This window comes from Streptomyces gobitricini, assembly GCF_039532985.1.
GTDB lineage: Bacteria > Actinomycetota > Actinomycetes > Streptomycetales > Streptomycetaceae > Streptomyces > Streptomyces gobitricini.
On record NZ_BAAASR010000007.1, the window covers coordinates 126,853 to 184,523 of the forward strand.

The 57,671-nt window shown below is 67.4% G+C and carries 44 protein-coding genes and 11 pseudogenes (1 of these 55 running past the window's edge); 35 read left to right on the plus strand and 20 right to left on the minus strand.

Annotation, left to right across the window (positions count from 1 at the left end):
• From ABD347_RS07780 to ABD347_RS07790, 3 genes and pseudogenes are all read right to left on the minus strand, one after another.
• A protein-coding gene (locus ABD347_RS07780; RefSeq protein ID WP_344358155.1) for a hypothetical protein crosses the window boundary here: on the minus strand, positions 1-48 show its start. 462 nt of this gene lie to the left of the window's left edge; the window shows 48 of its 510 coding nt (coding positions 1-48); it begins with the start codon at positions 46-48; its stop codon lies beyond the left edge, outside the window.
• Between the two features lie 20 nt (positions 49-68).
• Positions 69-1,142, minus strand: a complete 1,074-nt coding sequence (locus ABD347_RS07785) for a DNA polymerase III subunit beta family protein (protein WP_344358275.1) — start codon at positions 1,140-1,142, stop codon at positions 69-71.
• 75 nt (positions 1,143-1,217) lie between these two features.
• Positions 1,218-1,616, minus strand: a pseudogene (locus ABD347_RS07790) (class I SAM-dependent methyltransferase); the annotation flags it as partial.
• Between ABD347_RS07790 and ABD347_RS07795 the strand changes: the two are divergent.
• From ABD347_RS07795 to ABD347_RS07825, 8 genes and pseudogenes are all read left to right on the plus strand, one after another.
• Positions 1,615-4,292: pseudogene (locus tag ABD347_RS07795) on the plus strand (RHS repeat-associated core domain-containing protein); the annotation flags it as partial. The pseudogenes ABD347_RS07790 and ABD347_RS07795 overlap by 2 nt on opposite strands.
• Positions 4,278-4,691, plus strand: a complete 414-nt coding sequence (locus ABD347_RS30620) for a DUF6973 domain-containing protein (protein WP_425575602.1) — start codon at positions 4,278-4,280, stop codon at positions 4,689-4,691. The pseudogene ABD347_RS07795 and the gene ABD347_RS30620, both read left to right, overlap by 15 nt.
• An 87-nt stretch (positions 4,692-4,778) precedes the next feature.
• Positions 4,779-5,144 carry a hypothetical protein gene (locus tag ABD347_RS07800; RefSeq protein ID WP_344358157.1) on the plus strand — a complete coding sequence of 122 codons (366 nt, stop codon included), beginning with the start codon at positions 4,779-4,781 and terminating at the stop codon, positions 5,142-5,144.
• 73 nt (positions 5,145-5,217) lie between these two features.
• Positions 5,218-5,580, plus strand: a complete 363-nt coding sequence (locus ABD347_RS07805; RefSeq protein WP_344358159.1) for a hypothetical protein — start codon at positions 5,218-5,220, stop codon at positions 5,578-5,580.
• 22 nt (positions 5,581-5,602) lie between these two features.
• Positions 5,603-6,319, plus strand: coding sequence for an NsdA family TPR-like regulatory protein (locus ABD347_RS07810; RefSeq protein WP_344358161.1), 717 nt, complete (start codon positions 5,603-5,605; stop codon positions 6,317-6,319).
• 267 nt (positions 6,320-6,586) lie between these two features.
• Positions 6,587-7,823 (plus strand): annotated as a pseudogene (locus tag ABD347_RS07815) (ATP-binding protein).
• Entirely contained in the window at positions 7,820-8,203 is a 384-nt protein-coding gene (locus tag ABD347_RS07820) for a tetratricopeptide repeat protein (protein WP_344358163.1), read from the plus strand. The pseudogene ABD347_RS07815 and the gene ABD347_RS07820 overlap by 4 nt, the downstream one beginning before the upstream one ends.
• A gap of 111 nt (positions 8,204-8,314) precedes the next feature.
• Positions 8,315-8,944, plus strand: coding sequence for a hypothetical protein (locus tag ABD347_RS07825; protein WP_344358166.1), 630 nt, complete (start codon positions 8,315-8,317; stop codon positions 8,942-8,944).
• Here the strand turns inward: ABD347_RS07825 and ABD347_RS07830 are convergent.
• The 4 genes from ABD347_RS07830 to ABD347_RS07845 form a co-directional block, all read right to left on the minus strand.
• Complete coding sequence (locus ABD347_RS07830; RefSeq protein ID WP_344358168.1) at positions 8,838-9,335, minus strand: hypothetical protein; 498 nt, start codon at positions 9,333-9,335, stop codon at positions 8,838-8,840. The two genes, ABD347_RS07825 and ABD347_RS07830, sit on opposite strands and share 107 nt — an antisense overlap.
• A gap of 175 nt (positions 9,336-9,510) precedes the next feature.
• Positions 9,511-11,196: an outer membrane protein assembly factor BamB family protein gene (locus tag ABD347_RS07835; RefSeq protein WP_344358278.1), complete on the minus strand. Its 1,686-nt coding sequence runs from the start codon at positions 11,194-11,196 to the stop codon at positions 9,511-9,513.
• Positions 11,197-11,471: 275 nt separating this feature from the next.
• A complete protein-coding gene (locus ABD347_RS07840) occupies positions 11,472-13,640 on the minus strand; it encodes an FG-GAP-like repeat-containing protein (protein ID WP_344358170.1) in 2,169 nt (722 codons plus the stop codon).
• A 375-nt stretch (positions 13,641-14,015) separates the two neighbouring features.
• Positions 14,016-14,411 carry a DUF6188 family protein gene (locus ABD347_RS07845; protein WP_344358173.1) on the minus strand — a complete coding sequence of 132 codons (396 nt, stop codon included), beginning with the start codon at positions 14,409-14,411 and terminating at the stop codon, positions 14,016-14,018.
• A gap of 144 nt (positions 14,412-14,555) precedes the next feature.
• On the opposite strand from ABD347_RS07845, the pseudogene ABD347_RS07850 reads away from it, so the two are divergent.
• Positions 14,556-14,908: pseudogene (locus ABD347_RS07850) on the plus strand (IS30 family transposase); the annotation flags it as partial.
• A 41-nt stretch (positions 14,909-14,949) separates the two neighbouring features.
• Here the strand turns inward: ABD347_RS07850 and ABD347_RS07855 are convergent.
• Positions 14,950-16,151 (minus strand): annotated as a pseudogene (locus ABD347_RS07855) (IS110 family RNA-guided transposase).
• A gap of 297 nt (positions 16,152-16,448) precedes the next feature.
• Between ABD347_RS07855 and ABD347_RS07860 the strand changes: the two are divergent.
• Positions 16,449-17,330, plus strand: coding sequence for a barstar family protein (locus ABD347_RS07860; protein WP_344358175.1), 882 nt, complete (start codon positions 16,449-16,451; stop codon positions 17,328-17,330).
• Between the two features lie 227 nt (positions 17,331-17,557).
• Here ABD347_RS07860 and ABD347_RS07865 read toward each other — a convergent pair.
• The 3 genes and pseudogenes from ABD347_RS07865 to ABD347_RS07875 all read right to left on the minus strand — a co-directional run.
• A pseudogene (locus ABD347_RS07865) lies at positions 17,558-17,695 on the minus strand (DUF4265 domain-containing protein); the annotation flags it as partial.
• A 150-nt stretch (positions 17,696-17,845) separates the two neighbouring features.
• Positions 17,846-18,340 carry an SMI1/KNR4 family protein gene (locus tag ABD347_RS07870; RefSeq protein ID WP_344358178.1) on the minus strand — a complete coding sequence of 165 codons (495 nt, stop codon included), beginning with the start codon at positions 18,338-18,340 and terminating at the stop codon, positions 17,846-17,848.
• Positions 18,330-18,881, minus strand: coding sequence for a hypothetical protein (locus ABD347_RS07875; RefSeq protein ID WP_344358181.1), 552 nt, complete (start codon positions 18,879-18,881; stop codon positions 18,330-18,332). Before ABD347_RS07875 ends, ABD347_RS07870 begins: the two co-directional genes overlap by 11 nt.
• 77 nt (positions 18,882-18,958) lie before the next feature.
• Between ABD347_RS07875 and ABD347_RS07880 the strand changes: the two are divergent.
• Positions 18,959-19,990, plus strand: a pseudogene (locus ABD347_RS07880) (DUF4240 domain-containing protein).
• A gap of 247 nt (positions 19,991-20,237) precedes the next feature.
• The gene (locus tag ABD347_RS07885; RefSeq protein ID WP_344358182.1) at positions 20,238-20,831 is read left to right on the plus strand and encodes a DUF4253 domain-containing protein; all 594 of its coding nucleotides are present in this window, start codon (positions 20,238-20,240) and stop codon (positions 20,829-20,831) included.
• Positions 20,832-20,868: 37 nt separating this feature from the next.
• Here the strand turns inward: ABD347_RS07885 and ABD347_RS07890 are convergent, their stop codons facing one another.
• The 7 genes and pseudogenes from ABD347_RS07890 to ABD347_RS07920 form a co-directional block, all read right to left on the minus strand.
• Positions 20,869-21,123 carry a DUF5958 family protein gene (locus ABD347_RS07890; protein ID WP_344358185.1) on the minus strand — a complete coding sequence of 85 codons (255 nt, stop codon included), beginning with the start codon at positions 21,121-21,123 and terminating at the stop codon, positions 20,869-20,871.
• 43 nt (positions 21,124-21,166) lie between these two features.
• The gene (locus tag ABD347_RS07895; RefSeq protein ID WP_344358187.1) at positions 21,167-21,958 is read right to left on the minus strand and encodes a hypothetical protein; all 792 of its coding nucleotides are present in this window, start codon (positions 21,956-21,958) and stop codon (positions 21,167-21,169) included.
• A gap of 44 nt (positions 21,959-22,002) precedes the next feature.
• Positions 22,003-23,530: pseudogene (locus ABD347_RS07900) on the minus strand (transposase).
• A 190-nt stretch (positions 23,531-23,720) separates the two neighbouring features.
• Positions 23,721-24,827 carry a hypothetical protein gene (locus ABD347_RS07905; RefSeq protein ID WP_344358193.1) on the minus strand — a complete coding sequence of 369 codons (1,107 nt, stop codon included), beginning with the start codon at positions 24,825-24,827 and terminating at the stop codon, positions 23,721-23,723.
• 105 nt (positions 24,828-24,932) lie between these two features.
• Positions 24,933-25,265, minus strand: a complete 333-nt coding sequence (locus ABD347_RS07910) for a DUF5958 family protein (protein WP_344358195.1) — start codon at positions 25,263-25,265, stop codon at positions 24,933-24,935.
• Positions 25,262-25,918: a Fic family protein gene (locus ABD347_RS07915; protein WP_344358197.1), complete on the minus strand. Its 657-nt coding sequence runs from the start codon at positions 25,916-25,918 to the stop codon at positions 25,262-25,264. The genes ABD347_RS07910 and ABD347_RS07915 overlap by 4 nt, the downstream gene beginning before the upstream one ends.
• Positions 25,915-26,586, minus strand: coding sequence for a hypothetical protein (locus tag ABD347_RS07920; RefSeq protein WP_344358199.1), 672 nt, complete (start codon positions 26,584-26,586; stop codon positions 25,915-25,917). Before ABD347_RS07920 ends, ABD347_RS07915 begins: the two co-directional genes overlap by 4 nt.
• A 500-nt stretch (positions 26,587-27,086) precedes the next feature.
• On the opposite strand from ABD347_RS07920, the gene ABD347_RS07925 reads away from it, so the two are divergent.
• The 7 genes from ABD347_RS07925 to ABD347_RS07955 all read left to right on the plus strand — a co-directional run bounded on the left by ABD347_RS07925 (position 27,087) and on the right by ABD347_RS07955 (position 35,994).
• Positions 27,087-27,650 (plus strand): hypothetical protein, encoded by a 564-nt coding sequence (locus ABD347_RS07925; RefSeq protein WP_344358202.1) that lies wholly within the window; start codon positions 27,087-27,089, stop codon positions 27,648-27,650.
• On the plus strand, positions 27,650-27,991 hold the full coding sequence (locus ABD347_RS07930; RefSeq protein WP_344358204.1) for a hypothetical protein: 342 nt from the start codon (positions 27,650-27,652) through the stop codon (positions 27,989-27,991). Before ABD347_RS07925 ends, ABD347_RS07930 begins: the two co-directional genes overlap by 1 nt.
• Positions 27,992-28,090: 99 nt before the next feature.
• Entirely contained in the window at positions 28,091-30,370 is a 2,280-nt protein-coding gene (locus tag ABD347_RS07935) for an nSTAND3 domain-containing NTPase (RefSeq protein ID WP_344358206.1), read from the plus strand.
• A 247-nt stretch (positions 30,371-30,617) separates the two neighbouring features.
• Positions 30,618-30,776 carry a hypothetical protein gene (locus ABD347_RS07940; RefSeq protein WP_344358208.1) on the plus strand — a complete coding sequence of 53 codons (159 nt, stop codon included), beginning with the start codon at positions 30,618-30,620 and terminating at the stop codon, positions 30,774-30,776.
• A gap of 2,107 nt (positions 30,777-32,883) precedes the next feature.
• Positions 32,884-34,110: a hypothetical protein gene (locus ABD347_RS07945; protein WP_344358210.1), complete on the plus strand. Its 1,227-nt coding sequence runs from the start codon at positions 32,884-32,886 to the stop codon at positions 34,108-34,110.
• A 64-nt stretch (positions 34,111-34,174) separates the two neighbouring features.
• Positions 34,175-35,455: a NucA/NucB deoxyribonuclease domain-containing protein gene (locus tag ABD347_RS07950; protein ID WP_344358212.1), complete on the plus strand. Its 1,281-nt coding sequence runs from the start codon at positions 34,175-34,177 to the stop codon at positions 35,453-35,455.
• 14 nt (positions 35,456-35,469) lie between these two features.
• Positions 35,470-35,994, plus strand: a complete 525-nt coding sequence (locus tag ABD347_RS07955; RefSeq protein WP_344358214.1) for a hypothetical protein — start codon at positions 35,470-35,472, stop codon at positions 35,992-35,994.
• 370 nt (positions 35,995-36,364) lie between these two features.
• Here the strand turns inward: ABD347_RS07955 and ABD347_RS07960 are convergent.
• Positions 36,365-37,550 (minus strand): annotated as a pseudogene (locus ABD347_RS07960) (IS701 family transposase).
• Between the two features lie 935 nt (positions 37,551-38,485).
• Here ABD347_RS07960 and ABD347_RS30625 point away from each other — a divergent pair.
• The 9 genes from ABD347_RS30625 (at position 38,486) to ABD347_RS30630 (ending at position 47,044) form a co-directional block, all read left to right on the plus strand.
• Entirely contained in the window at positions 38,486-38,998 is a 513-nt protein-coding gene (locus tag ABD347_RS30625) for a restriction endonuclease (protein ID WP_425575600.1), read from the plus strand.
• 295 nt (positions 38,999-39,293) lie between these two features.
• Positions 39,294-39,698, plus strand: a complete 405-nt coding sequence (locus tag ABD347_RS07970) for a DUF6507 family protein (protein WP_344358215.1) — start codon at positions 39,294-39,296, stop codon at positions 39,696-39,698.
• Positions 39,695-40,768: a hypothetical protein gene (locus ABD347_RS07975; RefSeq protein WP_344358217.1), complete on the plus strand. Its 1,074-nt coding sequence runs from the start codon at positions 39,695-39,697 to the stop codon at positions 40,766-40,768. The genes ABD347_RS07970 and ABD347_RS07975 overlap by 4 nt, the downstream gene beginning before the upstream one ends.
• Positions 40,769-41,091: 323 nt before the next feature.
• Complete coding sequence (locus tag ABD347_RS07980) at positions 41,092-41,499, plus strand: scabin-related ADP-ribosyltransferase (protein WP_344358218.1); 408 nt, start codon at positions 41,092-41,094, stop codon at positions 41,497-41,499.
• A 404-nt stretch (positions 41,500-41,903) separates the two neighbouring features.
• A complete protein-coding gene (locus tag ABD347_RS07985; protein WP_344358221.1) occupies positions 41,904-42,470 on the plus strand; it encodes a type VII secretion system-associated protein in 567 nt (188 codons plus the stop codon).
• 122 nt (positions 42,471-42,592) lie between these two features.
• Positions 42,593-43,996 carry a DUF6177 family protein gene (locus ABD347_RS07990; RefSeq protein WP_344358224.1) on the plus strand — a complete coding sequence of 468 codons (1,404 nt, stop codon included), beginning with the start codon at positions 42,593-42,595 and terminating at the stop codon, positions 43,994-43,996.
• A gap of 622 nt (positions 43,997-44,618) precedes the next feature.
• Complete coding sequence (locus ABD347_RS08000; protein ID WP_344358226.1) at positions 44,619-44,912, plus strand: hypothetical protein; 294 nt, start codon at positions 44,619-44,621, stop codon at positions 44,910-44,912.
• Positions 44,913-46,122: 1,210 nt separating this feature from the next.
• Positions 46,123-46,698, plus strand: coding sequence for a hypothetical protein (locus tag ABD347_RS08005; RefSeq protein WP_344358229.1), 576 nt, complete (start codon positions 46,123-46,125; stop codon positions 46,696-46,698).
• 196 nt (positions 46,699-46,894) lie between these two features.
• Positions 46,895-47,044 carry a DUF7691 family protein gene (locus ABD347_RS30630; RefSeq protein ID WP_425575603.1) on the plus strand — a complete coding sequence of 50 codons (150 nt, stop codon included), beginning with the start codon at positions 46,895-46,897 and terminating at the stop codon, positions 47,042-47,044.
• A 202-nt stretch (positions 47,045-47,246) separates the two neighbouring features.
• Here the strand turns inward: ABD347_RS30630 and ABD347_RS08010 are convergent.
• A pseudogene (locus ABD347_RS08010) lies at positions 47,247-47,737 on the minus strand (IS5 family transposase); the annotation flags it as partial.
• A 331-nt stretch (positions 47,738-48,068) separates the two neighbouring features.
• Between ABD347_RS08010 and ABD347_RS08015 the strand changes: the two are divergent.
• From ABD347_RS08015 to ABD347_RS08045, 7 genes and pseudogenes are all read left to right on the plus strand, one after another.
• Positions 48,069-50,069: a NucA/NucB deoxyribonuclease domain-containing protein gene (locus ABD347_RS08015; RefSeq protein ID WP_344358231.1), complete on the plus strand. Its 2,001-nt coding sequence runs from the start codon at positions 48,069-48,071 to the stop codon at positions 50,067-50,069.
• 32 nt (positions 50,070-50,101) lie between these two features.
• Positions 50,102-50,632, plus strand: a pseudogene (locus tag ABD347_RS08020) (IS5 family transposase); the annotation flags it as partial.
• A gap of 20 nt (positions 50,633-50,652) precedes the next feature.
• The gene (locus tag ABD347_RS08025; protein WP_344358234.1) at positions 50,653-50,889 is read left to right on the plus strand and encodes a hypothetical protein; all 237 of its coding nucleotides are present in this window, start codon (positions 50,653-50,655) and stop codon (positions 50,887-50,889) included.
• A gap of 466 nt (positions 50,890-51,355) precedes the next feature.
• Positions 51,356-54,586: an RHS repeat-associated core domain-containing protein gene (locus ABD347_RS08030; RefSeq protein ID WP_344358281.1), complete on the plus strand. Its 3,231-nt coding sequence runs from the start codon at positions 51,356-51,358 to the stop codon at positions 54,584-54,586.
• Between the two features lie 150 nt (positions 54,587-54,736).
• Complete coding sequence (locus ABD347_RS08035) at positions 54,737-54,913, plus strand: hypothetical protein (RefSeq protein ID WP_344358236.1); 177 nt, start codon at positions 54,737-54,739, stop codon at positions 54,911-54,913.
• 109 nt (positions 54,914-55,022) lie between these two features.
• Positions 55,023-55,898, plus strand: coding sequence for an IS5 family transposase (locus tag ABD347_RS08040; RefSeq protein ID WP_344358239.1), 876 nt, complete (start codon positions 55,023-55,025; stop codon positions 55,896-55,898).
• Between the two features lie 153 nt (positions 55,899-56,051).
• Positions 56,052-56,903 (plus strand): NAD(P)H-binding protein, encoded by an 852-nt coding sequence (locus ABD347_RS08045; protein ID WP_344358242.1) that lies wholly within the window; start codon positions 56,052-56,054, stop codon positions 56,901-56,903.
• Positions 56,904-57,671 lie beyond the last annotated feature (768 nt).

A 57,671-nucleotide genomic window follows, 5' to 3' on the forward strand; every position in this document is an offset into this window, starting at 1 on the left:
GCCGATGGCTTCCATGGTCGGATCAGGGCTGGCAGGTGTGGTGGTCATGAGGTTCCTCGTCGTCGTTCTCAGGCTGAGTGGTCGAACTGGATGGGCATGGCGAGGGTGGTGAGATCGCCGCGGTCGGCGGAGCGGATCGTGACGGGCTGGTCGCGTCCCCTCAGGTCGAGCATCACGTCGGGGCCAATCGCCGTGCTCACGGCGGGATAGAGCGTGGTCATTTCGAACCGGATCTGGAGGGCCTCCCCCGTCACCGTGGCGGAGAGCGGGATTCCGGGGTGTTCGTCGTTCGGGGACCGGACGTTCACGCTCTGATCGGTGAGGTGTAGTACGACGTGTTCACTGGGGTGCTCTTCCAGAACCCGCAGGAGCAGGTCCTTCGAGACCGTCGCGCGGGTGGTGACCTCGTCCAGGGACTCATGCATCAGACGGTGGTCTGGAAACTCCTCAGGCAACGTCCGGCAGTGCCGGTCCTCCCGCTCGCGCATTCGCAGCCAGATCCCGTGCGGCACCGCTTCGATGCAGATCAGCGCACTGCGCCGGACGTCGGCCACCGCAGCCCGGAGGTCGTCGCCGTCGACCGTGCCGGCCCAGGTCTGCTCCGCTGGCCGCGCTGGCACCAGGGTCCGAGTGGAGAGCCGGTACCGGTCGGTCGCCGTCAGGGCGACTGCCTCGTCACTCGCCTCGATGTGCAGGCCGGCGAGCACCGCCATTCCCGGCTCGTGCGCGGTCGCGGTCAGAACCTGCTCGATCGCATCTGCCAGCACGGGACCCTTCAGCGTGGCGATCAGCAGACCGGGCACGTTGCCGCCAAGCGCGGACTTGATGACCGCCGCCTTCCGCCGCGCCGCCGCCGCATCCCCTTCGATCTTGGCGACATGCTCGTCGAGCAGCCGTGCCGCCTCGTCCGCCCCGGCAGCAAGGACCGCCTCGACCGCAGCCAGCGGCATGGCGATCTCGCGGAGCTGGCGCAGCGTGGTCGCCCGCTCCAGTTGGGCGGCCGCGTAGTAGCGGTAGCCCGTGACCGGGTCTACGTCGGCAGGCGGCAGCAGCCCGGAGTCGGCGTAGAACCGCAACGCGCTGGAGGTCAGGCCACTGCGCTGGGCAAAGACGCCGATCGGCATCAGCTCGGAATTTGGCACCTCGCCATCATCAAGCTTCAACCAACCCGAAGGTCAACATCGACGTGGCGCGTCACCAACGTCATGGCCAGCAAGCTAGTCGTCCGAGCCGGTGGCCGAAGGCGGCGCCTCGGCCACAAAGAACAGAAAGCAGGGTTTGGCCGAAAGGTCGTGGAAGCCGTCGGGGAAGAGTTCACGGGCGGCCGGGTCGGGCTGCGGCTCGCTGATGGTGGAAAGGCGAAAGCCGGCGGTGGCGAAGACATCGGTCATCGCGTTCAACGGCTTGCGCCAGAACTTCATCGGGACGGTCTGCCCGCCGAACGTCCAGTCGAAGGTATAGCTGGTGGTCGCGAAGTAGTCGGGCCGAGGTTCCTGGATCGTGTAGGCCACGAACGGGTGGTCCACCGACGCGATCAGTCGGCCGCCGGGCCTGAGCACGCGCCGCAACTCGGCCAGCGTCGGCCCCCAGTCCCTCAGGTAGTGCAGGACCAGCGATACGGCGGGGCAGCTGACCCAGGCCTGGAATCCGCAGGTCTCGCCAGCGCTGAAAACCGCGTACACCTACGACGTGAGCGGCCGGGTTGACTCCATCACCGCGCCGGGCGAACTCCCCTGGAAGTTCACCTACGGGACGGCGGGTTCAGGCTCGTCGGCAGGCCCGGGCATGCTGCTCAAGGCCGCGCGCGCGACCCTCAAGCAGGGGACTACGGACGTCGTGGAGGCGGACGCCGTTCACAGCGTCGTCTACGACGTCCCGCTCACCGGCTCCGCCGCCCCCCACAAGATGGGCGCTGCGGACGTCAAGGCATGGGGGCAGACGGACCTGCCCACCGACGCCACGGCGGTCTTTCCGCCCGACTCGGTTCCGTCCTCGAACTCCGGCAGCGCACTCGCCGCCGGGGACTACCGCAGGGCCTCTGTCCACTATCTGAGCGCATCAGCCCGGAAGGTGAACACCGCCGCGCCGGGCGGCCACATCAGCACCACCGAGTACGACCGGTTCGGCAACACCGTCCGAGAGTTGTCGGCGGCCAATCGCGCCCTCGCCCTCGGCCTGTCCGCGGACGCCACGGCCGTCCAGGCCGACCTGGGCATCGGTTCACTCCCTAGCGCCGAGCGCGCCGAGCTGCTCTCGACGCGATCGGTCCACAACAGCACCGGCACCCGCGAGCTGGAGGGCTTCGGTCCGCTGCATCGGGTGACCCTCACCCAGGACCTGAAGAGCGGTACGGCTACGCTGGTGGCAGCGGGCACATCCGTCACCGCACGCGCGTGGACCGTGGCCGAGTACGATACGGGCCGGCCGACCGACAGGTCCGCGACCATCGCCGACCAGGTCACCAAGCGCACGGTGGGCGCGCAGGTACGCGAGCACCCGTCGGTGCACGCCGAGAGGCGCGTCAGCGAGACCGTCTACGACTGGGCCAAGGGACTTCCCCTGAAGGAGATCCAGGACCCGGCCGGGCTGGCGATCACCACGACCACCGAGTACGACTCCCAGGGCCGCGAGACCAAGAACATCGCCCCGGGCGGCACCGGGACCGACGCAGCGACGACGGTGACCACCTACTGGTCTGCGACCGGCACACCGGCACCGGCACCTGTGCCGGCCGGCCGGAGTGGGCCGACATGGTGTGCTCCACCGGCCCCGCCGGTGCCATCACCGGCGGCGGAAGCAATCCCGCCCAGCGCGCCACCAGGACCACCGAGTACGACTGGTGGGGTAACACCGCGAAGGTCACGGAGGTGGCGAACGGAGCGACCCGCACCCTCACCAACACCCATGACGCGGCTGGCCGGCCCACCACGGTCAAGGTTACGGATACCGCGGGACAGGCCGTCCCCGATGTCACCACCGAGTACGACACCGCCACCGGACGCCCGGTGAAGTCAGTCTCACCGACCGGCGGCACTATCAGCAAGGCGTACGACAAGCTGGGCCGCCAGACCTCGTACACCGACGCGGACGGCGGCACCACCAGCGTCACCTACGACACGCTCGGCCGCCCCGCGCAGGTCAGCGACAACATCCCGAGTACCCGCACCTTCACCTACGACCAGGTCGGTGAGCCGCGCGGCCTGGCCACTAAGATCACCGACTCGGTGGCAGGCACCTTCACCGCCACGTACAGCGCTGACGGCACGGTCCGCAGCGAGCAGTTGCCCGGCGGCTACACCCTCAAGACGGTCGAGGATCCCACGGGATCGCAGACGGAACGGAAGTACACCCGCGACAGCGACGGTGTGCTGGTCTACTCGGACACCGTCACCAACTCCGTCCACGGCCAGTCGACGACCCACGCCGGCTGGTCCGACCAGACGTACCGGTACGACGCGGCCGGGCGGCTCTCCACGGTGGAGGACACCGCGAACACCGTCTGCACCAAGCGGACGTACGTTTTCGACAACCGTACCAACCGCACCTCGCTGACCACCGCCACGGCCACCGCCGGCCTCGACTGCCCGGCAACCGGAGGAACCCCCCGGACGCACACCTACGACACCGCGGACCGTCTTGTCGACACCGGATACACGTACGACCCCTTCGGCCGTGCGACCGCCAAGCCCGGCGGCACCGGCATCGCGTACTACGCTCACGACCTCGCGTACCGGGAGTCCGTGAGCGGCAAGCGCCAGACCTGGCAGCTGGACGCCGCCCACCGCTTCAGGTCGTGGACGGCCGAAACGAGCGACGGCACCAGCTGGACGCAGACCGCATCCCGCACCAACCACTACGACGGCGATTCCGACAACCCCCGGTGGATCGTCGAGGACGCCACCACCGGGCTGCTGACCCGCAATGTCGACTCACTGGGCGGCGGGCTCGCGGCGACCACCGGCAAGACGGGTAACACCGTCCTGCAGCTCACCTCCGTCCACGGAGATGTCGCACTCCAGCTCCCGCTCGACACCTCCAAGCCCCCCGTCGCCCTGGACACCGACGAGTACGGCCAAGCGCGCGCGGGCCAGAAGCCCATCCGCTACGGCTGGCTCGGGCGCGACCAGCGCTCCAGCGAGACCCTGTCAGGTCTGACGCTGATGGGTGCCCGTCTGTACGACCCCGCGACCGGCCGGTTCACCTCGGTGGACCCGGTCGAGGGCGGCAACGCCAACGCCTATGACTATTGCTCCGGCGACCCGGTCGGCTGCAAGGACATCAGCGGCGAGTTCAGCATCAACGACATCTGGCACGAAGGAAAGGCCTACTTGTGGTACTGGTGGGCCTGCTGGGGTGTGGCCGACGACAGCTACTGGGCCGCGAAGACGGCGAAGAAAGCCTACAAGAACTCCAACAAGCAGAACGCCTACCGGCACTGCATCTGGCAGGCCATCCTCGTATGGGACTTCGGCTGGACGATCGCCAAGGCCTTCGGAGACGCCCATGAGGTCAAGCACAAGAACTCGAAGAACAAGGCCCAGCGGCGTGACTCCCAAGTGGATTACCACAACAACAAGGTGGGCCGTCAGATCGGTTCACAAATCACCGCGTGGACGCGGTCGGGCGCGCACGACGCCGCCTGCAAGCGCTGCAAGAAGGCGCTGCGCAACGGAAAACTGGCCATGCGCTGACGCGTAAGATCCCTTGCTCCGGCGGGCTCGGGGCAGTCATCCGCCACCCCGGGCCCGTCGGCGCGACCCTCACTCACGGAGACATCTGTGCAAGACGACACGCTCAACCAGCCCGGCCGTAGGCTGTCCGTCGGCTGGGCCGTCACGCTTTCGTTCGATGTCGGAATCACCTGCCTGGCGTCGCTCATTCTGTGCGGCATCGGCCTGCTGCTCCCGGGCATCACCGAGGATTACGGGGAGTCCAGCGAGCCGTCCTCCCCGGCAGCTCTCGTCTGGTTCGCGGGCGCGCTCCTGCTGCTCGGTTCCCTCGCGGCCACCACGCCGCGGGTCCGGTCCGCGAAGGACGGCCCTCGGCGCCTTGGGTGCACGCTCTCGGCTCTCCGGCTGGGGCTGCTGATCCTCGGCGCGGTCGGTTACGTTGTGTACGGCATTGTGACCATCGAGCTCGCCTGAGGCCGGCCCGGCAGCCGCAGCACTGCGACGGTCCCGGCCCCTCTCCGGAGCCGTGTCCGAATGACCAACACTGGTGGGGCAGACGCCGGCCCTGCATTCCGGGCACTCCGCCTCGCCCGTACCGCCCCGAACGGCTGCCGGGTGGCTCAGCGCCGCCCGCGCTCCGAGCTCCCACTGGCAGGAGACCTACGCCGGGTCGTCGCTGGAGCGGCCTTTCCTGCCGCTGCTGTTCGTCTTCGCGCCCGCCCCACGCCGCGCGGCCACGGAAACGAGGGAGGCCGCCTTCCACGACCGTGCCCGGCCGATCGGGCGGATCGCCGTGGCGACGACGACCCTGTCGCAACTGACCGAGCACGGGACGAAGCGGCCGGTGTGGCGGGTTGCCGGCCAGGGGGAGAACCGTCGGCCTATGGCTGCGCTGCCGGCACCGCGCTGAGCTCGCCAGCGTCGCCGGGTGGATGACCCACGACGCCGGCGTCCACGACAACGCTCAGCACTATCTCCTCCTCGGCCTTCAAGCCGCCAAACAGGCCGGTCGCCACGGCGCGGGCATCGGCGGGCACCTGCTGAACTGCCTCGCCCGCCAGGCCAACCACCTCGGCCACGCCGAAGACGCACTGGAGCTCGTGCAGGCCGCCCAATACGGCACCCGCAAGCTCCCGCCCGGACGGCTCCGCGCGCTGCTGTGCTCCCTCGAAGCCCGCTGCCACGCCGTGCTCGGCAACGTGGAAGACATGCAGCGGGCGACCACGGCCGCCGAAACCGCCCTCAACAGCGACGCCGGCACTCCGACCCCAAGCTGGGCCGCCTGGTTCGACGCCGCGGAGTTCCACGTCACGGCCGGGGTATGCGAGTTCATCGCCGCCGAGCACGCGCCCGCGAGGGCGGAGAGGGCGATCGACCTCATCACGTCGGGGACGGTCAGGCGGCCGACCGAGCGCGTCCGCAGCCGCGCGTTCGACCAGATCGCGCTGGCTCGGGCCTATGTGCGCGCCGGGCAGCCGGAAGCGGCGGACACCGCCACCGGCAAGGCCCTGACACTGATGGGGGCCGTGAACTCAACCCGTGTCGGTGACCGGCTGCGCGAGCTGCACGCAGAGCTCAGCACGGCGCCACTTGGAGGGGCCACGGCAGACAGCCGGGAGCGTATCCACGCAGCTCTGCAGCCGTGCTGATCTCGCGGGGCCAGAACACGGTGACCATGCTGTTGCGCTGCAGACATGCTCACCGCCCCGAAAAGGCACATGGGTCTTGCGGACTGGGCATCCTGACACACTGGTGAGCCGCCTGCCGACTCCGACGGGCGGGGAGACCCGCCGCCCGTGGAAGGAGCTGGGCTTCGAGCTCGCTGCTAACCGTGCCCCGACTCCGAGTGGCCCGCTGGTCCGGGGGCGGCTGGATGCATCCCGAAGGTGCCGTAAGGCGGGCGTAGTCTGTGGATCATGTCGGACGACTCCCCTCTCATACAGAGTCTGCGTACCGCCGTCGCTGCCGTTCCCGCAGACGTATCCCTGCGGCTGCATCTGGCCCAGCTCCTACTGGAGGCGGGCCGGTCGGAAGCCGCCGTTGCTGAGGCGGCCGTCGCGCTTCAGCACGCGCCCGGTCACGCCCAGGCCCGGGACCTGATGACCCGGGCGATGGGCGCGCTGGCCCCGGCGCCGACGCAACCCCCGGATCGGCAACCGGGGTTCGACTGGCAGGCCGCCGAGGAACAGACCGGGGACGTGGTGCCGCCGCGGTTCGTCGAGGCACCGGCCCGCGCGGACGGGCAGGACGATCTGGCCGGCGCCAAGGGCGTGGGACGTGGAGAAGCGTGGCACCGTCCGGCTGGCGGACGTCGGCGGTATGCAGGACGTCAAGGACCGCCTCGAGGCCGCGTTTCTCGCTCCAACGCGCAACCCAGAGCTGCGCAAGCTGTACGGCAAGAGTCTGCGCGGCGGACTGCTGCTCTACGGGCCGCCCGGCTGCGGCAAGACGTTCATAGCCCGCGCCGTCGCCGGGGAACTCGGCGCCGCGTTCCTGTCCGTGTCGGTCAACGACGTGCTGGACATGTGGATCGGCAACTCCGAGCGCAACATGCACGAGCTCTTCGAGACCGCCCGTCGCCAGGCGCCCTGCGTGGTCTTCCTGGACGAGCTGGACGCCCTCGGCGCCAAGCGCAGCCGCACCGCGCACAGCGGGATGCGCAACACGGTCAACCAGCTGCTCACCGAGCTGGACGGCATCGACTCGGCGACGAACGAGGGCGTGTTCGTGCTGGCCGCCACCAACGTGCCCTGGGACGTCGACAACGCCCTGCGCCGCCCCGGCCGACTGGACCGGACGATCCTTGTCCTGCCGCCCGACGCTGCCGCCCGCGAGGCGATCCTCCGCTACCACCTGCAAGACCGTCCCATCGACAACGTCGACCTGGACAGACTGGTCAATGCTACCGACGGTCTCTCCGGCGCGGACCTGGCCTATGTCTGCGAGGCGGCGGCCGAGCGGGCGCTGCTGGACTCGGCGCGCACCGGCACCGTACGGATAATCGGCATGAAAGACCTGCTGGCCGCCGCGAAGGAGGTCGTCCCGTCGGCCGAGCCGTGGTTCGCCTCCGCGCGGAACGTGGCGATGTTCGCCAACGAGGGCGGAATGTACGACGACCTGGTCGCGTACCTGAAGAAGAGGCGCAAGCTGTGACCACCGCCGTGCATCCCGCCGTGGAGCGGGCCGACCTGCTCATCGACCTGAAGCGGTACGAGGAGGCAAGGGAGCTGCTGGCCCGGCGGCTCGCGGAGGACCCGGAGGACGTCCGGGCCTGGGTCAAGCTCGCCCGCAGCCATCTCGGGGACGACAAGGACGGGCCGAAGGCCCTGCAGGCGACGGAGCGGGCGCTGGCCCTGGACCCCGAGGACATCGGGGCCCTCGTCATACACGCGCACGCCCTGCGCGCCGCGTGCCGCTTCCCGGAGACTGAGGGGATACTGCGCGAGGTGATCCGCCTCGCCCCCGACCACTGGCACGGCTACGCGCTGCTCGCCGACTGGCTGTGGCGCATCAGGGTGATCCGCTCCGCGTAGGCCAACGGCGGACAGGTCAGACGCGAAGACCAGGACGCCGCCCTGCGGGAGGCCGGCGAACTGGCCCAAGAGGCCATCAGGCTGGGCCCCGAGGAGGTCTACGCATACGAGGTGGCGTGGCTGATCGCGGACAGGTCCGGCAACCGGACGGCCACCGACCAGCTCGATGGGGCCATCCTCCGGCTCGACCCGCAGCACGAGCACGCCCTGGCCCGGCGGACGGAGAAGGCGGCGACCGCCCCCGGCGTCAAGGCGGCACAGGCCGCCACCCTGTACGCCGACGCGCTCGCCACCGCCCCGCACTCCGCATCGATGCGTAGCGGCCTGGACGACGCCTCCTACCGTCTGCTGCGCGGCCTGCGCTGGCTCGCCCTGCTCTGCCTGGCCCTTGCCGGTGTGAGCATCGACCTGTTCCCAACGCAAGGCGAGACCCAGCGGGAGCTGCCGCTGCCGCTCGGCCAGCGGCTCTGGGACCTCATCCCCATGGCCATCGTGTGGGCCTTGGGCGCCCTGCTGAGGTACCGGCGGCTGGGCGCCGGCGTCCGCGTAAACCTGCGCTCGCTCGTACGGCGCCGCCCCTGGGCCCGTGTCGTCCTGGCCCAGGCAGCGTGGGCCATGGTCTGCGCCATGCTGATCACCCAGATCCCGTGGACGGAACGCACATTCCCGCAAGTGCTGTTCTGGACCGGTCTGCTGTCGACGGTCGCGACGATGTGGTTCGACCGGGGCAAGAACGGCTGAACCTCTTCGCCTTCTCCGCCCGCTCGCGCCGGGGCCCGTAGATGCGCTGGTTCTCGGCCTTCCGTGCGGCCTCGGCCTGCTTACCGCGGCAGACGACGTGCACGGTCTCGTACCAGCCCTGCGTCCCCGGCGTGCCGGTGACCGCCTTCCACAGCGCGTTGGTGGTCAGCGCCTCCTCGTCCACCCCCTCGGTCAGCCCGGGGCCGACCAGGGCGTAGTAGCCGGTCCTGCCCCGGGGCAGCACCTGGAAGCCCGCGGGGACGGCGTGGGCGGTCAGCCAGTCCTGTCCGCAGCCGCAGTGATTGGCGTGGTAGCGGCTCCACTCGCTCTCCAGCGGCTCGTACACCAGCCGATCGCCGTAGTACTTCGTATCCCGCGTGAATCCCGACACCGGCGCAGTGTCCCACCACCGCCGTCCGCCGGTCAGCCGTGCGTCACCCGAACGGTGGGCGTCGGGCATGACCGGAGCCCGGGCGGTCATGCTCCCCGTCCGGGCTCCGGAGACGGTCGGCAGGCGGTCACCTTGCCCGGCGGACCGCCGGCGGGCGGTCACCGTCCGCGCGGGCCTACCGGCTGTCGTCGGTGGCCGCGAGGGCCAGGGTCATGGGCGCGGCGATCGGGGCCTGGAAGTCGTTGCGGTGGAGGAACAGGCGTCCGTCGGCGTAGATGACTGGGTCTTCTGTGTGCTTTCCGTACATGTCTGCCTCGGGCAGCGAGTCGAACGTCGAGGACTTGGTCGTCTCGAACAGCAGACGTGCCGATCCGTCCCGCGCCGAGACGCGGTACACCTTCGTGCCGCGCATGCTGTCCGGACGGGTCATGACGGTCACGCTCTCGGCGTCCGCCGCCAGCGGGACCAGCGCGACACTGCGGTGATCGGTTTCAGGAGTGAACGCCCACAGGCGCTTGCCCGTCCGTGCGTCGAAGGCGTGGATCTCGCCCTTGGTGCCGACCGGGTTGTCCGTTGCGAGGTAGAGGATGCCGTTGGCGGTCACCGCGCTGGCGCAGGCGCGGTAGCTGTGCTCCCCGCAGCCCAAAATGTAGCGGTCGCTGGCGAGCTCCTTCGTGCGCAGTGTCCACTCCGCCTGGACGGTGCCGTCCGCGGAGATGGACCGCAGCGTGTTCGGATCGAAAGGGAAGTCCTGCAAGCCGGTGTCGACGGCCACGATCAGCGGATCGGCCGAGACGATCCATGCCCCCAGCCCGCGCGTCGTGTAGCGCCACGTTGCCTCACCGGTCACGGCGTCGCGGACACCGAACCTCTGCTCGCGCGGCATCGCGAGGTCTTCGTGCTCCGGGCCGAAGCTGTGGGTGATGAGTCCCTGGCCGGCGCTGCGGTGTTCCTCGCCGTCCCCGCCGGGTGCTGACTTGTCCCAGATCACCGTGCCCTTGGCGCGGTCGAACCCGAACGACCCCCCGCCCTGGGTGCCGCTGGAGCGCGGCCAGCCGACGGCCGCGGTCCTCTCGCTGATCGCGACGCTCAGTCCAAGTCCCCGGGTTCGCACGCCCGGGAGCGTGGTCTTCCAGACCACCTTTCCGGCGGCCGCGTCGATCACGGCGAAGCCCGAGCACGGCGACTTCGACCCGGTATCGGCGGTGTAGGAGACGGCGATCTGCCCGCTGCTGGTGGCTGTCGGCGACGCGGCGCACAGGTCACCGGTGAGCGGCACGGTCCATCTCACCGCGCCGGAAGCCGGGTCGTAGCCCGTCACGCCGTGCACGACCCCAGTGACGTACGTCCCGTCGACGTACCACGCCCCATCAGCGGAGACCGGTCGCTCGAACGGGCCGGGTTCGGGCTCCGGCACCTCCCACGCCGACGCGGCACGGACAGGTCCCGCCGGGACGCTGGGCGAGGGACTGGCCGCCGCAGGCTTGCCGGAAGACGCGCCGACGTCCGACCGCCTGTGGTCACCGACAGCCCACACCACCCCGCCGACGACGAGAAGCGCCCCGGCGACGACGGCCGCCACAACTGCCGGTGTCCGCCGCCGCGGCGGCTCGGGCGGCGGCACCGGACGGGGAGGGCCGGACGGAGGGGGCGGGAAACCCCCGTATTGGGGCGCGTGCGGAAAGGGTTGGGACACGGGCGAACTCCAGAAAGCTGACGCCGGACTCGAACATCCTGCCGATACATGCGCGTACCGCCAAATGACCTCGACGTGGCGCTGTGCCGCACCGGTCGCCCGGTCCTCACATCGTTTGCAGGCTGGACACCGGCTCCGGCCGATCAGGGAACCCACGTCGGCCATGTCGAACAAACGGCAGGCTGGCCGCCGTACACGGATACACGTCCCCCTGACGGTGGGCCGTGCTGTAGAAGTCACCGAGCGCCTTCTCCCGGACCAGGGAGCCCGGCGAGGTCATTGCCCGAAGCCACACCGGGACTTCGTCGGCCGGGCCGTACGCGTGGCTCATCGACGACCAGTCGATACTGTCCAAATCCGCAGCCGCCGGGCCACTGACGAGAGCAGCGGGGGGAGCCGCCGTGGCTCCCCCCGCTGTCGGTGGGTCTTCCCGCTGTCGGTCAGTACAGCGACCGGTAGTTCTGCCAGCCCGTGGCGATGGTCAGGGTCGCCCCGAAGGAGCCCTTGCCGTCGCCCTTGTTGCGCAGCAGCTTGCCGTTGGTGTCGCGTGACAACAGGTCGGGCAGCCCGTCACCGCTGATGTCGCCGACCCCGATGATCTCGGAGCGCCCGGCGCCCCAGTCCTGGAACAGCAGCTGCCGCGGCTTGAACGTGCCCTGCCCCGTGCCGCTGTACCGCCACAGCTCACCGGACGCATCGCGCGCGAGCAGGTCACCGTACCCGTCGCCGTCGACGTCACCCGCGCCGATCAGGCGGTACCCCGTCCAGCCGGTGCCGACGCGTACCGCCGGGTCCAGACCGCCGGCCGAGTTCGCCTTGTACAGGAAGAGGTAGCCGGTCGTGGTCTGCCTCGCCAGCAGGTCCGGCCGGCCGTCGCCGGTGAAGTCACCGGGCGCGGCGAAGTGGTCGAAACCGTTCCAGCCCGTACCGATCTGCACGTGCGGGGCGGCGGTGGAGGACGGGGCGAAGTCGCCCTCGCACTTTCCGCCGCTCCGCCACAGCTTGCCGTCCGTGGTCCGCAGCAGCATGTCGTCGCAGCCGTCGCCGTCGATGTCGCCGAACGGGATGAAGCGGGTCGCCGGGTCCCAGGGTGAGCTCGACCAGTCTCCGCCGGTGGCGCCGATGCGGTGCGCAGCCAGCTTGCCGCCCTCGGTCATGGAGTAGTACTCGCCCAGGCCGTCACCGTTGGCGTCGCGGTGGGCGGTGCGCCCGCCGAGCACCTGCGTGGTGCCGCGGCTGACCACCTTCGGGCCGGTGCCGTCGCCCAGGTCGGTGCTCAGCTCCCAGTGGTGCGGCCGGCTCACGGCGGGCCTGCCGTCGGTGCCGAGGCCGTCCCAGGTGGCGCGGATCGCGGCGCCGTCGCGGTCGGTGCCCGCGATCTCCCGCACCCTGTTGCCGTAGGCGTCACGGAAGATCAGCTTCCAGGACGCCACCGGGCGGCTCAGCCGCCACAGTCCGGTCCACGGCGACGGGGAGGCCGCCCGCAGGTCGACCGACGCCGACGTGTGCGTGCCCAGGACCGCCAGCGGCGAGCGCGGCACGGTCACCGCGGGGACCCGGATACGGCGCTCCTCGTCGACGTACGCGACGTGTCCGCCGAACCTGTCGACCGTCCACTCGCCGATGGACGGCCGCTGTGCGAGCACCGTCTCGGGCGCGGGCTGACCGGCTCCTTGGTGGAAGTCCTTCAGCACCAGCCGGGTTCCGTCGGGAGCCGCGTCGTCCTTCCAGACCACGAAGCCGTCGCCCAGCTGTGCCGCCACCGGCACCGGTATGCCGCGCCCCTCCGTGTGGTCCCACACCCCGGCGCGGCGCTCGGCGTAGCACCCCCAGTACAGCCAGCGGCCGACCGCCTGCAGGTCGTTCGGCACGCATGCGGAGCCGATGTTGATGTCGGCCGACTCCGTCTTCTTGCGCAGGTCGTACGACCTGACCGTGCCCGTCGTGGTCCCCGGCTTCCACAGCGTGTCACCCCAGACGGCGGCCGTGCTCCCCGGCACGGAGTGGGATGCCGTCCCTGTCTCGGCCGCGTCGAAGGTGTCGACGAGCAGCCCTGGCCCGTCGGCGTTCCTGACGACGATGTACGGACCGGACGCGCCCACCACGTCGTCGTACGGGACGTACGAGGTGACGTGGATCTGTTCGGGCGGCACCTTCCCGCCGTTGGCCTCGTGGTAGGCGACCGGGTGGTCGAGCGGGGTCCGGTATCCCACACGTCCGTCTCCGAGCGCCCACAGGCGGGAATCGAACTCGGCGCACGAGTATTCGCCGCCCGTGCCCTCGCACGGATAGTCCATGTAGAAGTCGCCCTGCACCAGCCGCCGGGGGCCGGGCTCCGGGCCGCCCGAGGCCGGCAGGTCGTACTCGTACAGGCCGCGTTTCGTTCCGGTGTCCGCCCAGCCCACCACGGTGAGCCGGCCGCCCCCCAGGGCGATTCCCTCCGGGCTCCCGGTGCCGCTGAGTGTTCCGAACGTGATGACGGCCTCGCCCCCGTCCGTCGCGGCGGGTGCCGCCGCGACGGACGGGGCTGGAACGAGCCCGCCCACCGCCAGTGCGACGACGGCGAACCCGATGGTTCTCGCCGTACGTCGTCTCCTGCGGATAGTCATGTTATGCCCCCCTCTGGTTACGTGATCGCCTGAATTCTAGGACCGGCCCGCCGACGACCGGTCCGTGTACGACCCGGGGCGGGACCAGGGGAGCCCCCGAGGTTCGCGGGCCCCGATGACCATGGGCCGGCAAAGGGGCGTGCGCGGGGAGCAGCGGGGCGGCGAGGGGCTGATCGAGGCGGCGACGGGTCCACCCCCGCGTGCGCGGGGAGCAGCAACGTGCGAGAGAGCGCGGCCCCGGCGCGACGGGTCCATCCCTGCGTGCGCGGGGAGCAGCGGCTCGTAACACACCTGTGCCCCCGCTCTTTAGCGGCAGATTTCAGCAGTCGTCGCAACACAGGTTGAGTGCCGCAACGGTGTCGGTTGCGGCGGTGATCAGTGTTGCCAGTCGGTTTCGCCGCCTGGGCCTACCAGGACGGGATCGATTCCCGAGCCGGCAAGGTTCCACGAGTCGTAGTCGGGGTCTGGCTCGACGCTGAGGCGAGTGCCGTCATCGAAACCGAGGGACAGGGCGCCTAGCCCGGTGACCTCGGTTTCGGTGACGACCTTGTCGAACAGGCCGAGTAGCGGCGCCAAGGACGGTCCGGTGGCTGGCGTCAGAAGGGCCTGGTGACCCGACGCGTCTGTGAGGGTGAAAGGTGTCTCGATGACGAGTTCGCCATCGACGCGTATGCGGCCGTCTGGGGTCTGATCGGTGAAGCTGATCCGGACCTGGTGGTCGAAGGCCGTGCGCGTGACGCGAGCGCCGACCAACCCCGCGGGTACTTTCACCGCTCCCCCTGCCGCGATTCTGCCGTGTCGACGGAAGCCGACGATCGACTCTATTGGGCCTTGAGTAGTGTAGACAGACGCCCGGCAGGCGTTCCCCGAGCGTTTTGCGTGGCCGGCCCCCGGCGCCGGGCCCAGCAACGCCAGCCGCGCTACGCGCACCCCATGGTCATGATCAGCGAACGCCCGGCCGAAGCGGCCGACCGGGCTGTACCGGGCCATTGGGAGGGCGATCTGATCATCGGCAAGGACAACGGCTCCGCCATCGGCACCCTTGTCGAGCGGAGTACCGCTACCTCATGGTGGTCCACCTGCCCAACGGCCGTGCTCCCGACCGTGTCCGCGACGCCCTGATCGAGACCGTCAGGTGCCTGCCCCGTCACCTCAAACGGTCTTTGACCTGGGACCAAGGCAGCGAGATGGGCCGCCACCACGAGTTCACGGCCGCGGCCGACATGCCGGTCTACTTCTGTGATCCCGCCAGCCCCTGGCAGCGCGGGGGGCGGTGACGGTGCGATCTTGGGGGGCCCTATGGGTTTGGTCAAGCTGGTGGGGCGGTTTGGGGTTCGTAGAAGGTGCCGTCGCGGAGCATCGTGAAGAGGACGTCGGTTCGTCGTCTGGCGAGGTAGAGGAGGGCTTGGGTGTGGTGCTTGCCCTGGCTGATCTTCTTGTCGTAGTAGGTGCGGGATGCCGGGTCGGCCAGGGCAGCGAACGCGGAGAGGAAGAAGGCCCGTTTGAGCTGCTTGTTTCCTCTCCGGGACGGTTGCTCGCCACGGATCGACGAACCCGAGCTGCGGGTTGCCGGGGCGAGGCCGGCATAGGCGGCGAGGTGGGCGGCGGAGGGAAACGGACTGCCATCGCCCACGTCGATCAAGATCCTGGCTCCGGTCCTGACGCCGATGCCCGGCATCGAGGTCAGGACCTTGGAAAGAGGGTGGGCCTCCAGCAGTTCCTCGATCCGTCCGGCCAGCAGTTTCCGCTGGTCAAGGACAGCGGTCAGCGAGCTGGCCAGGCTCGGGACGATCAGCGTGGCCGCATCCGTGCCCGGGACGACCACGGTCTGCTCGTCCAGCGCGGTGAAGATCTCTTCGACCAGCCGCTCGGCCATCCGCGGCGCCTTCGGCCGCAGGAGGGTCACGAGCTTGCGGCGTCCGGCCTTGCGGATCTGGGCCGGGGACCGAATCGTTCCAGCAGCGTGAGCACGGCGGCGTGCTGGATGCGCGGGCCGAGGACTCGTTCCACGTGTGGGTGGATCTGCGTGAGCAGGCCGCGGAGCCGGTTGCTGATCCGGGTGGCTTCTCCGGCCAGGTCGTCATCGAAGCCGACGATCATCTCCAGTTCGGCGGTGGTCTCGTCTTCCAGTTCGACCGAGCGGAGCGTGTGCGGCATGACCCGGGCCGCGTCCGCGATGACGAAGGCGTCGCGGGCATCAGTCTTGGCCTCGCCCGGATAGAGATCGGCGATCCGCCGCATCGTCAGGCCGGGCAGATAGGCGACTGGGCAGCCCATGTCCCTCGCGACCGCCAGCGGCAGAGCGCCGATGGAGGCTGGCTGGTCGACCACGACGAGCACGGTTCCGTGCTTGGCCTGCAGCTTGCCGAAGACCTCGCGGAGCTTGGGTTCGCTGTTGGGTAACCGCTTGTCGAAGGCCTTCTTCCCGGTCGCGGTGACGGCGGTGGCGTGGTGTTCGCCCTTGCCGACGTCCAGTCCGAGGAAGGCGCCGATGTCGCTGACGTCGATCACGTGCGTCCTTCGGTCGTTCCCGCCCAGCCGTCCCACGGCACCGATCGCCACATCCACATGACGAAGAGCCTCCCGACCTGCGAAGAAGCCGGTGGTCATGCCCCTAATCAGCGGTCTGTCGATGCCTCCGGAGCCGGTGACACCACCCCCCGGGCCATGCGTTCGACAGGGGGAGAAAGTCATGCCAACTCCGGAGGCCGGGCGCCCTATTGCGGGGCCACCAAAACGGTAATGGGGATGGCCAGGGTGACGCCCTGCCACGGACGACAACACTCGTCCACGCCGTAGAGTCGGAACATGCCGACCGAAGACAGCCCGGGCCCCACTGCCAAGCACTGGCAGGACTGCACGGACGTGTACGACTTCCTGGACCAGATTCGTCTCCGGCCCGGCATGTGGCTGCCCAGCGGCTCACTTCACGATCTGCAGTCCATGCTCACCGGCTACCGGGTAGCACTCGGCGTGCACAGCATCGACGAACCCTGGGCTTTCTGGCCCGAAGACGACTTCAGTCGCTGGCTCCGTGAGTATCGCGGCATCGCCAGCTCCCTCACCTGGGCAGCCGACATCGAACGCAACACCCCCGACGGCTCAACTCCCCTCGAGGAGTTCTTCCGTCTCCTCGACGCCTACCGAAGCGACGCCTCATGTGCTTCGGGGCAGACCACCGAGACGACTCGGCTCCCCGGCATCGAGTACATGAGCAACACCTTCGTCACCCTCTTCTGGCGCCGACGGCTCCTCACTCAAGCCGTGCTGCGGATGGAAGAGCTTGGCTTCCGCGTCGTCCGCCTTGCAGCAGGCGAGTGGACCACGGAACAGGACATGCACCGCGCGTTCGCCACTGCGCTGCACTTTCCCGACTACTACGGCGACAATCTGGACGCGCTGAACGACTGCCTCGGCGACGTGGCCTGCTACGGAGGCTACGACGACTCACCCGAAGGCGCCGGACTCGTCCTGTCCCTCACCGACTACGATCGCTTCGCCGCCGCTTGCCCCAGAGCAGCCCAGATCGTCTTGGACATCATCGCCGACCAGGCCCGCCACGCGGCCGTACTCCAACGACGCTTCTTCAGCCTGGTCCACAGCAACGACGCCAACATCAAGTTCGAACCTGTCGGTGCCACGCCCGTCATGTGGAACAGCGACGAATGGGCGGAAAGCAATCGAGGCTGAGCACACGGCATCCGAGGGAGACGATCACCGCCAACACACAGGTCAAGCGGTGGCCGTGGATCGCCAAGCGACGGTGACACACCCTTCCTCCCAGTGCCACCATCCCTCACCCTTGCCGTGCTCCAAGAGCTTCCGAATCCGTGGCAGATCCGCATCGGGCGGGAGCTGCAGTGCTCCGAGGCCCGGACCGTCTCCCCGGCCCAGCGAACACCTTCCTCGTCGGGTTCCACGCGGATGATGTCCCCGCTGGCGACTCCGCGTACGAACCAGGGCGTGTTGTCCAACCGCACCGAGCCGTCGCCGAGATCAACTGCCCACAAACTCTCGACGCTTGCCGACGGCCAGCCCTCCTCATCCACATCCATGCGGAAATGAACCTTCACGTGGTCTCCGCTGATGCTCGTCACCGCACCATCATCCACGCTGTCGCAGTAGAGCTGGAGGCCATCCCCACCAGCGCCTTTCGTTCCGCCGCAACATGCGAAAACCGGACGTTCGACCGGCTCCACGGCCGCTCACTCGAACCGGCTGAGAGGCTGAAGGCCCTCCACTAATGCCCGGAAGTCGGCCGCGAGCGGCAGTTCTGCGCCGGAGTCGGTGTCGAACCAGGTCACCGACGGTTCCCCCAACGCGCCGTAGGCCCGGTAATCGAGCCCGATCCAGTAGTGACCGTCACCGGACAGCAGCACGACTGGAGACGGCAGTCCCCACTCCTCCACCAGGTACGGCGTGTCCAACAGCGACAAGCCGTGCCCGCCTGTGCCGATCCCCATCAACTCGGTGAACGGGATGTGGTCCTCGCTCCACGAGGTCGGCTGATGGGTCGGAAAGGCATCCCGGTCGGCCGTGACACCGCCGCCGTTTTGCACACGCAGAAGGTCGAGCAGTGATTCGGGGAGTCGCAGCCCGAGGGCTTCCTCCGCGTCGGCGACAGTCGCCTGGGTCAAGGCGGGGTGGACACCGTAGGAGTGTCCGCTCCAGAAGGACGCCTTGATTTCATCAAACTTCATCGGCTCCTCCGCTCGGGCTGTCGTGGCGAACCAGCTGGTCAAGCTCCTCGGCGGAGTCGGCGGTGAGGCGGTAGATGCCCTGGAGGCTCACCGAGCGGATCAGCCGTCCGTCCTCGACGTACCTGAGCAGCCGCTCGCCACGACGAGATGTGAATGTCAGCCGTTCCAGGAGGTCACCCGGGACGACTGTGTCGAACGTGAGTGGGACACCTGGCGGTCCGACGAGCACTTCAGTGACACATCCGGCCTTGAGCGGGCGCCAGTCCAGCAACTTCACGTAGTCGTCATCGGGAAGCACCGAGCCGGCGTTCTCGTAGGGAACGATTCGGGCTACCTCCAGCATCCCCAGCACATGGAGGCGGGTGCGGTGGACACGCACGGGGTAGATGCGGTCGCCAGGCTGCACCCCCGCGCGCTGGAAGCTCGGCAGCGACTGGTGTGGCCCGCCGAACAGCATCGTCAGTCGCTGACCGGTATAGCCGGACCGCTCAAGCTCTCGGCACAAGTCGTTGGTCCACAACGTCGTATATGAGTTCGGCACGCCAGCACGGTAGCCGTGCCCTCTGACAGGCACCGTGCCGGGAGCCGATGTCAGTACGCAGTGGCATGCTCGCGACCATGAATAAGGAGCAGTTCTGGACGTTGATCGAGAAAGCCCGTGAACACGTACCTGACACGAGGGACGGTTCCGACATCGCCGACTGTGCCTCCGCTTTGCTTGCTCGCCGCTCAGCCCAAGAGATCACCGTGGCACAGCAGACCCTGTGGGATCTCATGGCCGACTCCTACCAGAACCGGCTGTGGGCTGCCGCGTAGGTCGCCAACGGCGGCTGCTCGGACGACGGCTTCGACTACTTCCGCGGCTGGCTGATCGCACAAGGACGTACGACATTCGAGCGTGTCCTTGCAGCCCCCGACACACTTGCCGAGCTCTCCCACGTCCGCACTGCCGCGGCTGAGGGTATCGACCTCGACTGCGAAGACATGCTGAGCATCGTCTGGAACGCACACCAGAAGGCCACCGGCCAGGAACTTCCCGCCGATGCCTTCACCATCCGGTACCCGGACCTGGATCCTGCCTGGGACTTCAATTTTGACCACTGTGAAGAGGTGGCCCGCAGGCTCCCCGCCTTGACCGCGCTGTATTCGTACTGGCAGCAGTCGGCAACATCCCGTGATTCCGACAGAGCCCAGCCTGAACTGCCGCACCGCAACCGCTACTCGACACCTATCCGGAAGGCCATCATGAGCTGGGACGTGATCCTCCTCCGCCTGCCCGACGACGTCACCTCGGTGCAGGAGATCCCCGCCGACTACACCCCGGACCCGCTCGGCCGGCGACACGACGTACTCGCGGCTGTCACCCAGGCCGTGCCCGATGTTGATCTCTCGGACCCCGCGTGGGGCGAACTTTCCGGCCCCACGTGGTCCATCGAGCTCAACATCGGCTCAGAAGACCCAGTGGACTCCGTCATGCTCCACATCCGGGGCTCCAGCGACGACGTGCTGACGCCCGTCCTCCGTCTCGCCGAGGCTCTGCGATGCAAGGCGCTCGACTGCGCCGAAGGGTACCTGAACGCTCCGGGGCAGACGTCGGGCTGGCACGTTTTCCAGCAGTTCCGCGATCGAGTGATGGGACCCTCCCAGTGATGCTTCCTGGTCACAGCGCCAGCATCCGCCCCATGCACCCTGAAACCCGATTGGGCCTTGAAAGCATGCTTCCGCCCGGTCGAATGGTCACGTCCGATGAGGGCGACGGAGATGTACAACCCCTCTGGCTCAGTGACGGGCCGGCCACGGCCGAGCTGTGGACGCGGATGCCCGCCGAACACACACGCTCCGGCCTGTGGCCGCTGCTGCTCGACTCGCTGGACCCGAGCGACAGGGAATTCCGCCCATGGGAATCCGGGGAGGTCTTCCCCGAGCAGATGTCCTCCCAAGCCACGACCCTGTCGACCTCCTCGCCCTGTGGTGGACGACCTACACAGCCGTCGACGAAGACGACGACATGCTCGACGACGATAGGCGCCTCGCCGTCACGGCCCCCTTCGGGCAGACCTGGCCCGGTCTCGCGTCCAGTCGGGAGACGACAACGAACCCCGATCAACTGGCCGCCGAGTTCGCGCAGGCGTTCCTTTCTGACCGCCGCCAGACGCGCCTGGGGCTTGTCGCTGCGGCATCCGGTGCCGAGGCGCTGACGGTCGCGGGCTGGCCCGGGCCCTGCAACTACGACAATGACACTGCGAAGTTCTCAGCGGTCGTCCGAGATTGGGAGCACCGGTTCGGTGCTCGTGTCGTCGCGGTCGGCTTCTCCACGCTGTACCTCAGCGTCGCCGCACCACCGGTGGACGAGCACGAGGCCCTCCTGGTCGCGGCCGAGCACTTCGCCTTCTGCCCGGACAACATCTGGCAGGGCAGTAGGCCGTACACACTGGCCGCATACGCCGAGCGGATCACCGGTGCCCACCGCTGGGACTTCTGGTGGGACTGATCCGCTCCGCAGAAGTCGTTCGACCGGGAAGTGGCCTTCAGGCGGCGGACAGTCTGTGCCACCAGTGACTGCAGCCGCCGGAGCAGAAGCGCTCGCGGCGTCGCGCGTCGGCGATCGCGAGCACGGCGATCAGCAGCCTGAAGGCTTGCGGCGGTCGTCGAGAGGTGCGAGACCGGCGATCTTCCCCAGTTGCTGGTCGATTCGGCCTCGTGAGATCTGCACTGCGGGTGTATGCGTCGGATGACTTTGTGCACGAGATTGGGCTCTGGTCCACTTCTTGTGGTGCGACCACGCAGGGTGATCAGCGGATGATTCGGAGTGGTTTGGACCCTGAGTCAGAACGGCGGGTCTTCGCTGTAGCCGCCTTCCCATGAAGCACGTGCAGCTCTGAGGAGGGCGTAGTGCTCACGGGCTGCAATGTCGGACGCGTCCTCCAGGCCGCTGGTGTCGTGACGCCAAGCCTTCAGCGCGTCCAGGACGCGGTCTCGGTGACGCCGGTCAGTGCTGGTGGCCAGTAGACGTCGGGCATAGCTGGCCAGAGCGGCCTGATGCTGGGTGAGGAGGGGGTGCTCGATGAGGGGGATGGCAGCGACAAGGGCGGTGTGGCGCACATCGGCGTTGGCGTGACCGAGAAGGGCACGAATAGCGGAGAAGATCGCCGGGCGCGCGTCCCGGAACGCACGCATCTCCTCGTACTCATCAAGAAATCCCTCACCGTAGAGACGTTCGCCAATGGCCACGCACTCGTCGTCTGCGTCGTAGGCGGTGTCGCCGAGCCACTCGAGCAGCCGCACGAGAGTTGGACGGTTCGGGGACGTCTTGGCGTCCCGACTGTCATCGCCTGCCGTGACGGCTGGATGGTTGAGGATCGCCGCGACGTAGAGCGCCACGGGCACCGTGGCCTCGTAGATGCTGTTCTGGTGAGTCACCGGCCCCAGCGCATCCTGGAGAACGGACTGCCTGATGACCGGGTCCGAGCTGGTCAGGAGTGCCAGCGCCGCCGGCAGGGATTCACCCGTGCCGCAGGCCGTGGCGAGCGACGCCCAGTTTGTGCCGTCCAGCAGCGCCTGAAAGGGAGGGAGCGCGGCGGGGTGAGGCTGCTCGGTCTGGCGACGGTTGTGGGTCACAGGCCGAAGCTATGCCGTCGACGAGCCAGAGATATGCCCGGGTGTCACGTGTAGAGCAGAACGCGCTTGCGGAGGAGTTCGAAGCCGGCGCGGCCGGACATCTGGCGCTTCCGCATCTTGATCCGGTTGACATGGCCCTCGACGACCCCGGAGTTCCACGGCTGCGAGAGCCCGGCGGTGACGGCGTCGAGGTCGCGCTCCAGGTGCCGGGCGAATCGCTGGAGGCTGGGCAGGTCGGCGGTGGCCGCGGCCTCGATCCATGCCGGCAGTTGATGGCCTTGCAACTGGGTCAGCATGTGGGCGAAGGAACGGACGTGCCCAGCGAGTGCGTCCAGTTCGGGACAGTTGGCCAGCACTGCCTTGAGCTGGAGCCGGTCACCCTCGGCCAGGGCGTCGGGGTGGGTGAGGATCCAGCGGGTAACGGCGCGGGCGGATGGCGGCCGGGGGCCGACCGGCTGGGGCTTGCCGCGTAGATCCCGGCTGACGTAGGCGCGAACGTTGCCATAACCGTCCGGGTAACCCTGCTTCTTGATCTCCTCCCACAGTTTCCAGGCGTTGGTGCAGCCCTCCTGCCATCGCTGGTCGAGGTAGGGCTTGAAGGCATCGAGCTTGGTGGGGCGACTTTGCCACTGGCCGGTGAACAACTGCTCCGGCTCGGTGGCGCGGGCGAAGCGGAGAACGGTATTGAGGCCCATGCCGAGCTGCCGAGCGATGGACCGCTTGCTATGGCCGGCAGCCAGAAGCGCGTGGACGGTTGCATGCTTGGCGCGAGTGCGTTCGGCGAACCGGTGGCCAGCCGGCCAGCGCGACAACCCGGTCCCTTCCGGCGCCAACTGCGGCTCCTCCAGTGGTGACAGTGCCGGCCGCAGGCAAGCTCGGTGCCGGAAGACACACTTCTCCGCAGCTTCGCCGAGGTTGCGCCAGAGGTGCCATCTGTCGGCGACCTGGAGAGCTTGCGGGGCACCGCGGGTGGCGCCTTCGGCATAGAAGAGGGCACGGTCCCGGCAGATGATCTCGATCCCGGGCCGCTCGGACAGCCAGGCCGTGAGGGTGTCTGCCTCCCGATCCGGCAGGAGGTCCACGGGGCGGCGCGTCTCGACATCGACGAGCACGGTTCCGTAGATCCGGCCTTTGCGCTGAGCGTATTCGTCGACTCCGACCACGCGGGGCGTGGCGGTGGGCGGATCCGGCAGCGAGGTGATCAGCCTCAGCAGGGTATTCCGGCTCACGGGCACCCCGAAAGCGTCTGCCATCCGGGCGCCGGCCCGTCCCGCCAGCGCGAGGCCGACAGAGACCAGCGTCGATCGCAGCCGCTCCGTTCGCCGACCGAACCGGCGCACCCGTAACGACACCACGACAAACCTGCCAGCCGTGGGCAGATCACAGGGAAACCGCAGGTAGGAGCCGTGTATTCGACTCGACCCAACACTCGCAGCCCGGACAGGCCGCCCGCCGGGCCGTCGACCGGGCTTGCACTCTCACGACAGCGTCAGCCACGTCGACCGACTCCACTGACATGTTCTCCACCGACCAGAGCAGCAGCTCTTCCAGCTGCGGCCGCACGTTGTTCACGGCGCAGAACCTTCGACGCCATAACCCTCCAGCGGGTCGATTTTCGGGCGACCTCAAACGCCGTCGAACGACGGCCAACCGTCACGCTGCGTACGCGACCACAAGAAGTGGACCATAGCCCGAGATTGGGCAGCAGATATCGACCACTTTGGGAGGCACGAGAGTCTGGTGCTATTCGATTGCCGGACAGCTAGAAGAGGCCAGCCGAGGTGCTCTGCGTGAGGTTCTCGAGGATCGCGCGCAACCGCGGGCTGCGCACGGCTGGTAGCCGGACCAAGGTGTGCTGGAACGTTCCCCGGTCGGCCCGGAACAGGTGGTTGGGGAGCAGCGGAAGCGGGTCGTCGCGGAGGACGTCTTGGGCTATGCGGCCCGACGCGGGAACCGGCAGGTTCGGTTCGGGAGAGACCAGCCACAGCCACACCCCCAGCGGCAGGGGCACCAGGTATGCCGGTGCGGTCAGGTCGGCAGGGGTCCAGGTCCGGCCCGTCTGGGGATGGACGGGGATGAGGAGGATGTCGACGCCCGCGTCCGGGGAGGGCTGTCCCGGGCCGGCCAGGACAGCGCGCCGCTTCAGGGTGCCTGCTGGCAGCAAGGCGTCGAGCGCGCGTTGGAACACGTCCGCGGTCAGGCCGTCCGGGACCTTCACCGGCTGCCCCTGGGAGGCGATCAACAGGTGGGCGAGCGCCTGGCCGGCTGCCGCCTCCCACTGCGGACTCCACGACCAGTAATGGTCCGGCCCCAGCCGTCCTCCCCACGTGGCGATCGGCTCGAACGGGGGCGTTTTCTCCCCCTTCTCTGCCAGCTCCGCCCAGGAGAGGGGCGCGGCGTGGATACCGTCGACGGGGACGCGGTGCACGACGTCCGAGCCGAGGCGCACCATCTGCCAGAGCGAGCAGTCGTCGACCCTGGTCGCCACGGGGAGGTCGCATGCCTCGCAGGCCATGTTGGGTCCGTCGGCCCCGTCGAGGCCACAGCAGGCACCGCCACGCTTCTCAGGAATCAGCCGGGTTCCACGGATATCACCGGGCGCGATGACACTCGCCCCGGGCGTGCCGTCGGACAGGGCGTGGGCCGGCGCGTAGATGCCGCGTGCCTCAGCCTCGCCCGGATCAATCTCGTCCCACAGCCGCCACGGCCCTCCCCAGGGATCCGGGTCCACGGCAAACGTCCCTGACTCCATGAGCACCGGAAGCTGGGCCCCGTTCCCGTACTGCTGACGGGCGTGGACTGGCAGTGAGACCTGGGACAGCGGGATGGTCAACTCGGCACCGCATCCCGCACACACGAAAACGAACAAATTTCCTCCGGCCGGAAAGCAGACGCATCTTCGCAGCTCACCGGCAGCCGGCCAACATGTTTTCTCATCCGCTGCGGGAACGGCACCTGCCACCGTCGTGGAGTATCAACGCAGCGCGGGTAAGTGCCAGCCGCCGCCTCGGACTACGGCAAGCGACTCACTCGGTGTTCGAATTCCCGGTGTGCTGCGGCGCCTCCCGAAGTGGTGAACATCTGCTGCCCATCCTCGTGAACAAAGCCACGTCGGACGCAGCCCGGCGCGGTGGATGCTCTCCGGTGCGTCCTCGGTGACTGCGCGCGCCTGGACGCAGTGATGGCGCAGGAACAGCAGTACCTCGGACTGCTCTTCCGGGCCGAGGCCGTCGAACCATTCGATGCCCTCTGTCATCGGGCGCAGCCCCTGAGCGAGCTTGTTGAGCAGGATGTCGCGTTTGTTCATGACTGCCTCCCGTGGGACAGACGCCGCTCCGCAGCGGTGATCAGGATTCCGAGTAGCACCGCCAGATCGGCCGCGCCTTCTGCGTCGTCGGCCCAGCGGGTGGTCTGCAGTGGTTGAAGCTGGTCGAGGAGGACGCCTTCGCGTGCCAGGACGAACGCCAACGCCAGCATGGCCGCGAGGGCGTTGCCGTCCTCGAACGGATGGAAGAAGAGGATGTCGAGGTAGGTCCGGGCAGCGCGTGACGGGAGGGGCAGATCAGATTGAGAGCGATCAGACAGACAGCGCTCGAACAGCGCCTGCGTATCCGGTGCAAGACCGTAGCGCTCCCGTCCGCCCTTCGCGAAGGCCGGCATCGTGCGGAAATCGACCAGGTCGTGGCCCAGCACAACCCGCTGCCACTTCGACATGAGGGCGAAGGTCAGCGGCTTGCCCTGCTCAGCGTCGGCGAAGGCCATCTCAAGGGCGGTCAGGACCCGCGTGGTTCCTTCGCTGTCACGTCCGCCTCGCGTTGCCATGAAGAAATTCCGGAAGCCGTCGCGGGCCGGCGCTTCCGAGACGAGGCGTGCGCCGCGCCAGGACGGCCAGGAGATCTCCGGCCGGATGAGCAGCCAGTCGGCAAGGCTGTCCTTCGGTTGGCCGGGCCCGGAAGTCATCTGATGCCACCCACGCCTCTGGCGAACCGCGAACTCACTGCGTCGACCACCGGAACGTCAGGTGCGATCCAACTGCCGAACCGGCCGCCGACCGCGTTCTTGACGATCTCCTCGGCCTGGCCCTCGTCGATGCCGTTGTAGGCGAGAAACCATCGGAGGACTTGCATGCAATGCCCGTACCAGCCGCTCTCGGCCTGGGTGCGGTCAGCCACCACGGTGACCAGGCGCGTGCACGCCCGCTCCCAGTACCAAAGGTCCGCCGGAGACACCGGCGTACTATCCGGTGGAGCCAGGGCCGCGAACCGCTCCGCCAGGTCCTCCAGCCAACCACGCCATTCCTGAAGAGCCTCAACAACCAGCGGGGCAGTCGCATCCGGGGTCGTCACGGAGTCGGATGAACAGCACCACACCTCGACGACGCCTCCGTCGACGTCACCCTCGCCGACTGACCAGTTCCATCCGCAGGCCCATCGGCCGTACCGGCCCGCCAAGAACTCGGTGACGGGATCCAGCGAACGCCAGCGATCCTCGCGAGCGACGTCAGCGTTGAGCAGCAAGGGCGCGACAAGGCTCGCCAACTTCTCCGCCGCATCGTCGTCCATCTCGAACGGATGCTGAGTCGGATCCACATCTGCCCACGTCAGGGTATGTGCCCACAGTTCACTCACTGTCCCACTCTGCCTTGCGTAGCCGCCCCAACTCCACTCCATATCGAGGGGCCACCCCATCAGTGAGAAACGATCTTCGGCCAACTGGGAAGCCATCTTCAGCCGTCTCTGTCCCGCCTGGTCAGGCGCACTCGTGAACACCCCTCGAGAAGGCCACGGTCGCCCCGGAGAGTCCTGGGCCCCCCACTTCTCCACCGGCCGGTGGGCCAGCATCGGGATGCTCCTGGTGATAGGTGCTTGGTCATACCGCGGATGTCGAAGGCCGAGCTGTATGCGGCGACGGCGTGAACATCGCGACGGCATGTCGATGCGCGAACTTGAGCAAGAACGGCGTGACGTGCCGGACGGTGCGGAACGCGTTGGACTCGTCCTGGCCGGAACCGCCAAAGAAGCTGCCGCACGACATGCCTCGACCAGCGCTATAGGACCTCCATCCTGGATGTGATCATCCGACCATCGCCATGATTACCTAAGGGGTGACACCGAACGGGGGATCACACATGAGCGAAGGCAAAGCCGCGGGCAGCGACGGCAAGGCCACAGGGGACGACCGGCTTCCGGAGCCGGACGGGGCGAAGCTTCCGCTATCCCCGGACGAAATCGAGCGGCACCAGGTCCTCCCAGGCTGGGAGGGCCACTACACCGCACCGTCCGCAGGTAGCACCGCCGACCCGCTGAACCGGCCGCAGCTGCGCCCAGACCCTCCCGGCCTCCTCCAGCCGCCGCCCTCCGGCGGACGGCCGGTCGACCTGAAGATCGCCCCAGGTGTGCTCAAGAAGGCCGCCGGCCAGATCGACGACATCTATAACCACTTCTACAAGCCGGCCGCGTCGCTGGAGGAGCCCGCGCTGAAGGCGGTGGGTGCGTTGGAGGGCCTGGGGTCGGCGCGGGCGGTCCGGCTCGCCCTCCGGCAGTGGGAGCGGCAGGCCGGCACGGTCACGGCCTGGCTCGCGCACATCGCCGAGAGCCTGCGGTCCAGCGACGGCACCTACACCCGGGCCGACACCGCGGTGGGCCACACCGCCGGCCAGGTGCGGGTCCGCTCGGCACTGGAGAACTGCTGATGGCGGAGACCTTCTACCTCTCCCTGCTGGCCGTAGACCTGTCAGCGCTGGACGGCCTGGCGGAGCGCTGGGAAAGCATCCACCGGGACATCAAGGGCCTTGGCAAGCGCATGCACGACGAGGTGCTCACGCCGCTGCGCGACAAGGGCTACTGGGAAGGGGCGGCGGCCCCGTACGCCTGGAAGATGATCGACGACGTCGAGCGCCAGCTGGAGAGCGCCGCGAAGGTGGCGGACGCGGCCCGGCGCGTCGTCGAGGACGGCGTGGGCGATCTGAAGTCGACCCAGAAGGACCTCAAGGACGCCACGCGGCGAGGACGTCGGCACGGCAGACGTCTATGAGCCGGCCTTCTTCGTCCACGCCTGACCGCACAATCCTCCGCAGGTTCGGCCAGTGAAGAATGGAGCCTGACGGCACCACTGCGACTGTGCGAAGGCGGCATGGATTCTTTCGACTTGGGACGCCTTACGGATCATGACTTCGAGGTCATCTGCCGGGATCTTTTCGGTGAGATTCTCGGAGTGCCGCTGGAGCTCTTTCCGCGTGGCCGGGACCAGGGGATCGACCTGCGCCACACGACAGCGGACGGAACCACGACGGTCGTCCAGTGCAAGCACTGGCCCAAGGCCGCGCAGGCGACCCTGACGAAGCGTCTGATCAAGGACGAGCTCCCCAAGGTCCACGCACTGAAGCCGGACCGGTACCTCATCGCCACGAGCGTGGGCCTAACCGTGGACGGCAAGGACACGATCCGCGACACGTTCGCTCCTTACGTACACACCACCGGCGACCTCTACGGGGTGGACGAGATCGTCGCCGAACTGCAGAGCAGACCCGAGCTCGTCCGGCGCCATTTCCGTCTCTGGCTGAGCGGCACCGCCGTACTGCAGACGGTGCTGAACCAGGAGAAGTACGTGCGCTCGTCCTGGCTGCGCAAGCGCATACCGCGTGCGGCAGACACCTTCGTACCGCACGAGGGCTTCGACCGGGCGAAGGCCATCCTGGACGAGCAGCACGTCTGCGTCATCGCCGGGATTCCGGGGGTGGGCAAGACGACGGTGGCCCTAATGCTCGCGGCGTGGCTCATGGGCAACGGCTACGAGGTGCACGAGATCTCGCAGGACGCCGAGGAGATCACGGCGCTGTGGCGCGAGGACACGCCCCAACTGTTCCTCTACGACGACTTCCTGGGCCAGACGACGCTGGAGTCCCCGCTCAACAAGAACGAGGACGCCCGCCTCATCGACATCATCCGGGAAATCCAGGAGGCTTTGGACAAGGCACTGGTGATGACAACTCGTGACTACATCCTGGAGCACGCCCTGTTGAAGCACGACAGGCTCGGCGCCCCGGATGTCTCGGAGGCGACCAGCGTCGTCCACCTCACCGACCTGAGCCTCGGTGCCAGGGGCCAGATCCTCTACAACCACGTCCACCACGCGCAGCTGCCCGCCGAGCAGAAGCAGCCGTTCGCCGACCCGGCGGTGTGGCAGCCCATCGTCGAGCACCGCAACTTCAGCCCCCGGCTGATCGAGGAGACGCTCCGGCTCGCCACCCGGCGGGAGCAGGACGTCGCCGCTGCCGTACGGAAGAACCTCGACGATCCTCGCCGCATCTGGGAGCGGATCGTGGAGAACGATCTGACCGACGAAGCGGTGCATCTGCTCGAAGTCCTCTTCACCCTGCGCACGGCCACATTGGACACGCTGAGCGAATCCTGGTCCTGGTACCGCAAGGAGCGTGGGCTGGAGGCTGACGTCCGGACCTTCCGCAGGGCGCTGCAGGTGCTGGACGGCACGATGGTAGCCGTTGAGCAGCACGCTGTGTCCTTCCACAATCCGTCGATCGCGGACTACCTCCGCTTCCATCTCAACGCCGGGCGGGCCCCGATGGCCGCGCTCCTGGGCGCGCTGGTCGACCCGGTGCAGATTCACAGCCTGATCGACGCGGCCGGAATGGCGGATGGGGCGGGCATCCTCGCGCAGCTCAAGGCGGAAGCCGCACGGACAGAGTCGGCGGTGCTGGAGACGGCGGATATCGTCGAGTGGTCCCCTGAAATCGCGGACGAGAGCGAGGCGTCCAACCTGCGGTGGATCCTGGAGGCTGCCGAGCTGCTGGACTCTGCCCCGCTGGCCGCGCATGTCGTCAAGGAGAGGGGCTCGGCCCACTGGCATGGCGAGCATGTCGAGCACCTCGTCAGTCTGGTGCACGCCATGGCAGGAAGCCTGCTCATCGCCCCGGAGGACGTGGCGCGCTTTGCCGGTGAGGTGGCGGACGTAATCCGGATGGAGCTTGCGGGGCAGGTGGAGGACGGCGACTGGTACGGGGCCATCAGCCTTTACGAATACCTGGAGGAGATTCCCGGCGGCTCGCTGAGCGGCCCCCCTCTGGAGGCCCTCGTCGAGTTGGCGCTCGACGCGCTTCACCTGGTCGCTGGCGAGGATGAGTCCATGCTCGACGCTGAGCCGCTGGACATGCTGCTGCAGTTCCTGTTCGACCAAGGTTACGAAGGTGGAGCGGACGACGAGTCCGCTGAGGACTTTGCCACCATCCAGAAGCTGGTCGATCGGTTCGCCAAGCTTCGTGAGGTGCCACGTTTCGCGCCCCGTCAGGAGACCGCCGCACCGGGCCCTTACAGCAACGAGGAGCGGGACCGCGAGGTCATCACCGAGCTAATGAAGGGGCTGAGGGACCCGGACGTCACGCCGTCCGATGAATAGGGATGCCCCGGCCCGTAGGGGCCGACGGCACTCCCGGGGTGATCCGCGTGCCGCCGCTGCCGGTCTTCTCATGCGTCACGTAACCGTAGGACGCGTCGATATCAAGGGTTGCGAAGCATTCCTGGTGCTTCCGTGAGGTCAGTCTCCTGTGCCGGCGCCGGAGTCCTTGGTCCTCGCGAGCTGCGACGCGCTGCTACACGGTCCTCGGCTCGGGGGCCCGTGGAAGACGTGGACGCCCGCTGCCATCGTGGACACGCTGCGCATCGAGGCGGCGATCCAGATGTCCGCGACACAGCTGGAGTTCCAGAAGATGTTCACCGGGCTGCTGCAGGCCAGCGCCGCCACCTCCTGGGCGACCTGCTGGCACCCGACGGTCCGCTCCATGACCGCGCCTCGGTATACGTGATCGGCAAGCACTACTTCGTCGTGGCCAAACTTGTTGACCCCCTGGCATCGGCCCACGACGGGTTCGACCGGCTCCTAATACTCCAGCTGCAGATCGTGATCTTGCGGGTGGAGCCAGCGCGGAGACGGGTGCGGCCATCGGCTGATAGGAGAGAAAGCGGGACGGTTCGCGGGGGTCGAACCCCTGCACCGAGCCGGGCGGGGCCAAAGGGCCGTGCCGCACCAGCAGGCCCAGACCCGCTCGATCGCGGCCCGCCAGCGGCGCGAGGATCGGGCTCCTCGTCAGGGCGCTCTCTACGATGCTGTACGAGGGGCCGTCCTCTGTCCGTCAGGGCGTAGCCAACCTGGACCGGTGGGAAAGCAACGGACAGGGACACATGCATTTCCCGACGCCGTCCTCGCTGGGCGCGTCACTGACCTTGCCAGCCCCGCCGTCCACCTCACCGGACCCTCACCCGCCAGCCGCGAAACCGCCCAACTCCTCCTGGGCAGACGCCTGATCTCACACTCCGGCAGCCCGAACGCCTATGTCTCCACCCGCACAAACGACCTCGAGGGAGCGTGATGGACGCCAAGGCACGCCAAGGTGGCCCGCACCAGACTCGAAGCCGCGCGGAACAAGAAGATCCGCACACTGGCGGACTGCGCCAAGGTGATCGCAGACCGTATCGCCCCTGCCGCGGGCCTGAGCGTTGCCGACCTCGTTCAGATCGCCCCTGCTTGTGTCGGCGCGGCTGCAGGAGCGGATCGCGACACCACCGCCGCCCAACGGAGCGATTGGCTTCCCAATCAGGGACCGCCACAGGCCTGGCGCCTCCCGTAGCCCTCAATACGCCCACGTGCCAAGGGAATGCCCCCTTCTTCGGGGTTACGGGTCGTTACTCCCTTCGTGTTGGGCATTTTGGGCGTGCGATTGACCCACTGTGCTGACCGGTCGGCCTGGAGCGACAGTGCATAGGGCTGCCCCGGCGAACCCAGTCCCAGAAGCGGCAGTCATCATGTACCTCCCGGGGCTGGGCAGGCCTGTGCAACGTCTGCACGGTGTGCTTCGTCCCTGAAGCCGATTCTTACCGGCCACGTCACAGACCTGGCCAGACCCGTCACTTGCTTCGCGAGGACTCGGTCAGATACCCGCGCTCTCCCTCCTCCGGCGGGCCGAGCGCGTCCTCTCGCCCAGCCTCCGAACATGCTCAGGGACTGTGATGGAAGCGGAAGGCCTGCAACCGCCGTGCTTGTCGCTCTGCGCCAGGACCGCAATAAGTTCAAGCGGTGGAGAAGAGGTTCGTCTTCGAGGGCGCCGAACCGACCGCTGTCGCCCTCGCCCCCGGTGACCGAGCCTGGTCAAGCATGCTCAGGGGGTGAGAATCGGCCTCGACGCGCGGAGCGGAATACATGGTTGCGGCGCTTCTTGGCATCGGGCCCATCCTCATGCGGTGTTGTCGCTGGACGCCCTGTCGCCGGATTGCGCCGCCTGGCACACGGTTGAGCGAGGCGCCCCGACCGTCGAGGTAACGGGAGGGCAGGGCAGTCCGCCAGCTCCGGCCATGCTCTCGGCCAAGGTCTGACCAAATTGGCTCAGGCGAGGGAGGCGCTCCAGCTCCGTGGCCCATACCAGCCATCTTCAGCTTACTCACTGGCAGCTGAGCTGGTGGGGCGGTTACGGTCAGCCTGTCCGTGGGGATCTTGCTTCGGCTGACCACCGAGCCTGGCCTCATCGATCAGCAGGGGGTACGTAATGAGCAGCGGAAGCCATCACTCGCGCGCTTGGGCAGGGCAGCACATTGCCCCTGAGGCCGCGCTCCTCTAACGGGCTGGCTGTGGCCGGGGACTGATATCGGCCGGCCGATGAGCCGTACACGTGGAGGCCGCGGCGGGCTGGCAGAGCCCTTGGGGGCCGCGGATGGAGCAGACCATTGGTCTGAGACCGTGCTGCCTGCCCGTTCCATTCCTCCGCTTCCGAACGTGTCGGGCCATCCTCTGCTGCACCTCGTCAAAAGGGCCCGGACTGGGCCCGTCACATCCGCGAACCGAGCAGGATGAGAGAAGAGATGCGTACGTCACGACGAAACTCACGCGCGGCTCGCGCCGCTGGGTTAGGCATATCCACCGTGCTCGCGCTCGTGAGCGCGACTCCCGCTCAGGCGGCACCGCCGCAGCAGGCCTGCACCATGGTCTACGCCGGCAACATCGAGGCGTACGCGATGACCTGCAGCGAGCCCGGGGAGCCCATGATCGGCGGATTCGCTACGTGGAGAAACGTTCCGGTCACCTTCGACAAGGTGGACACGCCCAACACCACGGTCACGGCGGCCAACTACCTACGCCTGACCCCCAATACAGAGGGGTCACCATTCGCCCACAACATCGAAATCGGGCTCTACGCGGAGAAGACCGGCAAGACCACCCACACCTACGGGCCCAAGTGGACCGAGCTCGGGAAGAACGGCGGCAAGACCAAGGCGATCACCGCTGGCGTGGACCCGGCGAAGCCTGATGGCCGCAACCACACCTACATGCTGGTGCGCAAGGCCACGGGCGACCAGTGGGACGTGCTGTACGACTTCAACACCGTCGGGAGCACCACCGATCAGCTGAAGGTTGTCCCCGGAGCCACCAACCGGATCGACACCGGACTGGAGCTGATAGGCCACCAGTACATCGATGTCCCCCAGATCGCCAACCGTATGCAGTTCATGGATGGCAACAAGACCTGGCGTCAAGTGGCCACCAAGAACACGGCAAAGGTCGTCACGCTGCCCGCATGCAGCGCCTCCAAGAAGCCACCGAACTGCCTCAACGCCAAACTCACGGACAATACGTCCTTTGCTCAGTGGACAGTGAGTAAACCCCGCAAGGCAGCCGCCGCAGCGGCTGGAACCACGAACACGTTCTCGCTCATGCAGCCGCCCGCCATGCATGCCCCTGTCCTGTACAACGGTGTGGATCAGACGTCACTCCAGCAGTGCCTCACAGACGAGCCCGACCGCTGCCTCAACACCGTGCCCGGACTGGCCGAATGTGTGCAGACCATTCGGCAGTGCAACGCCGCTACGCCGCCGAGTGAACTCACCGGACAGAGGCGGCTCATCAACGAGGAGGATGTGATCGCGCAAGCCGCAGTAGCGTTCCATGTCGACCCCCGAGATGTCACCGTTACCACGGCCGCAGCAAGGTCCGCCGTCGCGGATGACCAGCAGGTATGGCACGTGACTTCTGCCCAGGCCACGCCGGGTCTACGTCCCAGTGGTCGTACGTACGTCGGCTTCGAGGCCACCTACTCAGTCTTCGGGGGCCAGTTGCTGGAAGCGTGCTGGGGCGATATGTGCCGCGACTGATCCGACAGGCCATCCCCTTGGCCCCATGCATAGACCACATCCACAGAAGGCTCAAGGAGCGACCTTGCCTGCCATCACGTCCGTGACCCGCTGGGCCCGCGGCACCGCAGCTGTCAGCCTCTTCACCGTGTTACTCATGCCGGCGGGTGCCACCGCCTACGCCGAGCCCGCACCTGCAAAAACTGATTCCGGCTCTCACTTCGTCGACGCGGCGACGGCGCACCCGGGGGATCTGCAGGACCTGCCCGACCCAGTCCCTCTGCGCACCTATCTGCAGCGCGACAAGGGCCATGCCCCAGACCTGCAAGCTCCGGCACAGCCTGCCGACGAACCGGATCTGCGCACGGAATGCGCCAAGCAGGAAGCGGCGGCCAAGACCAAGACCGGGTGGCTCAAGAGCCGCTTCGAGAGCTGCTACAAGCGTCACTACGACCTGGTCCTCCGCGACAGGAACAACAAGGAGAAGACCAGAGGGCGGCTCATCTTCGATTCATGGGTGCTGGGATTCGCCCATGACGGAACCAGGCAAGTCGACTTCGTCGCCAGCGTGGAGGACATCAAAGTAGCCACCGACGGCGACGAGGACGCCAAAGAGTGGCGTTTAGGACAGCACTTCAGCACCACTATCGACGCCAGCTCCAGCGACCCCGACGCGAAGCTGACGGAGCCCACCGTCACGAAGCGTGATGAGCTGCTTGGCGTCTGGGATCCGCGGCCCTCATGGACTCTCATCTACACCTCCCCGGACAAGGGGCCGCAGCACGCGCAGGGCAACATGCAGCGGGTCTTGGCTGTTCTCGACATGACGACCACCGTCAACTCACCCAACGTCGATCCCTACGTCGAAGTAGGAAGCTACATCAGCAACTTCCGCTTCGACTACGCCGGTTCCATAGCCGGAAAGCACAAGGGTGCCGTCTTCACGCAGGCACGTGTCGAGCTTGTGATGAGCCAGAAGGATCCAGCCGTCAATGAGAGTGCCCTGCACATCTACGACGCGCTCAAGCGCCCCGAACGTACTTTCCCGTCCTTCCTGGGGAAGTCTGTGCCAGGTGAGAAGGAGCCTCTCCATCGCCTCGTTGATGCCAAGAAGCAAGGAGATCAGCGAGAGAACTCCATCAAGGAGTGCAAGAAGATCTGGGGCGATTACTCCGGAACGCGACTCCAGTGTGACGAGTATCCCTTTGCCAGCACCCAGGAAGGGTCCTTGAAGGGAGACAAGCGCTTCTCTGTCCGGCTCATTGAAGGTGTAGACAACCGCACGGGCGGAGAGAGGCTCAACAACATGTATATAAATAACCGCATACTCGACGGTGACCCCTTCTATGTGAAGATCACCCCCTGACCAAGGAGGACCCCATGCAGCCTGTCGCCGAGTACAGCGTCACAGCCCGCCCTGACCGGTGCATTGTCGAGGTCTACGACGCTGACGCCTATCTCGGCGATGAGCAGGCCCTTAAGGCAGCAGAACAGCACGTGGTGGCCGGTAACGGCTACCACGTGTACCTCCTCTCCCTGCAGCCAGACATCCCCGTCAACGTCACCATCCGGCTCTGGGACGGCACACCACCCGCACCACCCGCCGATGCCGAAGGACAAGTAGCGGTCACGCTTGAGTCCGAGACAGGCATCCTGGTGGTCAACCAGCTCACTTTCGGACCCGCCGGAGAAGTTGTTCTACCCCAGCCTGGCGTATACACCGGCCACGCCTGGTGGGCTGGCAGGCAACCCGCCAAGGCACACTACGACCAGATCCTGCAACGCATCACCGACGACTGGACACCGGGCCAAATCACCGAGGCATGGGCAGAGTCGCCCATCCAGGAACGCTACGTACTCGACCTCGTCTACACAGGGCCGCCACTGAGCGACGAGGACGACTGATAACCGGGCCGCCGCCTGATCCACAGTCACAGCAGGCCGGGGGCCTACGGGCGTGATGTCGGCTGAGCCGCCGACCGCGGCCACCCCAGCTCGGCCGCGGTCCGCCGCCGTCGCGTCATAGTTCCAGCAGTGCTCTGGCCGTTGGGCTCGCGCAGTCATCGACCCGCCATGCAGAGCAGGCCGAGAAAAGGGTTTGTCGGGGCCTAGTACTGCAACGGTCTTTGCGGTGACGGGTTGGCAGGTCATGGGGGTGTGTGGCCGCGTCGTTTGTAGTGGCTGATTCGGGCTTGGTGTTGTCGTCTGCGTCGCCAGTTCGACCAGTGCAGGATGTGGTCGAGGGGTTCCGGCTGGCGGTGGGTGAGGCGGTGGATCAGGCGCCTGAGTTCCGCAAGGCTGAGGGGGACGAGGCCGGAGGATCCGTTTCTGCTTTCCCGGTGCCGATGTCGCGGGCCCGAAGGACGGTGAGGCAGGCGTGGGCGGCCATGGCCAGGGTCATGTGGCGGTGCCAGCCGGGATAGCGCCGGGACCTGGTAGTCGTCCAGCCCGCATTCCTGCTTCGCGGTCTGGAAACACTCCTCGACCGCCCAGCGGGCGCCGGCGACGCGGATCAGCTGGTCCAGCGTGGTGTCGGCGGGGCAGTAGGCGATGTAGTAGGAGATCTCCTCGGGCCGTCGGACACTGCGGCGGGCGATCACCCAGTGCCTGCGGTCCTCCTGGTGCCAGGGTCTGACCTCCACCCTGGCCCAGTCGAAGACGCGGGGGCCGTGAGAGCCGTCCCCGCAGGAACGGCGCTTCCACTTCTGCCTCGGCAGGCCGTGGAACAGGTCGTGGACAGGGTGGTCGATGGCCCAGCCGGTCACGACGGTGTCATGGCGGGTGGTGGCCACGACATGGAAGACATCCAATCGTTCCAGCTCGGTCCGCCAGCTTTTCGAGTAGCCGTAGCCGGCGTCCGCGGTTACCCACCCGAACGGGATTCTCTCCCCGATCGCGCGGCGGACCATCGCCCTGGCCATCGCGACCTTGGTCTCGAAGACGACCTCGTCGCCGATGCCGGCCAGTCGGCACCGTTCACGGTCATCGGTCCATGACACCGGCAGGTAGAGGCGCCGGTCGATGAGGGTGCGGCCGCGGCCGGTGGCATAGGCGAGGAAGACCTCGACCTGGCAGTTCTCCGTGCGCCCGGCCGTGCCGGAGTACTGACGCTGGACCCCGGCAGACCGGTCTCCCTTCTTCAGGAAGCCGGTGTCGTCCACGATCAGTACCGCATCCGGATCACCGAGATGCTCGATGACGTACTCACGCACGTCGTCCAGAACCTCGTCCGCATCCCAGTCAATCCGGTTCAGCAACCGGTGGATCCGGTCCGGGCCCGCATGCCCGGCCTCCTCCGCCAGCGTCCAGCCGTTCTTCCGCTCGAGCTGAGCGATCAGCCCTCGCATATAGGCAAGCGCCGACTCACGCGGCTCCGACCTGGCAAAACGGTGCACGAACCGCTCATGCAGAGCCTTCAGTTCACCCACCCACGACCGGACATCAACGAGTTCCCCACCCACGAGCAGATCAACGACCGACCTGCCAATCCGTCACCGCAAAGACCGTTGCAGTACTAGCCCGCTCCTGCCCGTAAGAACATGGTCGGCGAGGGCTGAGGTCGGCGAGAGGAACCACAACGCCCTCACGGAGGAATCCGCAGCAGTGGACCTCGGCCTCGGGGGCCATATGTCGAACAGCGGTTCTCGATCTCGCCGTTCATCGCGGCCGTAGGCAGCCTGATGCATGTTATTTCTGGCCACGAGCCAGCGCATCTGCGTCAACGACGATTGGCTTTTTCCGGCGTGAACCAGGGCTCAGGCCAGGTGAGCGGCGTGCAAAGGCACGGCATCGAACGCCGCGTGCGGGGATGTCTACTTCTCGCTCTGGACAGGACCTGGCTGCTGATCGTTCCGCTGGTTGTGTCAGTGCCCGCTGCTACACCCAAGGACAGGGAGCGAGCCGTACCCTGCGGCTCGCCTACTAAAAAGGGGAGGGCAAACATGGCGGGCAAGGTACCGGAGGGCTACGTCCGGGTTCGCAGCTATCTCAGGCGTAAGCCTGCTCCCGGCCGGAAGAAAATGAGCGGCTGGAGCATCGCTGCGATCGTCGCCGGCGTCTGGCTGTGGGGACAGGTCGTCGGGTTCGGTGAGGCCACTGATACCCCGGCAAACTCGCCGGCGCCGTCCCTCTCACAGCCGGCGTCACGCTGATGGCGAGGTGGCGGCCCAGGCCGCGCATGCCCCGGGATGCGGGGGAGTGGGCCGCGGCCGCGGTCGTCGCCGTGGCCACAGCGGGGCTGCTCGTGAAGACCGCTGCCGCCGTCTGGACGGCCGCCGTCCAGGCCTGGCCGGCCCTCGCCCTGATCGCCGGCGCAGCTGTGGTCTTTGCGGGTGGCCGGGCGGTGGGCTCGGCACGGGCCGCCCGTGCACGTGCTGCGAGTCTGGCACGTCTACGCTTGACTCTCGCCGAGGTCGACGCGCTGAGCGACGTTCAGTTCGAGTTCGCGCTCAGGGACCTGCTGATACGGGATGGCTGGACGGCCCGCCGGGTCGGCCAGCAGGGAGATCAGGCCGCCGACGTCATCGGCCAGCACCCCCAGTACGGTCGGATCGTCATCCAGGCCAAGCACACCAAGGTGGGGGCCAAGGTCGGCTCGCACGTCATGTACCAGGTCAAGGGCACCGCCGGCCCCGTCCACGGAGCGAACATCGCCGTCGTGGTCACCAACGGTGGCTTCACACGGGACGCCAAGCACTGGGGAGACCAGCACCACGTGCACTGGATCGACCGCGACCGGCTGCACACCTGGGCACAGTCGGGAACCCCTCTGCGTGACCTGCTGCGTCTTCACCCTCGCAGGAGCCGGTCACCACACCTGCGAGTCACCCGCGCGTTCGGCCGGAACACCTCACGAGTCAAGGAGACGCAGGGGGCTTCGGGTTCCGCCCCTTCGGCGCTGGGGCCGTAGGCTGGCCTGCCGAGCCGTTCTCTGGTCAGCACAGATCCGCCCACATTCGCGTATGCGGCCGTTCGCGCAGTGGTCCGCTCACCCCTGCCGCCCGCCCGGTGGAGCAGCTCCGTCCCGGGCTGCTCGCAAGCCCTGCGCACGAAGAAAGGCCGTCTTGCCAGGGCCTGGTGTCTCGTGGCTGGAAGCCGACCCCTTCACCCGGAGTCCGCCGAATGAAGATCCTATTGTCAGTGGTGTGGGTGATACTGGGACAGGTCGCGAAGACGTATTTGCGGAGTGATACACGGGGGTTGTCGTGACGGGGTGGGACATAGAGCCGTCGGGAGTGCAGTCGGTGATCTCTCAGGTGAGGGAGGCCGCTGAGGGCATGAACGCGGGGATCAAGCTGTATGGGGCGTCTGTTCAAGGGGCCATGGCGTCGGTCGGCACGCTGGCGATCGGCGGGGACAGCGGTGGCCGTGGGGCCGGGGCGGCGGGGCTGGTGGCGGTTGCCCTGGGGGAGTTCGTTGAGGGGACGGAGAGGGACGCGGTGTCGTTGTCGCTGCGTGCCAGCAGGTCGGCGAATGGTGCCATCGAGGCGACCAATGCGTACCTCGCGGGGAGTCTGGAGCAGGCGTGGAACGCGCAGCGGCAGGCGACGTTGCCGCCTGATGTGACGGCGTTCCTCGAAGCTACTCGCAAGGGGGCGGGCGAGAAGTGATCAGCCCGGAGAAGATACCCACCTTCACCGGCGACTTTGGGGAGTTGCAGCGGGACATCACCGCGCTGCGGCAGGCGGCGAGGGCCATCAGGGAGAACGGCAGCGACGTCCACACCCGCTTTCAGCACCTGAGCGTCTCGTACAAGGCTCCCGAGGCCGGGCAGCTCTTCGGCACCACGCAGGCCGTGCAGGACACGTCGGGCTCCTTCGCCGGTCGGCTGGAGACGGTGGCTGGCGCCCTGGAGACGTACGCGGTCGAGGTCGTCGAGATCATCAAGCAGCTCGAGATGCTGCGCTGGCAGGCCGGCCGGTTCGTGGAGTCGGTCGAGGACGACGACGGCCCGCTGGGGAACTGGCGCAAGGACGCGGAGAAGGTCGCCGAGCACCAGGCGCTGTGGGACGGGGTGAACGCCGCGGTCGCCGCCTTCCAGCAAGCGGAGGTGACCTGTGCCGACAAGATCACTGCCCTGGTGGGCGGCACCCAGTGGCACATCAACGACGGCAGCGGCAAGCAGGAGAACCCCTACGGCTTCAGTGCCGAGCAGCTGTCCCAGGCCGAGTCCCTGCCTTGGGGCAGCCCGGAGGAACGCGAGGTCCTGCCGTTCGGGGTGGACCACCACCTGCGGGAGTTCGGGGTCAGTCTGTGGGACAACGCTTCCGGCACGGTGGAGGGACTGGTCGACCTCTTCAGCCCGGGCGAGGAGGGAGGCGCCGCCCGTGAGGGACTGCTCCGGGTGATCGTCGGCGCTGAGGCATACCTGGTCGACCCGCACGGCGACCGGAACCTCCCGCCGGTCATGAAGGAGTTCATGGACGACAGCAAGCCGTACGCCAAAGAGTTCGCCAAGTCGTTCGTCGCCTGGGACGACTGGTCCACCAACCCTGCCAAGGCAAGCGCCACGGTCATCTTCAACGGCTCGAGTTCCCCGACGGCTCCCAGCTGCGCATCCAGGACGGACAGTTCATCCCCGGCAAGAAGGGCGAACCCGACACCACCCCTGCGCGTCACGAACCGGCAGCCGCCGAACGCGCGCCCTCGATCGAGACACCCCGCCAGCCCGAGCTGGTAGGCGCGGGAGCCGTCACCCCCGATGCCACTGCCCATGCGGGGGAGTACGTGCCACCCAAGGCGAGCCACAGCGACACGGGCGTCGGCGGCACCGGTGCGTCGCAGATTCCGCATGAGGCGCCAGGGAAGGGCGGAGCAACTGGCGACGCCCAGCCCGGAACTGGGGCGCAGCACACAGATCCTGTCCAGCATCCCGGTGCGGGAGGCACAGGGAATGGCGGCAGCGACGGTCCCGACTCCTCTGCCGCCGCCGGGGCACCGGGTGACGAACCAGACCGTCTGGCCGTTGCAACCGACCGCAACATAGATCTGGACCAGCTGGGCGTGCCCGTCGTATGGCGGGAGGGCCATGAACCTCTCTACCGCAGTGACAACCGTCCCCCGGATTACGTATTCGAGAATGGATTCGAGCCGAGGGGCCCGTCGAACACGGACCTCACCCGGTACGTTGCGGAAGATGAGCCATCAGCCTTCGTCAGCACTTCCTACCGCGAAGACATTGGTGACGAGTTCGGCGGCAAGTTCACATATGCAGTCGGCGCGCCGGGCGGGATAGACGTGAATCGCACGCTTGGCGGTCATTCGCTATCGTATGAGGAAGAAGTAGCCTTCCCGGGCGGAATTCGCGCCGAGTACATCAAGGGGGCGTACTCTTACGATTACGGAACCGGAGAGCTAGGCGAATTCATCCCAAACCCCAACTATCTTCCCGAGGCTGAACGTGTCAAGTGAGAAAGAGATTCTTTATGACAAGGAGATCACTCTGGTCTCGGAGGTCGGAGAGGTTCCTGGTCGACTAGTGGCAGAATTCTCGGGAGCAGACTACACCGTACGTATCGCACATGGTTCGCATACCACAGCTCACACAGACTGGAACCTTTTTGCGGCGCTCTCGAAGGTCAGGCGAGACCTCGAGCCCCAGGGCGTGATGCCTGCGCTCGAAGGAGCGTGCCTGGACGTCTACCCCAGTAGGATGGCTCTTGAGATGGGCGGTGGGCGACGGGCCTACCGTTGGTCGCACAGTGGCCGGCCTGAGACGGTAGACATTTTTGCAAGCGTGCCCTCCAGAGATCGTTGGCGCCTCGCGAGCGTGAATGAGCAAGAGGCCGCAAACAAGCAACGTAGGGGGCGCAAAAATGGGTGACTTCCAGCCGGAGGTGCCGCCGGTTTCAGACGCGGTGCGAGCGCAGGCAGCTAAGACGCCAAACGCCTGGGTTTACGCAGTCGACCCTTACTTCGAACCGCTCGGCAAGGTCCCCCCGTACGGGGTGGTTGGGGCATGGCGAGTCGATAACCAGGGAAATGTTACGGACGAGTTCCGGCCTAACCCCAACTATCGTCCATCACCAAAGGCCCGAGGATTCAAAGCGCCTACAGATCCTTTGGATTCCGTTATCCAACTCGCCGCGAGTGGGTATGCCTCCGACTCCGATGTGCAGAGCGCCCTAGTGGATGCGGTCGTTTATGTGGTCCCGGGGATGAATGCGATGGTGGAGTCGCATGCTGAAGGTGACGACCGCTTGGTTGTACACATCTATTCGAGCCCCATGCACGCGCCAAGTTCGGTCCCAGAAGTGCAACGAGCACTGTTCCGTGCTCTACTTCCTGAACTTCCGGAGTGTGCCGTTCTTCAGCTGAATCCAGGTAGTTCCGTATCAGCTGAGGTGCCTCTCGCGGACATTCAGCGGGCACCAAGGCAGTGACGTCACCGGCTGTGCCTTAAGAAGCCGGTCACGGTCTTCGCCTCATGCAGTCGCTCGCCGAGCTAAACCGCCCACGCGTCGGATACGCCTCTAACCATTGACAGCTATGTGTGAGGAAGTGTGTGACAAAGGACGTCATCGCACTGACCCCGCAGATGCCGGACGCCCGCAGTGTGCTGGCCGCACTGTACGCCGGCGGTCCTGACCTGCGGGTGAGCAGCCGAGCCGAGGGGGCTGTCGTCCGCCTGCACGGGCACGATGGACACACCGTCGTGACGGTCGACGTGCCGCAGTTCGTACAAGTGCCGGGCGAAGTCCACCGGTTGCTTGGCACGAGTGCACAGACCGAGGCGCCAGTGTGGTGGACCGAGGTTCGGGCCACCACGGCGGTCGCGGAGGCCGGGAGGCTGGCCGGGTCGATGGCCGGACGCCTCACATCGCTGCTGGGCGGTTCCACCTGGCCGCCCACCGCCGCGCACACCAGTGTCGTCACCGTCCCGGCCGCTGGCGCCGCCGATCCCGTTGACGACCCGCTCCCGGTTGACATCCTCACGCCCCAGGCGGCGGTGATCCTGCAGGAGCGACCCTTCATCGCCGCGACCACCTGGCTCACCGACCTGATACAGCGCACCATCCCATCAGGACGTGAGTTGCATATAGTCACTCCGCCCAGCACCCGGCTGACCCTGCCAGCCCGCAGCCTGCTGACCATCGTCCCGGCCAGCTGGGTCGTACAGGACCCTGAGTGCGGCTACTACGACGGTCTCACCGGCGCCGTACTCCACTGGAACCAAGACCGCTTCACCCAGGTTCCTCAGCAGCACGGCCGTGCTCGCCTCGCCGAGGCCTTCCACGCCCGCACTGCCGTACAAGGCCACCAGCAGCTGCACCTCTCCATCCGGACCACCCACCCCGCCTCCGACGACCTGACCCTTGGCGGTGCCCTGGAAACCGCATGGCAGACCCTCACCGGCGCCCCGCCCGCCGGTTGGTCGTCCGCCGAACCAGTCGCCATGCCCTGGTCGCCCAGACAGCTCACCGTACTGGCGCGCGCCCGGGCCCAGAAGGGCGCCCCGACCTGGCTGGTCGCCGTAGGCACCCCCGACAGCCCGGCGATTGCCACCTGCCGCATCATCCACACCCGTGCCGGAGTCGAGGAGCACCTCACTCTCGCCACTGGCCATACCACCAACCAGCCCCCGCCCCTCGATACCCTCGCCGAACTCGCTGGAACCCTCGTCACACAGCACAACCTCACCTCGATGCTCACCCACCTGCGGACGGGCTGTGCCGACCTGACAACCCCGTCCCACCACGAGCCAGCGCCCATCCCGCTTTCTTTCACCCTGGGCTCCGACGCCGTACATGCTATCGGCCGCAACCACGCCGAGTCCTTCCAGTCACCCCGCCCGCAACGTCTAGGTCCGGCTGTGCGCCCAGCCCTGCACTACACCTTCGGCGATGGGGCCGACCTCACGACCTGGCGCCATCTCCACCGCCTCAACAACCACCTGAAGAACTTGTGAGAGCGGACAACGCCCCGCGGACGCGACATTCGGCACCCCGTACCACCTGCTGCACCAAGTCACGATCGCTCTCAAGCCGTATGACGGGCACTACCTTCACCGCCTCCCGATCAACGGCACCAAGCCGCTGCTGCCCACACCCAGCCTTGCTATCCGCCCAGCCTCGCTATCCCGCCCGGCACGCGCCCCCGAGATCGCCCCGCACCTAATGCTGCGGATCATGGAGCTGGTCGACCGTCACGGCGGCACACATCACGGCTACTTCCTGCCCGGCAGAGGGCGTCAGCGACAAGGCTCTCGCGCTGTTCAGCTTCCACAGCCTCGCCACCTACGAGGAATACCGGACCTTGCTCGGCCGGAATCCCGACTTCATCAACGCGGACCGCATCAGGGACGAAAGCGGCTGCGTACTGCGCTACGAACGAACGCACCTTCATGCGACCACTGCTCACCGATGCCCCCTAGTCTGACCAATCCGCGGCTCCTGTCACGGTTGGAGCATGACCACACGGCCCCCCCCGGCTACCTGGTTCGGCCCCTCACTTCGGGTGGGTGAGACAACCAGCTGTCGTGAGTGCCTCACTGGCCGGTGAATGACGTGTATCGGGGTAGGCGGGCCGGCATGGCATCGAAGATGGATCGCGTCATGTCCCTGCGGGTCGTGCGGCAGCTGCGCCGGGTCCGCGCCTTCTATGCGATGGGCGTCCTGCTGTGGGCAGCTGCGGCGGCCTGGGCGGGCTGGGAGGCTCCCGGGAGCCGCCGGATGTGGGTGTCTGTCCTCCTCCTGACCGTCTTCAGCGGTCTCCTGCTCACGGCCTCGGTGTGGCTGCGGCGCCTCGAGGCCGCAGGCGCGAGCAGGCCCGCCCACCATGCCTCATCACGAAAGGCGACCGCCCCCCGTCACGCACATGCCTGACCGGACGCCAGCCGGACGGCTGCCCAGCGGGTCAAGGGAGCTGCAAGCCGAGCCCGTGGCACCAGTGAGCACCGCTGCACGGTCGGGCTCCCAGGCCTCGATGGCCTTGCTGTACGCGTGCGCAGGGTCTGGGCCGCGCGCGTAGGCCGCTTGCCAGGCGGTGGCGAGGTGGTCTGCGGCCGACCCGGCGGCGGGCCCGGTCCCGCTCCTGCAACCTGTCCTCGGTTCGTTGACCTGATAGGCGGACCCGGCGCAGACGGCATGGGTCCTCCCGTTCCCTCGGATGGCCGTCGTAGTGGAGCGCGTCGTCGACCCACTTTTGGAGTGGCGCGTGCAGGTGCTCGGAGACGGTTGTCGAACGGACCGTCGTAGTCGGGGGCAGCAACGAGCACGGTGTGGACGGAGAAGCGCGGGCGGGGCCCGGTCGCCATGGTGGAACGAACGTGTCGGACGGCACGGAACATTCCAGTCGCGCACGATTCACTTCAGTACGCCCTTCAGTGCCGCACTGAAGATTTCGGTGCCGGCAGCTCGCGGGGGTGGGCCACCATCCGTCCCGCTGGATCGTTGATTGAGGCGTGACACCCTCGAGCCGCTGCCCTCCACGCCGCACCGCCCGGGCCGGACGCTCCGGCTCAGCTGAAGCAGCCTGCTCCCGCCAACCTTCCTTCGAGGCTGGAGGTCACCCAGAGACTCGCTGGTCGAGGTGCCGAGTGGGTGCAGCAGCGTAAAATAGAAAGGGACTTGAACCATCATCCGGAGGACATCATGGGACTTCGAGATGTGCTATTCGGCAAGAGAAATATTCCGCCACCGGAAGTCCATGCAGACCCCGTTACGCGAACACCGTGGGAGACAATTCCGGTTGCTCAACGAAGAGTCGCCAGGTCCCTCAAAGATCTATTCGGAACTCTTCGGGGCACCGGTTCCGGACGCATCAAAGTGTGCCCTGTATGTTCTCGCGCCATGGATCAGGAAGCCACACAGTGTCCGGCTGGGCATTATGTCGGATAGTGGTTGATCACTTCCCAGTTGAAGGTCGTCCGGCATGACCAGGCCTCGGATTTTCGCCACGCTTCTAGCGGCACTATTGCTCATTCTCCTCGGTACCGGGTGCCCCCGTGGCGGTGGCGGCACTGACGAGATGATAAACTCCTTGAAAAGTTTGACTGGACAGGCAGATCAAGCCGTTGGGCCCATCTCCCGCCCTATGGACAGCAGTGAGTTGTCCGCACTCAAAGCGCGACTGGACGAGAATTTGGCCCGCGTCCCGGACAATCTATCGAGCGAAGAGATGGCTGCAAGGGAGGCAGCTGAAGCCGCCCTGGATACGTTGGAGATCGCCATCAGTCAGGGGCAAAGACAGGCAGAAATACCTCAAACAGCTGCCATCCTGGCTGACAGCTCTCGGCCATTCGCCGTACCACCCGACGACACGGCTTGGGTAGAACTTAGCGAGAGCCTCAAGAAGAACGGTGCGGACTGTATTAAGCAGTTCGCTTGCGAACAAGCATGGAATGCTCTGGCGCCGGAGAAAAAGCAGGAGCTGAAGCCACCCACAAGCTTCTGGTTTGCTGATGCGTCAGCACAGAATGTCCAGAGGTATATCGACATCGTCTATGAAAACTGGAAGCTGACCGCTCTGGGGCAGTACATCTCCTGGGCCCAGTACAGCAAGGATCTCTTTGACAAGGCCACGGAGTTCGCTTCCCAGAGCCAGCTCACCGCACCTGCTCATGCATACGTCTACTACGCACGCTATTGCCTGACTCCGCCTATCCCCTGACGGAGGGCGAGACACAGCGCGAAACGTAGAACGACGAAAGCCCTGCCTCACCGAATGAGACAGGGCCTCGTGTGCGTGTCTCATCGTCCAGGCGCCGCCCCGTGTCCGCGTCCGTGCAGACGCCCACTCCGTTGCAGAGCCCGCCCCCGCGTTCGCCTGCGCGCGGCCGGCCCCGCCGAGGGGTCGCCTGTCTCAGCTGCCCGCCGCCCGTCCCCGCTCTGAGATCGGCTGCTGGCCCCTCGCGAAGGCCGGCCTCGCGGTGGAGGCGTACCGCGCGGTGCTGGACCGCGTCGACCCCGACCTCCGGTACGACCTCGGGGAGCTCATCGAGGCCCTCGACGGCTGAGCTTTGGAATGGAACAAGGGCGAGGGCGCCTGGTGGGCCGAAGGCGGCTCGTTCTTCTTCTCGATCACTGGCTGACCCACTGAGGAAGCGGCCGAGGAAGCGGTCGCTCCCCCATTGGGTCAGGTCCAGCCGAGTTCGGTGTAGGGGCGGCCGGCGCGGATGCCCTCGATCGCCACCCTGGTGTGGGCCGTTCCCTTCCCGATCACCTCGCCGACCAGATGAAGATGGCGGCGAGGTGGAGTCCGGCAAGGTAGATGGTGGCGGTCTTGTCGTAGCGAGTGGCCAGACCGCGCCACTGCTTGGGCTTGTTGATGCAGCGCTCGACGGTGTTCCGCTGCTTGTAGGCCTCGCGGTCGAAGGCAGGCGGGCGGCCGCCGCGGCCCGGGCGTTTGCGGTGGGCGGCTGGTCAGCGGGCTGCGGGATCACCGCTCGGATTCCGCGCCGCCGCAGATGACGGCGGATCGCCCGGGACGGACAGGCCTTGTTGGCCAGGATGACGTCCGGCGGGACCCTGGGGCGGCCGGTCCGGCGGGGCACCCGCAGCCGGGTCATGACCCGCTCGGACGCGGGCGCGTCACCGGCCTGGCCAGGTGTGATGACGAACGGGAGGGCCCGGCAGGTGCTGTCTGAGGCGAGGTGAATCTTCGTGGTCAGTCCGTCGCGGGAGCGTCCGAGGGCGTGGTCGTCCGGCTCGTCGGCGGGGTGGGCGTGAGGAGCTCCGGGCGTCAGGTGACGTGGAGCACCGTGGCCGGCCTGATGCTTCAACGGGGCCTGAAACCTGGCTCAAACACGGGTAGCGGCCGTGGTCGGATGTTGCGTTCTACTACTGCGGGCGGCGTGCTCAGGGCGCGCCGTGACGAGCTAGGGGGCCGTGATGTTCAGACGACGACTGCTGGTGGTCGTGGCTGTGGTGCTCGCGATGGTGGGCAGCACGGCCAGTATGGCCGGCGCCTCATCTGCCTCGCCCGCTTCACCGAGGTGGCGGCCTACAGTCAGCCCGGAGCTCCATATCAGTCCGGGCAGGATGCGCTCGGATCGCGAGCAGGTGCCGCGTGGCTTTAGTAAGAAGGACGCCGACAAGGCCGAGACGATGGAAGCGCGCCTGGCGGCCGCCGGGGACTGCCAGGTGTACTGGCCCGCTCCGTACGAGGTGTGTGGGGCGATTCGCAACAAGTACAACGAGCTGGGTGGCCCCAACAGCTTCCTGTCGTTGCCGAAGTCGAACGAGCTGACCAACCCCGACGGGTACGGCAAGCGGACGGAGTTCGTGAACGGGCCGATCTACTGGTCCCCGCAGGGCGGCGCCCACCCGGTCGTGAACCACTTCTTCGCCGCGTGGGCCCGCAACGGCTACGAGGCAGGCAAGGTGGGCTATCCCACCTCGGACGAGATCGTGAACGCCGACGGTGTGGGGCGCCGTCAGTACTTCGAGCGGTCCACCATCTACTGGAAGCTGAACGAGGCGTACGCGGTGGGCGGCGCGATCCGAGACAAGTGGGGCGAGGCGGGCTGGGAGGGCGGCTACCTGGGCTACCCGATCAGCGACGAGTTCACCACCCCCGACGGTCTGGGGCGCGGCTCCCGCTTCGAGCACGGGATGATCTACTGGACCGAGGCGTACGGGGCGCACCCGGTCAGCGGCGGCCTGCTGTCGAAGTGGACGCTGTCAGGGTACGAGAAGGGCCCGTACGGCTACCCGATCGCCGACCAGAAGCCGCGCGGCTCCTCCTTCGACCAGGAGTTCCAGTTCGGCACGATGGGCTTTCCGACCGATCCGGCCTCCGGGGCCACCCCGGAGGAAGGCGACATCGACCCCACGGTGGACGAGCAGCGGCCGGTGACCCTGGACGACTTCGCCAGGGACGCCAACACCTCCGCACCCAACCCCAAGGTCTCGGGAAGACTCGGTGACCTCGACGCCTGTAAGGCCGGGATCTCCTGCATCAGGGAGGGAGCCGCCGCCCGGGCCCCGCTGGACGATCCCGATGAGCCCGAGGACCCGATCATCGACGGGCCCGACACCCACGGGACTACCATCCCCGCCTGGTGCACCACCGCCCCCTGGGACGGCCAGTGGCGGGTGAACCGGAAGAACGCCTGCGGTATCTGGAGGGACCAGGCGCTGATCGTCCACGACACCAAGGGCGCCGAGATCGGCAGGATGCCGTTCGTCGTCAAGGTCGGAATCCTCAGCTCCCACAAGTCAGGCGAGATGAAGCAGGAGTTCCGCATCCACTTCGGGAACTTCATCAACAAGGTCGGCACCCCTACCCTGGTCTACAAGCCGAGCAACGGATCGGGCACCTACAGCATCGACGGGCCCGCCAGCGGATCGATCATCAAGCCGAACAGCACGAAAGCAATCGTGATCACGTGGAAGGAGAAGTCGATGGCGGACAACACGTCCGCAGGCGCTACCCTCCAGCTCGCCTACAGCTTCGGCAACGCCTCGCCCGACGTGACGCACTCCACCCCCGGCACGATCCGGAACAGCCAGTTGCGCTGCGACTCCACCATGAAGACGAGCCGGGGCGGCTACCGGCAGGGCTGTGTCGTCTCCGGCTTCACTCCCACTTTCGAGCTGACATCCCTCACCCTGGAGCAGACCTGGCATGTGGCTGAGGCCATCAAGTCCGGGCTGCCCGGCGCCCCCGGGCGGCCGCTGCACCGGCAGGCCGACAAGGTCAAGCGGGACATCAACCGGCAGCTGTCCTGCCCGAAGTCCGGGCCCGTGCGCGACGCCCGGAGGCTGCCGGGCCGCTCGTGCGACGAGTACCCGTTCGCGTCCACGAACGAGGGCGCTGCCACCTCGGGCGGCCCAGGCCGCACCGTGCACGACAACTGCAACGTCAAGGACCTGCCGATCGCCACGGGGGCGAAGGGCTACAGCGTCTGCATGATCGACGAGAGGCAGAACTCCCACAGCGGGAGCCTGATGTGGGCCTTCCATGGCGAGAACCGCGTCATCGACCAGGACGCCTTCGCCGTCACCACCTCCGGCGGCACCGCGCCACCCAAGCCCTGACCTAAGCCTTTACCGTCAGATCATCGTGGGCGAGGATCGAGCCGTTATTGCTGGACCGGACACCGAAGCGGGATGGGCGGTGGCGGGATCACCGGCAGGTGATCGACGCGATCGCGTTCAACTACCGCACCGGCACGCCATGGGTGGACATGCCCGAACGCTTCGAGTCATGGAAGGGCGCCCACAACCGGCTGCGGAAGTGGGCCACCGATGGCACCTGGGAGAAGGTCTCCACCGCCCTTCTCTCACCCAGGGCGACGCCGAAGGCGACCTCGACTGGGTCGTCGCGGTCGACTCCACCATCGTCCGAGCCCACCAGCACGCCGCCGGGGCCCGTCAAAAGGGCCCCGGCCGTCGAGCCGAACGACCATGCCCTCGGGCGCTCCCGCGGCGGACTGACCACGAAGATCCACCTCGCCTCAGACAGCAACTACCGGCCGCTCGCCTTCGTCCGGCCAGGCCAGGCATGTGACGCACCCGCGTTCCTCGAGGTCATGGCCCGCTCGCGAGTGCCCTCGGCCGATCGGCTGTCCCAGGCCCCTAAGGGGTCCCTGGCACCATAACGAAGATCACCATCAATGAAGTGGTTTGCGGCAACCTGCCTGACGAAAGCACCACTGTGCTGCAGATGGGCTCCCCACCGGTGCAAGTAAGCGAGGGTGCTCGCATCCTCATAAAGGGTCGCGACTACGAAAAAACGATCAGCCTTGCGCGGCGCGGCGACCGCGTCCTGACCGGGGTCTCGGCTCGCCACGTTCTGGCCGTCGTGAGCGAGCAGCCCGGGCATCGGCAGACGTCGGCGGTGCAGAACTCGGCGTGAGGGCAGCGACGATCTGCTGGACAGTCTCTTCGCATGCGAGCTGCGGCGTCGAGGGTGCGCCGGGGGTGCTTGTGGCGTCCCGTAAGTGGTGCGGGTGATCGAATGCTTCTCGCCAGGTTACTCCGGTGCGGTGAGCCGTCAGGCTCGTCGCCAGGTCTTGGAATCACCCGACTGGACAGGTTAATTCGCCTTTGTCCGCCTGAAGCGGCGGGGCTGATTCCGGGGCGCATACGTTCGAATATTGGGGGCACGGCGCCGCGAGTGGTCAACGACTTGTGGAAGCTTGTGTGCGCCCGGTGGCCATTGGGGTCGCTGTGGTGAATCTTCCTGTGGGGGGAAGTTGATGCATTCACGTGCTCCCGGCACGTCTTTTCGGCGTGCCCGCAGAACCTCTCGCTCGGCCCTGGCCGCGGCCGTGACGGCCGTGTCGCTGGTCGTCTCCGCCTCGCCTGCCTTCGCGGCTGCGATGCCCGAGCCGCAACTGCCCGAGGCGACGACCCCGTGGACGACGCCGAACAAGGCCGAAGCGTCCCCGGTCCCGGTCGGCACGACGAAGGCCCCGCCCTCCGAGGCGGAAGCCGAACCGTCGGCCGAACGGGCCGCCTGGCGCGCCGCCCAGAAGACACGCGCCACGGGCAAGACGACGCAGAACGCACCGGCCGCGCGCAGCGGCGTCGCTGCGGCGGCCGCAGAGATGACGTACGTGCCCGAAGGTCAGGGCGAGGCCCCCTGGCACGAGCTCTCCGACACGCGCCTCAACGATGCTCTGGTCGCGAGGGTGAACCTGTCCAACGGCAACCTCATGCTCGCCGCCACCGACTTCAGCATCGCCGGCGTGGGCCAGAAACTGCAGCTCACCCGCACCTACAACTCCCTGGACGCGGCCTGGGGCAAGATGTCGCAGCGCTGGTGGCAGGGCTATGAGCGCTACGCCCAACTCCTCGACACCGAAGTCGTCATCCACGACACGACGGGCGACGCAGTCCGGTTCGCGAAGAACGCCGACGGCTCCTTCACCACGCCGGCCGGCTACTCCAAGGACCTGAAGAAGAACGCGGACGGCACCTACACCCTCACCGACCGCAAGTCCGGTTCCAAGGACACCTACAACGCCCACGGCACGCTGACGAAGGTCACGGACAAGAACAACGGCACGATCACCGTCGACCAGCACGACGAAACGGCCGAGCACAAGGGCTTCAAGCTGACCGAGACCCGCTCCGGGCGCTGGATCGACCTGGTGAAGACCGACGCCTCGCAGTGGCAGGCCAAGGACCACACCGGCCGCACCGCCGTTTTCGATCTCGACCCGGCCGGCGACCTCGCGAGGGCCACCGATACGGCGGGCGAGGCGACGTCGTACGAGTACGACTCCTCCCGCCGCTTGACCAAGGTCACCACCCCTGAGGGCACCATCACTCTGTTCACCTACGACGCCCACAACCGGGTGCGCTCGGTGCAGCGGGCAACGGAGTCGACCAGCACGGGCCACACGGGCCCGACCTGGCGCTACGACTACTCCGGCGCCACCCCCTCGGACGCGGGCACCACCACGCTGACCGACCCGGACGGCGACAAGACCGTCCACACGCACAACGCGGACGGTGAGATCACCAAGGTCACCGACCCGCTCGGCCACTCCCGCTCGAAGACCTACAAGAACCGCCTGGTGCAGACTGCTACCGACGCGATGGGCACGGGCGGGACCGGTGGGAACGTCACCACCTACGGCTGGGACGCCCGCAACAACCCCTCCAGCGCCCAACTGCCCACCGGGGCCACAGCCGCCGTCTCCACGTATCAGACGATCGCGGGCACGGACCTGCCGAAGGACTTCAGCACCCCGGACGGGCAGAAGGAGGACTACACCTACGACACCAACGGCAACACCCAGACCGTGACCACCACCGGCACGGCCGGCGGTCAGCGGTCGTACACGTACAACAAGGCCACACCGACCTGCGGCGGGTTCGAGGGCCAGCGGTGCACGGCGAAGGACGCCAACGGCAAGGTCACCTCCTTCACCTACGACACCAGGGGCAACCTGTCGAAGGTCACCCCGCCCGCCCCGCTCGGCATCCTCACTTACACCCACGACGGCCTCGGCCGGGTGGAGACCGTCACCGACGGACGCGGCATCAAGAGCGTGTACACCTACGACACCCGCGACCGGGTCAAGCAGGTCTCCTCCACCAGCATGACCGTCACCTACACCTACGACGCAGACGGCAACCTCACCTCGCGCACCGACGCCTCCGGCACCACCATCTGGACCTTCGACGAACTCAACCGCGAATCGACCCGCACCCTGCAAAATGGCGCTCAGACACTGCTGGCGTACACACCGGGCGGTGACGTCGACTACTACACCGACCCGAACGGCAAGACCGACTACACCTGGGACGCCGCCGGCCGCCTCGACTTCCTCACCGACCCAGGCGGCAAAAAGACCGACTTCGACTACAACAACAACGACAAACGCACCAAGACCGTCTACCCGGGCGGCGCCACGCACACGGTCACACTCGACGAGTCCAGCCGACCCAAGGCCATCAAGGCAGTCTCGGGTACGACCACTTTGGTGGACCTGGCCTACAGCTACGGCTACGGCGTCGGCGGCACCACGGACGGCACGAAGATCCGCACCCGGACCGACAATGCGGCCAAGCTGACCCTCAGCTACACCTACGACTCCCAGGGGCGGCTGTCGTACGCCAAGGAAGCCGACGCGGCCGGTGCCCGCAAAGCGTCATGGCTGTACTGCTGGGACAAGGCCGGCAACCTCACCCACTACGACTCCTCCGCAAGCACCTGCCCCACCACACCCACCTTCGGCTACAACGACGCCTCCCAGCTCATCTCGAAGGGCGGCTCCACCGACGGCTGGGCCTACGACAAATCCGGCAACGAAACCGCCGCCACCCCCGGCACCGGTTACGCCCGCTCCAGCGAAACCTGGACCGACCACAGCCAGCTGAAGACCATCACCACCTCCGGCACCGCACGCGACGCCGTCCACGCCGGCACCGACAACAGCGAACGCACCAAGCTCGGCGACACCTGGTTCCACCACACCGCCCTCGGGCTGACCGGAACCACCACCGCCGGAGTCGACACCGGATTCATCCGCGAACCCGCGGGCACACTCAACTCCATGCGAACCGGGGGCAAGAGCTACTACTACCTCACCGACGCGACCGGCAACGTTCTCGGCCTCGTCGACGAGCAGGGCACACGCACCCACACCTACGCCTACAACCCCACCGGCCGCGCCCGCACCACCACCGAAACCATCCCCCAGCCCTACCGCTTCGCCGGCACCTACGCCGACCCCACCGGGCTGTACAAGATGGGCGCCCGCTACTACGACCCCAACACCAGCCGCTTCACCCAACCCGACCCCTCCGGCCAGGAAACCAACCCCTACCTTTACGCCACGGGCGACCCCATCAACCGCATCGACCCCTCAGGGCTCGGCTGGCTCCAGAAGGTAGGAGGCGTGATCAGCGACAGCGAAAGCATCGTGGGGGCCGCCACAGGCTGCATCGCTGGCCTGGGCGCCGCATCCGAGACGGGAATCATCCAGGCGGCGGGCGTCTTCGGCGGCGGGATCGGCGCGGTCGGCGCGGCAGTCGGCAGCTGCGCGCTGGGCGGCGCCATGGGCTACGCGGGCATGGACATCATCAGTTACGGGTGAGTATCGGCGGACACCGACAACTGACCGACCACAACCTCTGTCGCGGCGGCGGATCGCATCCGCCGCCGCGACAGAGTTCCGCACGACAAGGAAACAGCAGCAGCTGTTCCCGCAGCGAATCCCGGCAGATCCTGGGTTAGGAGAAAATCGATGAACGACAAGGTCAAACTGCAGGTTTTCGCAATCGTATGTCTCGTGGTGTCGATCGTCTGCGTTGTGGTGGGACTACGGACCGGTGACGTGGTGTATCTGGTCTTGGGCGGCTTGGGACTTCTGGGAATGGCTATGCTCGCGTTCGGAGTGCTGCGCAAAAGGCGATCCTCCTGAGAGTGCGTTACGTGACACTCCAACCTGCGAGAGATAGTGGCAGACGGGGAGGCCGCTGTCCTAGGCCGTGTGTCGAGAGTGGATCTTGAGTGATGAATGATCACGGTTCATGGCACGGGGAGATCTCACGGACGAACAGTGGGCGGTGCTGGAGCCGCAGTTGCCGAAGGGGACGAAGGCGGGACGGCCGCCGGTCTGGTCGCGGCGGCAGCTGATCAACGGCATACGGTTTCGGGTGCGGACCGGTGTTCCGTGGCGGGACGTGCCTGTCGAGTACGGGCTGTGGGGCCGGATCTACGATCTGTTCCGCCGATGGCAGCGGGACGGCACCTGGCACCGGATCCTCAGCCACCTCCAGTGCCTGGCCGATGCGGAAGGTGCGATCGTGTGGGACCTGAGCGTTGACTCCACGGTGTGCCGCGCCCATCAGCATGCGGCCGGGGCCCGGAAGCAGGGTGAACTACAGAAGGAGCCGCCGGGCGGTGTGTTCGCTGAACCCAGTGATCATGGGCTGGGACGTTCGCGCGGCGGGTTCACCACCAAACTGCATCTGGCCGTCGAGCAGCGCCAAAAGCCCATGTCGATCGTGGTGACCGCTGGGCAGCGCGGGGACTCGCCGCAGTTCGAGCCTGTGCTGGAGAAGGTCCGCGTGCCCCGGATCGGGCCGGGCCGGCCGCGCGTCCGTCCTGATCGCGTGCGCGCTGACAAGGCGTACGCCTCCCGCAGGAATCGCGCCTATCTGCGCCGCCGCGGGATCTGTTGCACCATCCCCGACAAGGCCGACCAGGTGCGCAACCGCCAGAAGCTTGGCTCCCGCGGCGGCCGGCCGCCGCGTTTCGACCCGTTCGACTACCGGGAGCGCCATGCGGTCGAGTGCGGGATCAACCGCCTCAAGAGGCATCGTGCCGTCGCCACGCGATACGACAAGCTCGCGGTCCGCTACGAGGCGACCGTGCTCATCGCAGCCATCAACGAGTGGCTGTGACGCTCGGCCGTCACACGGGGGATCCACGTTCCACCACCGCGGGCAGATGGCTGGCTGGAACAGCACCTGACGGCCACTCCGGCCGGTGCTTGACCTGAACCTTGGTTGATGTACGAGAGTCGTGTCATCGAACGGCGAGACGAGGAGATTCCGATGACACAGCCCAGGATCCTGGTGACCGGCGCGACTGGAAAGGTCGGCGGCGCGGTGGTGACCCGACTGCACGCGGCGGGCGTGCCCGTGCGGGCGCTGGTGCGAGGGGAGGCGGACTTCCCGGAGGGTGTGCAGGCGGTGCGCGGCGATCTCGGTGATCCCGCGTCGCTGGGCACGGCCCTGGAGGGCGTCGATTCGGTCTTCCTGGTGTGGCCGTTCCTGAGCGCTGAGGGCGCGTCGGACGTGATCGACGCGATCGGGAAGCACGCTCGACGGGTGGTGTACCTGTCATCCGCCGGGGTCGGGAGCGAGAAGGAGAAGCCCGGCGAGGCGATCACCATGTTCCACACGGAGCTGGAGCGGCTGATCGAGGCATCGGGCCTGGAGTGGACGGCGCTGCGGCCCACCGGGTTCGCGAGCAACACGCTGGGCTGGGCGGAGGAGGTCCGCACCACCGGTGCGGTACGGGCGCCGCTGGCAAGACTGGCCCGCCCGCTGATCCACGAGGCGGACATGGCTGCGGTCGCCGTTCAGGCGCTGACGACCGACGCCCTGCTCGGCGCCCGCCCCCTGATCACCGGCCCCGAACTGATCACCCAGGAACGGCAGGTGGCCCTGATCAGCGAGGCGATCGGGCGACCGGTGCGGTTCGAGGAGGTCGCGCTGGACGAGGCCATCGAGCAGATGAAGGCCGCAGGCTACCCGGCAGAGCTGGTGGAGGCCGTGTTGCCGGCCCAGGCGGAGATGCTCGACAATCCGGAGCCGGTCAACGATGAAGTGGAGCGCATCACGGGCACCCCGGCCCGATCCTTCCAGGAGTGGGCGGTGGACCACGCGGCGGACTTCCGCTGAGAGGGACGTCAATACACGTTGACATAGGCGACCGAAGCACCGGATCTCGACTCCGTCGCCCACACGCTTGACGCCGAGGTCGGGCCCCTGCTCAGGGAAGCCCCGAGCGGTCGAACCGTGCAGGTCGGGAGGCCATCTCGTGGCTATGGCGTGCCGTCACTCAGTAGGATCCGCACCCATCTCAGAAAGCCATCTCTGCAAGAGTTCTTGAGCACTTCCGACACACGCCCTAGGGGCCTGGGATGTGGCCACGGTCTTCACTCCGGGGGTGGCGGCCGCGCACCGGGAGCAGCACTCCATGGCTTGCCACCAGCGGCCCTCCCGGTCAGTGATCACGGCCAGGACGACGGGGCCGCCGCACCTCCAGGGTTCTGCACGCGGATGCCGGCCGGTGTCGGGCAGGTGGGTACGACAGCCCTCAGCCCTGCAGGCGCAGTACGCCCCGGCCCTTGGGGCGGGGGCGGCGCGCAGGTGGGCCTTGAGATGGGCGATGGCGGCCGCCCGGCCGACGGCCGCGGAGGCATGACGCTGGTCGGCGCAGGCGGGGCGGCTGCACGAGACGCGTACCGCCGCACTGCCACGGCCGGCGGCGTCCAGACGCACCGTCCACCGGCGCCCTGGCACCCGATCGTCCAGCTCACTCACTGCGGCCTGCGTCATCCCGGCCTTCCTCCCGTCCCGTGCCTGCCGAAGTTTGCCGCTGCGTCCCGTCGTGCCGGGCAGGTGCTGGCGGCGAGGCCACCGTATGCGGCACACGGGCGAAGGCAC

What these genes read in the sequence shown, in the direction of transcription:
- ABD347_RS07810 (WP_344358161.1), top strand. Translation starts at nt 5,603, where the DNA reads ATGACCCACGACGCCGGCGTCCACGACAACGCTCAGCACTATCTCCTC.
- ABD347_RS07835 (WP_344358278.1), bottom strand. Translation starts at nt 11,196, where the DNA reads ATGGCCGACGTGGGTTCCCTGATCGGCCGGAGCCGGTGTCCAGCCTGC.
- ABD347_RS07840 (WP_344358170.1), bottom strand. Translation starts at nt 13,640, where the DNA reads ATGACTATCCGCAGGAGACGACGTACGGCGAGAACCATCGGGTTCGCC.
- ABD347_RS07860 (WP_344358175.1), top strand. Translation starts at nt 16,449, where the DNA reads ATGCCGACCGAAGACAGCCCGGGCCCCACTGCCAAGCACTGGCAGGAC.
- ABD347_RS07870 (WP_344358178.1), bottom strand. Translation starts at nt 18,340, where the DNA reads ATGAAGTTTGATGAAATCAAGGCGTCCTTCTGGAGCGGACACTCCTAC.
- ABD347_RS07885 (WP_344358182.1), top strand. Translation starts at nt 20,238, where the DNA reads ATGGGAATCCGGGGAGGTCTTCCCCGAGCAGATGTCCTCCCAAGCCAC.
- ABD347_RS07910 (WP_344358195.1), bottom strand. Translation starts at nt 25,265, where the DNA reads ATGAACAAACGCGACATCCTGCTCAACAAGCTCGCTCAGGGGCTGCGC.
- ABD347_RS07915 (WP_344358197.1), bottom strand. Translation starts at nt 25,918, where the DNA reads ATGACTTCCGGGCCCGGCCAACCGAAGGACAGCCTTGCCGACTGGCTG.
- ABD347_RS07925 (WP_344358202.1), top strand. Translation starts at nt 27,087, where the DNA reads ATGAGCGAAGGCAAAGCCGCGGGCAGCGACGGCAAGGCCACAGGGGAC.
- ABD347_RS07930 (WP_344358204.1), top strand. Translation starts at nt 27,650, where the DNA reads ATGGCGGAGACCTTCTACCTCTCCCTGCTGGCCGTAGACCTGTCAGCG.
- ABD347_RS07935 (WP_344358206.1), top strand. Translation starts at nt 28,091, where the DNA reads ATGGATTCTTTCGACTTGGGACGCCTTACGGATCATGACTTCGAGGTC.
- ABD347_RS07955 (WP_344358214.1), top strand. Translation starts at nt 35,470, where the DNA reads ATGCAGCCTGTCGCCGAGTACAGCGTCACAGCCCGCCCTGACCGGTGC.
- ABD347_RS07985 (WP_344358221.1), top strand. Translation starts at nt 41,904, where the DNA reads ATGGGTGACTTCCAGCCGGAGGTGCCGCCGGTTTCAGACGCGGTGCGA.
- ABD347_RS08000 (WP_344358226.1), top strand. Translation starts at nt 44,619, where the DNA reads ATGGCATCGAAGATGGATCGCGTCATGTCCCTGCGGGTCGTGCGGCAG.
- ABD347_RS08005 (WP_344358229.1), top strand. Translation starts at nt 46,123, where the DNA reads ATGGACAGCAGTGAGTTGTCCGCACTCAAAGCGCGACTGGACGAGAAT.
- ABD347_RS08015 (WP_344358231.1), top strand. Translation starts at nt 48,069, where the DNA reads ATGCGCTCGGATCGCGAGCAGGTGCCGCGTGGCTTTAGTAAGAAGGAC.
- ABD347_RS08030 (WP_344358281.1), top strand. Translation starts at nt 51,356, where the DNA reads ATGCCCGAGCCGCAACTGCCCGAGGCGACGACCCCGTGGACGACGCCG.
- ABD347_RS08035 (WP_344358236.1), top strand. Translation starts at nt 54,737, where the DNA reads ATGAACGACAAGGTCAAACTGCAGGTTTTCGCAATCGTATGTCTCGTG.
- ABD347_RS08040 (WP_344358239.1), top strand. Translation starts at nt 55,023, where the DNA reads ATGGCACGGGGAGATCTCACGGACGAACAGTGGGCGGTGCTGGAGCCG.
- ABD347_RS08045 (WP_344358242.1), top strand. Translation starts at nt 56,052, where the DNA reads ATGACACAGCCCAGGATCCTGGTGACCGGCGCGACTGGAAAGGTCGGC.